Source organism: Nitrosopumilus sp. K4 (assembly GCF_018128925.1).
Taxonomy (GTDB): domain Archaea; phylum Thermoproteota; class Nitrososphaeria; order Nitrososphaerales; family Nitrosopumilaceae; genus HKST03.
The window spans coordinates 57,672-115,342 of the sequence record NZ_CP067007.1 but is presented as its reverse complement, the minus strand read 5'-3'; the positions used below and the strand labels follow the sequence as shown (position 1 = coordinate 115,342).

At 35.8% G+C, this 57,671-nt stretch carries 48 protein-coding genes and 1 tRNA gene (2 of these 49 cut by a window edge); 23 read left to right on the top strand and 26 right to left on the bottom strand.

Annotated elements, in window-relative coordinates:
• Positions 1-992, top strand: partial view of a tRNA guanosine(15) transglycosylase TgtA gene (tgtA, locus tag NsoK4_RS00600; RefSeq protein ID WP_211687481.1) — the 3' portion only. The gene continues 520 nt to the left of window position 1, outside the view; the window shows 992 of its 1,512 coding nt (coding positions 521-1,512); its start codon lies off the left edge, out of view; its stop codon occupies positions 990-992.
• 37 nt (positions 993-1,029) lie between these two features.
• On the opposite strand, the gene NsoK4_RS00595 is transcribed toward tgtA, so the two are convergent.
• Both NsoK4_RS00595 and NsoK4_RS00590 read right to left on the bottom strand, forming a co-directional pair.
• Positions 1,030-1,332 carry an ATP-binding protein gene (locus NsoK4_RS00595; RefSeq protein ID WP_182134831.1) on the bottom strand — a complete coding sequence of 101 codons (303 nt, stop codon included), beginning with the start codon at positions 1,330-1,332 and terminating at the stop codon, positions 1,030-1,032.
• Positions 1,333-1,475: 143 nt separating this feature from the next.
• Positions 1,476-1,688, bottom strand: coding sequence for a hypothetical protein (locus NsoK4_RS00590; RefSeq protein WP_211687480.1), 213 nt, complete (start codon positions 1,686-1,688; stop codon positions 1,476-1,478).
• Positions 1,689-1,802: 114 nt separating this feature from the next.
• Between NsoK4_RS00590 and NsoK4_RS00585 the strand changes: the two genes are divergently transcribed.
• The 4 genes from NsoK4_RS00585 (at position 1,803) to NsoK4_RS00570 (ending at position 4,411) form a co-directional block, all read left to right on the top strand.
• A complete protein-coding gene (locus NsoK4_RS00585) occupies positions 1,803-3,068 on the top strand; it encodes an MBL fold metallo-hydrolase (RefSeq protein WP_211687479.1) in 1,266 nt (421 codons plus the stop codon).
• A 1-nt stretch (position 3,069) separates the two neighbouring features.
• Entirely contained in the window at positions 3,070-3,912 is an 843-nt protein-coding gene (locus tag NsoK4_RS00580) for a DNA glycosylase (RefSeq protein WP_211687478.1), read from the top strand.
• Between the two features lie 33 nt (positions 3,913-3,945).
• Positions 3,946-4,020: transfer RNA gene (locus tag NsoK4_RS00575), tRNA-Arg, on the top strand.
• 40 nt (positions 4,021-4,060) lie between these two features.
• The gene (locus NsoK4_RS00570; protein ID WP_211687477.1) at positions 4,061-4,411 is read left to right on the top strand and encodes a hypothetical protein; all 351 of its coding nucleotides are present in this window, start codon (positions 4,061-4,063) and stop codon (positions 4,409-4,411) included.
• Here NsoK4_RS00570 and NsoK4_RS00565 read toward each other — a convergent pair.
• From NsoK4_RS00565 to NsoK4_RS00540, 6 genes are all read right to left on the bottom strand, one after another.
• Positions 4,408-4,872, bottom strand: a complete 465-nt coding sequence (locus NsoK4_RS00565) for a plastocyanin/azurin family copper-binding protein (protein ID WP_211687476.1) — start codon at positions 4,870-4,872, stop codon at positions 4,408-4,410. The two genes, NsoK4_RS00570 and NsoK4_RS00565, sit on opposite strands and share 4 nt — an antisense overlap.
• 44 nt (positions 4,873-4,916) lie before the next feature.
• Positions 4,917-6,494 (bottom strand): cytochrome b N-terminal domain-containing protein, encoded by a 1,578-nt coding sequence (locus tag NsoK4_RS00560; protein WP_211687475.1) that lies wholly within the window; start codon positions 6,492-6,494, stop codon positions 4,917-4,919.
• Entirely contained in the window at positions 6,478-7,083 is a 606-nt protein-coding gene (locus tag NsoK4_RS00555; RefSeq protein WP_211687474.1) for a ubiquinol-cytochrome c reductase iron-sulfur subunit, read from the bottom strand. Before NsoK4_RS00555 ends, NsoK4_RS00560 begins: the two co-directional genes overlap by 17 nt.
• A gap of 42 nt (positions 7,084-7,125) precedes the next feature.
• Entirely contained in the window at positions 7,126-10,947 is a 3,822-nt protein-coding gene (locus NsoK4_RS00550) for a S8 family serine peptidase (protein WP_211687473.1), read from the bottom strand.
• 33 nt (positions 10,948-10,980) lie between these two features.
• On the bottom strand, positions 10,981-11,949 hold the full coding sequence (locus tag NsoK4_RS00545; protein WP_211687472.1) for a methyl-accepting chemotaxis protein: 969 nt from the start codon (positions 11,947-11,949) through the stop codon (positions 10,981-10,983).
• Positions 11,950-12,061: 112 nt separating this feature from the next.
• Positions 12,062-17,137, bottom strand: a complete 5,076-nt coding sequence (locus NsoK4_RS00540) for a hypothetical protein (protein ID WP_211687471.1) — start codon at positions 17,135-17,137, stop codon at positions 12,062-12,064.
• A 279-nt stretch (positions 17,138-17,416) separates the two neighbouring features.
• On the opposite strand from NsoK4_RS00540, the gene NsoK4_RS00535 reads away from it, so the two are divergent.
• Positions 17,417-18,316, top strand: a complete 900-nt coding sequence (locus tag NsoK4_RS00535; protein ID WP_211687470.1) for an NAD-dependent epimerase/dehydratase family protein — start codon at positions 17,417-17,419, stop codon at positions 18,314-18,316.
• On the opposite strand, the gene NsoK4_RS00530 is transcribed toward NsoK4_RS00535, so the two are convergent.
• Positions 18,297-19,172: a glycosyltransferase family 2 protein gene (locus NsoK4_RS00530; RefSeq protein ID WP_211687469.1), complete on the bottom strand. Its 876-nt coding sequence runs from the start codon at positions 19,170-19,172 to the stop codon at positions 18,297-18,299. The genes NsoK4_RS00535 and NsoK4_RS00530 overlap by 20 nt on opposite strands.
• 161 nt (positions 19,173-19,333) lie before the next feature.
• Between NsoK4_RS00530 and NsoK4_RS00525 the strand changes: the two genes are divergently transcribed.
• Positions 19,334-19,861, top strand: coding sequence for a stage II sporulation protein M (locus NsoK4_RS00525; protein ID WP_249111078.1), 528 nt, complete (start codon positions 19,334-19,336; stop codon positions 19,859-19,861).
• Between the two features lie 20 nt (positions 19,862-19,881).
• Here NsoK4_RS00525 and NsoK4_RS00520 read toward each other — a convergent pair whose 3' ends face one another.
• Genes NsoK4_RS00520 through NsoK4_RS00510 form a run of 3 tightly spaced genes read right to left on the bottom strand, consistent with a single transcriptional unit; the run spans position 19,882 to position 21,735 of the window.
• The gene (locus NsoK4_RS00520) at positions 19,882-20,217 is read right to left on the bottom strand and encodes a P-II family nitrogen regulator (RefSeq protein ID WP_211687468.1); all 336 of its coding nucleotides are present in this window, start codon (positions 20,215-20,217) and stop codon (positions 19,882-19,884) included.
• Positions 20,218-20,268: 51 nt separating this feature from the next.
• Entirely contained in the window at positions 20,269-21,072 is an 804-nt protein-coding gene (locus NsoK4_RS00515) for a winged helix-turn-helix domain-containing protein (RefSeq protein ID WP_211687467.1), read from the bottom strand.
• A gap of 39 nt (positions 21,073-21,111) precedes the next feature.
• Positions 21,112-21,735 carry an adenylate/guanylate cyclase domain-containing protein gene (locus tag NsoK4_RS00510; protein WP_249111077.1) on the bottom strand — a complete coding sequence of 208 codons (624 nt, stop codon included), beginning with the start codon at positions 21,733-21,735 and terminating at the stop codon, positions 21,112-21,114.
• A 363-nt stretch (positions 21,736-22,098) separates the two neighbouring features.
• On the opposite strand from NsoK4_RS00510, the gene NsoK4_RS00505 reads away from it, so the two are divergent.
• Complete coding sequence (locus NsoK4_RS00505) at positions 22,099-22,659, top strand: hypothetical protein (RefSeq protein ID WP_211687466.1); 561 nt, start codon at positions 22,099-22,101, stop codon at positions 22,657-22,659.
• Positions 22,660-22,661: 2 nt separating this feature from the next.
• Here the strand turns inward: NsoK4_RS00505 and NsoK4_RS00500 are convergent, their stop codons facing one another.
• The 5 genes from NsoK4_RS00500 to NsoK4_RS00480 all read right to left on the bottom strand — a co-directional run bounded on the left by NsoK4_RS00500 (position 22,662) and on the right by NsoK4_RS00480 (position 33,926).
• Entirely contained in the window at positions 22,662-24,101 is a 1,440-nt protein-coding gene (locus NsoK4_RS00500) for a hypothetical protein (protein WP_211687465.1), read from the bottom strand.
• An 88-nt stretch (positions 24,102-24,189) separates the two neighbouring features.
• Positions 24,190-25,293 (bottom strand): hypothetical protein, encoded by a 1,104-nt coding sequence (locus NsoK4_RS00495; RefSeq protein WP_211687464.1) that lies wholly within the window; start codon positions 25,291-25,293, stop codon positions 24,190-24,192.
• 4 nt (positions 25,294-25,297) lie between these two features.
• A complete protein-coding gene (locus NsoK4_RS00490; protein ID WP_211687463.1) occupies positions 25,298-27,187 on the bottom strand; it encodes a hypothetical protein in 1,890 nt (629 codons plus the stop codon).
• Between the two features lie 173 nt (positions 27,188-27,360).
• Positions 27,361-33,345, bottom strand: coding sequence for a hypothetical protein (locus NsoK4_RS00485; RefSeq protein WP_211687462.1), 5,985 nt, complete (start codon positions 33,343-33,345; stop codon positions 27,361-27,363).
• Entirely contained in the window at positions 33,345-33,926 is a 582-nt protein-coding gene (locus NsoK4_RS00480; protein ID WP_211687461.1) for a hypothetical protein, read from the bottom strand. The genes NsoK4_RS00485 and NsoK4_RS00480 overlap by 1 nt, the downstream gene beginning before the upstream one ends.
• A gap of 241 nt (positions 33,927-34,167) precedes the next feature.
• On the opposite strand from NsoK4_RS00480, the gene NsoK4_RS00475 reads away from it, so the two are divergent.
• The 5 genes from NsoK4_RS00475 to NsoK4_RS00455 are packed head-to-tail and all read left to right on the top strand — an operon-like array spanning position 34,168 to position 38,556.
• Positions 34,168-34,944 carry an ABC transporter permease gene (locus NsoK4_RS00475; RefSeq protein WP_211687460.1) on the top strand — a complete coding sequence of 259 codons (777 nt, stop codon included), beginning with the start codon at positions 34,168-34,170 and terminating at the stop codon, positions 34,942-34,944.
• Positions 34,941-35,735: an ABC transporter ATP-binding protein gene (locus tag NsoK4_RS00470; protein ID WP_211687459.1), complete on the top strand. Its 795-nt coding sequence runs from the start codon at positions 34,941-34,943 to the stop codon at positions 35,733-35,735. Before NsoK4_RS00475 ends, NsoK4_RS00470 begins: the two co-directional genes overlap by 4 nt.
• A 27-nt stretch (positions 35,736-35,762) precedes the next feature.
• On the top strand, positions 35,763-36,662 hold the full coding sequence (locus NsoK4_RS00465) for a sulfotransferase family 2 domain-containing protein (protein WP_211687458.1): 900 nt from the start codon (positions 35,763-35,765) through the stop codon (positions 36,660-36,662).
• Entirely contained in the window at positions 36,655-37,539 is an 885-nt protein-coding gene (locus tag NsoK4_RS00460) for a hypothetical protein (RefSeq protein WP_211687457.1), read from the top strand. Before NsoK4_RS00465 ends, NsoK4_RS00460 begins: the two co-directional genes overlap by 8 nt.
• A gap of 51 nt (positions 37,540-37,590) precedes the next feature.
• A complete protein-coding gene (locus NsoK4_RS00455) occupies positions 37,591-38,556 on the top strand; it encodes a sulfotransferase family 2 domain-containing protein (RefSeq protein ID WP_211687456.1) in 966 nt (321 codons plus the stop codon).
• A 15-nt stretch (positions 38,557-38,571) separates the two neighbouring features.
• Here the strand turns inward: NsoK4_RS00455 and NsoK4_RS00450 are convergent, their stop codons facing one another.
• Positions 38,572-39,615 (bottom strand): GDP-mannose 4,6-dehydratase, encoded by a 1,044-nt coding sequence (locus NsoK4_RS00450; RefSeq protein WP_211687455.1) that lies wholly within the window; start codon positions 39,613-39,615, stop codon positions 38,572-38,574.
• Between the two features lie 126 nt (positions 39,616-39,741).
• On the opposite strand from NsoK4_RS00450, the gene NsoK4_RS00445 reads away from it, so the two are divergent.
• The gene (locus NsoK4_RS00445) at positions 39,742-40,581 is read left to right on the top strand and encodes an NAD(P)-dependent oxidoreductase (RefSeq protein WP_211687454.1); all 840 of its coding nucleotides are present in this window, start codon (positions 39,742-39,744) and stop codon (positions 40,579-40,581) included.
• Positions 40,582-40,618: 37 nt separating this feature from the next.
• A complete protein-coding gene (locus NsoK4_RS00440; protein ID WP_211687453.1) occupies positions 40,619-41,800 on the top strand; it encodes a glycosyltransferase family 4 protein in 1,182 nt (393 codons plus the stop codon).
• Here NsoK4_RS00440 and NsoK4_RS00435 read toward each other — a convergent pair.
• On the bottom strand, positions 41,772-42,434 hold the full coding sequence (locus NsoK4_RS00435; protein WP_211687452.1) for a hypothetical protein: 663 nt from the start codon (positions 42,432-42,434) through the stop codon (positions 41,772-41,774). The genes NsoK4_RS00440 and NsoK4_RS00435 overlap by 29 nt on opposite strands.
• A gap of 82 nt (positions 42,435-42,516) precedes the next feature.
• On the opposite strand from NsoK4_RS00435, the gene NsoK4_RS00430 reads away from it, so the two are divergent.
• Positions 42,517-44,481, top strand: a complete 1,965-nt coding sequence (locus NsoK4_RS00430; RefSeq protein ID WP_211687451.1) for a glycosyltransferase family 4 protein — start codon at positions 42,517-42,519, stop codon at positions 44,479-44,481.
• Positions 44,482-44,486: 5 nt separating this feature from the next.
• On the opposite strand, the gene NsoK4_RS00425 is transcribed toward NsoK4_RS00430, so the two are convergent.
• Positions 44,487-45,947 carry a hypothetical protein gene (locus NsoK4_RS00425; protein WP_211687450.1) on the bottom strand — a complete coding sequence of 487 codons (1,461 nt, stop codon included), beginning with the start codon at positions 45,945-45,947 and terminating at the stop codon, positions 44,487-44,489.
• Positions 45,948-46,047: 100 nt separating this feature from the next.
• Between NsoK4_RS00425 and NsoK4_RS00420 the strand changes: the two genes are divergently transcribed.
• From NsoK4_RS00420 to NsoK4_RS00405, 4 genes are all read left to right on the top strand, one after another.
• The gene (locus tag NsoK4_RS00420; protein WP_211687449.1) at positions 46,048-46,959 is read left to right on the top strand and encodes a lysylphosphatidylglycerol synthase transmembrane domain-containing protein; all 912 of its coding nucleotides are present in this window, start codon (positions 46,048-46,050) and stop codon (positions 46,957-46,959) included.
• Between the two features lie 32 nt (positions 46,960-46,991).
• Positions 46,992-48,008: a glycosyltransferase gene (locus NsoK4_RS00415; protein ID WP_211687448.1), complete on the top strand. Its 1,017-nt coding sequence runs from the start codon at positions 46,992-46,994 to the stop codon at positions 48,006-48,008.
• Between the two features lie 65 nt (positions 48,009-48,073).
• Positions 48,074-49,231 (top strand): radical SAM protein, encoded by a 1,158-nt coding sequence (locus tag NsoK4_RS00410; protein ID WP_211687447.1) that lies wholly within the window; start codon positions 48,074-48,076, stop codon positions 49,229-49,231.
• Between the two features lie 9 nt (positions 49,232-49,240).
• Positions 49,241-50,011: an NAD-dependent epimerase/dehydratase family protein gene (locus NsoK4_RS00405; RefSeq protein ID WP_211687446.1), complete on the top strand. Its 771-nt coding sequence runs from the start codon at positions 49,241-49,243 to the stop codon at positions 50,009-50,011.
• A gap of 5 nt (positions 50,012-50,016) precedes the next feature.
• Here the strand turns inward: NsoK4_RS00405 and NsoK4_RS00400 are convergent, their stop codons facing one another.
• A complete protein-coding gene (locus NsoK4_RS00400) occupies positions 50,017-50,829 on the bottom strand; it encodes an NAD(P)-dependent oxidoreductase (RefSeq protein WP_249111076.1) in 813 nt (270 codons plus the stop codon).
• A 42-nt stretch (positions 50,830-50,871) separates the two neighbouring features.
• The gene (rfbC, locus tag NsoK4_RS00395) at positions 50,872-51,402 is read right to left on the bottom strand and encodes a dTDP-4-dehydrorhamnose 3,5-epimerase (protein ID WP_211687445.1); all 531 of its coding nucleotides are present in this window, start codon (positions 51,400-51,402) and stop codon (positions 50,872-50,874) included.
• 171 nt (positions 51,403-51,573) lie between these two features.
• Between rfbC and NsoK4_RS00390 the strand changes: the two genes are divergently transcribed.
• Entirely contained in the window at positions 51,574-52,575 is a 1,002-nt protein-coding gene (locus NsoK4_RS00390; RefSeq protein ID WP_211687444.1) for an NAD(P)-dependent oxidoreductase, read from the top strand.
• A gap of 88 nt (positions 52,576-52,663) precedes the next feature.
• On the opposite strand, the gene rfbF is transcribed toward NsoK4_RS00390, so the two are convergent.
• Complete coding sequence (rfbF, locus tag NsoK4_RS00385; RefSeq protein WP_211687443.1) at positions 52,664-53,431, bottom strand: glucose-1-phosphate cytidylyltransferase; 768 nt, start codon at positions 53,429-53,431, stop codon at positions 52,664-52,666.
• Positions 53,432-53,512: 81 nt separating this feature from the next.
• The gene (locus NsoK4_RS00380) at positions 53,513-54,529 is read right to left on the bottom strand and encodes an SIS domain-containing protein (protein WP_249111075.1); all 1,017 of its coding nucleotides are present in this window, start codon (positions 54,527-54,529) and stop codon (positions 53,513-53,515) included.
• Between the two features lie 78 nt (positions 54,530-54,607).
• Between NsoK4_RS00380 and NsoK4_RS00375 the strand changes: the two genes are divergently transcribed.
• Together NsoK4_RS00375 and NsoK4_RS00370 are read left to right on the top strand one after the other, a co-directional pair.
• Positions 54,608-55,777, top strand: coding sequence for a glycosyltransferase family 4 protein (locus NsoK4_RS00375; protein ID WP_211687442.1), 1,170 nt, complete (start codon positions 54,608-54,610; stop codon positions 55,775-55,777).
• 220 nt (positions 55,778-55,997) lie between these two features.
• A complete protein-coding gene (locus NsoK4_RS00370; protein WP_211687441.1) occupies positions 55,998-57,209 on the top strand; it encodes a hypothetical protein in 1,212 nt (403 codons plus the stop codon).
• On the opposite strand, the gene NsoK4_RS09990 is transcribed toward NsoK4_RS00370, so the two are convergent.
• Both NsoK4_RS09990 and NsoK4_RS00360 read right to left on the bottom strand, forming a co-directional pair.
• On the bottom strand, positions 57,193-57,615 hold the full coding sequence (locus tag NsoK4_RS09990; protein WP_249111074.1) for a hypothetical protein: 423 nt from the start codon (positions 57,613-57,615) through the stop codon (positions 57,193-57,195). The two genes, NsoK4_RS00370 and NsoK4_RS09990, sit on opposite strands and share 17 nt — an antisense overlap.
• Before the next feature lie 44 nt (positions 57,616-57,659).
• Positions 57,660-57,671: the final stretch of a ThiF family adenylyltransferase gene (locus NsoK4_RS00360; RefSeq protein ID WP_211687440.1), read on the bottom strand. Its footprint extends 1,329 nt past the window's final position; only the last 12 of its 1,341 coding nucleotides appear in the window; its start codon lies beyond the right edge, outside the window; its stop codon occupies positions 57,660-57,662.

The window sequence follows — 57,671 nt, the reverse complement described above, 5'->3', positions numbered from 1 at the left end:
CTAAAAGTCTAGTCGATATTGGATTCAAAATGCTTGCATTAGGTAGCCCTGTTGAATTTATGGAGTCTTATGAGTACAAGTTATTAGCACAGATGATTGTTGCTGCAAAAAAACAAATGCCACATTCAATTCCATTACACCTTTTTGGCGCAGGCCATCCCCTGACAATTCCTTTTGCTGTAGCACTTGGATGTGATACATTTGATTCAGCATCATACATGCTTTATGCTAAACAAGAGCGTTACATTACAGAAGACGGTACGAGATACCTAAAGGACATTTCAGTATTTCCATGTAATTGCGAGGTATGTTCAAAGTACACACCCAGTGAATTAAAGCAATTAGAATACAAAGTAAAAGTAAATGAAATTGCATTGCATAATCTTCATGCAATAAAGATTGAAGTGGACAAAGTAAAGCAGGCAATTTTTGAGGGCAGGCTATGGGAATATGTTCTAAAAAAAGCACGTGCCCACCCAAAACTGTTTGAAATGATTGAGGTGTTAACAGAAAATACAGATTTTTTATCAAAATCAACTCCAAAATTTAAAGAAAGAGCAATTTTTCTTTTTGACAAAGTTGATCAGTTTCGACCTGAAGTTCAAGCATATCACAACATTGTTAGAAAATTCAAAACAAAGAAAAAGACACTGTTAATCATAAAAGAAACAAAGACAAAACCGGCTTACCTATCTCAACAATATTTGTCAATGAAGAAAAAAATAAAGGATGTGGAATCATCTCAGATTTGTCAATACAATCCGCATTTAGGATTAATCCCATTAGAGATTTCAGATATTTTTCCAGCTGCACATCATGAAACTGCAAGGCTTGAGTTTAACCCAAAAAAGTTTACAGAGTTTGAAATTACATGGAAGAAGTTTTTTGACAACAACAAATTCACAGAAGTGCATTATGACAAGAGTGATCAATTTCTAAAACATTTCATCAAATCAATTCCAAAAGGCATCAAGAAAAAATCACTTGTTTAATTAAAAATAAGAAAAAAGTGTGTGCTTAAGATACAGCTTATAGAGCTGCGTCTTCTGCCCAACCTTTGATGAAGACACCATTTTTGTGAAGAGGAACTGGTTGTCCAGCAGTGTAATTCATTGGTCTCATCCAAAAGATTGATTTTGTTGGGCATACACCGATGCATGCACCATCAGAAATACATCTTTCTGGGTAGAAAACAAATGCTTTACCTCTCTTCCAGCCTTCAACAGGTTTAACTCTAAGGACATCAGGACCAAGAGAAGTACAGATTTCTACACATAGTGCACATCCGATACATCTTTGTTCATCGATGTCTGGAAGTATTGCTATTGGCATTACAACTTAATCATCGCTTGGTGACTATTTAAACCATGATTGAAATTCATAACAGGGTTATGAAATTGATCGTCAAAAAAAATGTGCGCAGAATCTAGATGACAAATATTTTAAAAAACAAAAAGATAACGTGATTTACACGTTTATTTTCTCATTGCGTCTATTTGACCGGAGGTTACCCAGTCAAGTAATTCAGCTGAAGTTGGATTAAGGTCTGCTTTCTGATTCATCAGATTGTTTACCCAAATCCAGTTAATTTGGTTAAGAAGTGGTTTGTTTGCTTCGTCACCTGCACGTGTTTTAGCGACGACGCTTTGATCTTGTTGATTTAACCATTCTTGGAAGCTTCTTCCCATGTGGATCGGATCTTAGCTTACACTAATTAAAGCTTTTGTAGATTCTTTAGGAGACATAATGATCGGATCGACAGTTAAGAAGGTTTTAACGTTGATAAAAATGCAATCTATTCCTTGGATGTAAAAGTTTTAGGAGCGGCAAATGAGGTAGGTCGTTCTGGATTTCTAGTAAACTGCGGAGGGACTAACCTTCTCTTAGATTATGGAGTATTATTTGGAAAAAGAGGCACCCCACCAGGATATCCAGTTCATGTAAAACCTAAAGATTTGGATGCCATAATCATCACTCATGCTCATCTAGATCACTCAGGAAATGTGCCATCTCTTTTTGTCAGTGGAAGCACAGATGTTTATGCTACACCTCCAACCTTTGATTTGTCAAAATTATTGATTGAAGATATGTTAAAAATTGAAAAAAATGCCCATCCATTTGACATACCAGAATTAAACAACATGATGAGAAACGCCAAAGAGATTGGATATAGACAAAAAATAACAAAAGGAAATGCCTCATTTGAGTTCAGAGAATCAGGACATGTGATAGGAGGAAGTACAGTACTTGTTGAGTCAGAAAAAAAACGTCTTTTCTATACAGGAGACATTAAAATTCACGGTTCAAGAATGTTACGTGAAGCAGATTTAGATGTAGGAGATATTGATTTGTTAATAACGGAGAGTACGTATTCTCAGACAGAGCAAATACCAAGAAAAGAATCTGAAAAACAGCTTTTAGAGTTTGCAAATGAAGTAATGGATAGAAAAGGAACATTGTTTATCCCATCATTTTCAGTTGAGCGTTCTCAAGAAATTGCTTGTATTTTAAGAAATGCAAATTTCAAACATAGAATCATTATGGACGGAATGGCACTAAAAGTAAATGAAATTATGTTTAGACATCCAAATTATCTAAGAGATCCTAAAGTTTTTGCAGATGCAATAAACAGCGCATTATCAATTAGAGAGCATGGAGAAAGAAAACGTGCAATGGAAGAGCCTTGCGTTGTAATATCACCAGCTGGAATGCTGGTTGGCGGAAATGCAGTGTATTATTTGCAACAACTAGCTTTTGACGATAAAAATGGAATTGCACTTGTATCATATCAAGGTGAGGGAACGCCTGGAAGAAAATTACTAGAAACTGGCAAAGTATCTTCAAGGGGCAAAGATCTTAATGTATTAGCAGAGGTAAAACAGTTTGAATTTTCAGGACATTCTGACAGAAATGAACTCTTTGAGTTGATTAAAAAGATCAAAGGAAATCCCAAAGTTTTGACTGTTCATGGAGATGCAGAATCGTGTGACAAATTTGCCCAAGAAATTCATGAGAAATTTGGCCTTGAAGCATATGCTCCAGCGGTAAATGAGACAATTTCTGTCTAAGATGATCGATTACAATAAGATCAATTTAGAAAATACAATTAACAGCGGTCAAGTTTTTCTTTGGAAGAAATACGATGGTTTGTGGTACGGAGTAAATGGACAAGATATTCTAGAGATTAACAAATATGGAAAAATAAAGTCATATCAGAATTACAGATTAGATTTTTTAAGAAAAAGGGACAACATGAAGAAAATCATTCAAAGCATTTCCAAAGATAAAATCATTAAAAATGCAATAAAAAAATACCTAGGACTACGAGTTTTAAGACAAGATCCATTTCAATGTTTTATCTCATTTATTGCATCATCAAACTCAAACATTCAGAAGATTAGAAACAGCCTTGAAAACTTGTCAATAAAACTAGGGGAAAAAATTGAGTTTGATAAAAAAGAGTTTTTCTTGTTCCCAGATTCAAAAACCATAGCAAATTCAACTTTGGAAGAAATAAAAAATTGTGGTTTGGGATATAGATCCAAATTTGTTATTAATGCAGCAAAAATGATTGAGAGTGGCATAATTGACTTTGATTATTTAAAAAAATGCGACTATTATGAGGCAAAAAAAAATATTTTGCAAGTACCGGGAATTGGAAATAAAGTTGCAGATTGTATTTTGCTTTTTTCTTTAGAAAAATTTGATGCGTTTCCATTAGATAGATGGATGTTTAGAATTTTACAGAAATATTATAGTGAAAAATTCAATACAAAAACAAAATCAATAACAGATAAACAGTATACATTATTGCATGAAAAGATAATTGATTATTTTGGTCCATATGCAGGATATGCTCAGCAGTTTCTCTTCAAAATGGAAAGAGAGAATTATCAGAAAAACTGGTTGTAAACCCTTAAAATGGTAATTAATTTCCAGATTCTTGGGCCTATAGCTCAGCATGGATAGAGTGTTGGACTTCTAATCCAATGGTCAAGGGATCGAAGCCCTTTGGGCCCACTTAACAAATTATTTATTCTCAACAAGACAGGTGGTACACGTGAAAGACATTGAATTTTCCTTAGAGCCAAAAGAGATTCATCCAAAATCAGAGATCAAAGGGATAATTACTGTTTCATACCCAGGAAGATATGACGGAGTCGTAATCAATACACAGATTTTAGATTCAAATGAACATATTATTTACAAGTCTTCTAATGGAAAGAAAATATCACAAAATGTTTCGAGGTTATTTATCAACAAGGACACAATGCCCGAAAACAAGGCAGAGTTTACTGCTACAATTGATTTTGAACCAAAGCAGGAACACGAAGTAAAGTTTAGAGCATCAATTATTGAACAACATAAAGAAATCGAAAGTCAGATAATTTTTGCAAAATATTCCAGTTAGAATCGGGCCTTAGTTACAGTAACTGTTCCAGTCATCCAGGGATGAGGACTGCAATGATATGCAACTTCTTGTTCTTCAGTAAAGAGAAATTCGTATGTCTCTCCAGGTTTTACAACTCCGGGGGAACCAAAGTCTCCGCTGTACGAGTCTTCATGTCTGTGATCTGGGGTTACAGTGTGAGGAGTTTCATCGCTGTTTGTCCATATTACATGATTATCAATGGATAGTTGAACATTTACCAGTTTAGGAACAAAGTTGTCTTGTTGCTCAGGATTGGCTGAACCAGGAATCATATCAATAATCATTTCCTCAACAGGGTGCAAAACATGTTCATCAACTGATGGTTTTGCAAGAGACTCTGGAAGATAGTACGAAGTGTAAAAAACCACGCTTGCAGATAGTGCTACAATAATTGCAATAACTCCAATGCCATATGCATGACTAGAAGTCGGTGCACTCATCGATTCTACTAGGTCTTTGGAGAACTTATAAAGCTTGTTTGGTTTTATGGTTTGTTTAGATCTGATGCACCAATGTCAGGACTGTTTGTTCCTGAACCCAATTCTGCTTGAGTTTTTGGAGTCTGGACTTCTGGAGCAATCGCTTTTGGTTTTTCACCAGATGCTTCTCCTTCTGGGATTTTTCCTGGTTCTGGAACAGTCTCTTCTTGTGCAATTTCTTTTGGCTTTTCATCTGGTATTGGAATTGGAGGTGGTGGTGGAGCATTTTTTGCTTCATTCATACCATACCTGTAGATATGGAAAAATGCTGCAAACACAATTAGAATCAATCCAATAAAGAATAGAGAAATATTCTTCATTCCAGTCAAGGCTGCATTATATGCAGCGATGTTTAGGAATACTTGGAACGCTAACAATGCAACAAGCAGCCAATTAATCCATTTTTGAGATAGGTTAATTGTTGCGACTTTGTTTGGTCCCTTTTCCTTGGCTAATTTTGCTTTTCTTTCGGATTCTTTTGCAAGTTTAATCATCATGTATGTGAATCCAAATCCTAGAGGAACCATCAATATCATTACTGAATACAAGAATACAGGATCAATTACCAAACGCTCTACTAGTGACAGTGTAGTATCTGCAGGAATATAGAATCCCCAGTAGGTTGTAACCATTACTTGGGCCAATCCAGTAATTCCAAATGCAGTGATTATAGGACGATCTTTCCAAGAGAATTTCTTGTATCTATCAATAAACGGCGTTAGCATAATTGCAGCTATGAATATTCCAGGCCACAAGACGCCTGTTACAAACTTGTCATACTGGGTTCTCAAAAATGCATAGATTCCAGTCAAGTACCATTCAGGCACTGTAATTCCAGGTGGCACAGTAGGCTCAAACTTGAAGCCCATATCAATTGGGAAAACACCACCAGTAATCAAAATAGCACCGCCGATTGCCATAACCATTGGCACATCAAACACAAGGAATCTTGGAAAGTGCACTGCCATTAATCCAAGCATCACCAATGGTAAAAGGAAAACATGCTGAGCATAAAATCTCAAAACAAAGTCTGAGAATCCCGCACCAAACATCGCATCACGCATTGTAGGCCCAATAACAGGAATAGATGTGGTCAACGACGCTGCAATACTAATTGCAAGTTCTGCACGTTCACTAAAAATAATATCATAACCAGTAAATGCTTCAAGAATTGTTACGGTCCCTAAAATAACACCAGTTGCCCAAAGAATCTCATTTCTAATTTTGTATCTTCCACTAAAGTATTGATAATACATGTGAAGTACAGCTAAAAGAACCATAGCATTAGAACCATGGTAGTGAATGTTTCTAATATGAAAACCAAATGGAACTTCGTCGTTGATAAACTGAACACTGTCCCAAGCTCTATCCAACATAGGTTGATAGTAAAACATCAAGAGAGCTCCTGAAATTCCCAAGATGACAAATACAACAAATGTTAGCATTCCTAAAAATCCAAACGGACTTACAAAACGTGCAGGAAATGAAAACTTGATTGCAGTAAAAATTGTTCTGTCTAATCCATCCCATAACCAGTAAAAGAACGCTACTGCGCCAGTTCTTCTCTCAAGCGAAGCGGCCATATCCAATCACTCCATTATCATTTACACCCCAAACAGGTGGCAATACCCACAAGAAACCATCAGAGTCAGCTTCAAAATCTAATTTTGGCAAAGTGTTAGAAGGTGCGGCTTGCAAGGATGCAGGTCCAATGTATGCAGTCCCAGTTCTTGGGTCATAAACACTTCCATGACAAGGACATTCACCTCTCTTCTTTGTTTCTTCAGGCCAATATTTCCATAAACACCAAAGATGAAGACACACCATACTAAATGCTCTAAAAGCTGTTACATCTTGTGCTGATCCACCATATTCTTCAGGTAGTCGAATAAATTGCCATTTTCGAAAAGCTTCTGTATCAAGTGCAGGATCACCGGTACTTGGATAAGTAATTACTTCAGAATGGTTAAGTGGAAATGTTTTGACGTTTGCCTGAGTCCCATCAGGTAAAATTACAGGTACTTTTTCAAGTGATGCTTGAGATGGGTTTGGCATAAAATTTCCAAATGGAACAAATGGAGCAAATGCTAAGCCTGTACCTGCAGCTCCCATCAATTTAAGAAAATCCCTTCTGGATAATCCGCCAGACTTTTGGGTCCCCTGCTCTGACATTCAGCTGTCGTACTCGCCAAATTGCTTATAAACCTTGTTCAATCAATTTGATGGTTTTTGTCTGAGGACATAAAAGATGACAATTCCGATCGCAATTCCAATAACCAATCCAAGTGCAATACCAACTACAAAGTTATCTGGCATCTCTTGAGATGTAAACTCAGATGCATCTGGAGTTTTTTCTGAAATTGTTTTAGAATCAGATACATTATTCGAGGTTTTTGTATCTATTTTTTCGTCATTGTTTGTAAAGTTAGGAATTAGAACAGATGGAGGTTTGGCATCAATGTGATAATCTTCAAATGAGATATTTGAAAACCTTGCTGCAATGTTTATTGGCTCTGTCGTACTGTTTCCTCCAAATAGAGTAGAGTGGGTTAAAAGAGAATAAGTTCCAGTTTGATTAATTGGTACAAAGAGAACTGTAGAGGTATCATCCTTATTTTTTACTGGGAAAAATCCACCACCCTGACTAAACAGTGAATTGCCCAACCAATCAAGTGATGGCCATCCAAGAAAATGGCCAAAAACACCAGAGGGCATGTTAGTTTGAACAATTTTTCCTTTGGGATCCATTACAAATACTGCAAGATTAGTATCAGGATGTTCCCAAGATAATTCAATTGAGGCTGAGCTTATTGAATCATCAACAACATCAAAATAATATTGTCTCCAATCACCTGCCATGTACCTATTAACCATATCAAAAGCACCTTTTGTGTATCCAGTTCCAAAAAGTATATTGTCACTTTGTTTTCCAGAAATCAATACAGGAGAATCTTTTTGAATTTCTTTTTTAATCACATAAGAAACAGGTGCATGCACACTATGATTTTCTGATTCAAATGTAATAAATCCCTGATAGACGCCAGTTTCTAAATTATTTGAGGGGACTAAGTTAACACTAATTTCTACAGAATCATTTGCAGGCACTGTAACTTCTTTTCTATCTAACCATATTTCAGACCAAGTATTTTTTTCATAATAACTTGCAGACAAAGTAAAATCCATAGAAGTTGAATTTTGTTTTGTCTCCCCTTGCCAATAGGAATATCTTTGAGGTACGGGATAAACTCCAACAACTGGAATGCCATCAAATTTTTCAACAGGATCAGAAACTCTTAATTCCTGAACAGTTCCCCAAGAACCTCCCCTGTTAACCATTGAAATTTCATCATTGTCAATTTTGGTATTGTTGTTGTTATCTATCCAATCATAAAGATACAACGATGAGATTTTTAGATCATTTGCATAGACATCATCTGTTTTATTCATAAAATTATCAAATGGGAAATTTACATTTAAGATCAGCAAAGAGGATTCTTTAGGAATTAATTTTTCATCAAACAGATCTGCCATAACCTCTGATGTTTTAACATCAGAAAGTTTGACGTAGTTTGGCAAATATACATCAGGTTTTCCTTCAGAAGGATAGTCTTTTGTGATTGCAGTAGTACTGTCAACAGAATATTTTTTGATTAATGACACTAGCTCAGGTTTAATTGTTATCTGTATTGGAGAATCAGAAGGATTTTCAATAGTAAAAGTTGTAGATGACGAGTCTCCAGGCAATAACTGTCCTGCAAACCAGCTTGTCATAGGCATTGATTTTGTTGGAAGTGAAAATTTTTCAAAGCCTAGTTTTGTAGAGTTAAAATTTTGAATTGCAGGCTCCATTACTTTTTTGATATTTTCATATGATTGATCGTTATGTACAATAAAATACCCTTTTTCGCCATTTACAAATTTGATAGCATTTTCAATATTTGCAAGTCCAGCCCCTTGGGTGAAAGGATCATTTTCTAAATCATTTGCGCTAGACATTAAGATGTTTTTTATCATAAAGGGATCATATTCTTTTGAATGCTTTTGTAATTCCTCCATTATAATGGCAGTACTTCCTGAAACAAGTGGTGCTGCCATACTTGTTCCACCAAACAATGAAAAAGACTCGGACTTTGAATCTTTTTCAGTTTTTATCACATTAGAAGGAACAAAGCCGTGTGCACCAATGCTCATCAAATCAGGTTTAGGATCTCCGATAATTCCAGGACCCCTACTTGAAAAATCTACAACATGATTATAATGAATTGTAGAATTTCCAAATCTGGGCTGGTCTTTGAATGGACCATACCCTACATAGACATTATTTGTTGTAGCTCCAACAGAAATTCCAAATGGGGATGCATTTGGCAATCCAATAGTTCCATAACCATGTCCAGAATTTCCGGCACTAGAAATTATTGTAATTCCAGGATAATCATCATCAAGAGAATGCGGAGTTGACAGCATTGAGAGAATAATTGACAGAACATCTAATCCAGGGGGAGATTCAAATGAAGGAAAATTCGACACTCCCCAACTATTAGATATGATATCGGCTTTGGGAACTCCAGAAAATTCCCAGTTTGTAGAATTGTTTTCAAATCCAGCAACCCACAACCATGAATAAACAGTATCGCCAAACCATAATGCCTTTACAGGGATAATTTTTGCATCAGGTGCTACTCCTTTGATAGTAAATTTTTCTGTGTTATTGTAAATATCATATGTCTCAATACCTCTAGATGTAATTGATGCTGCACTGGATGTTCCATGTCCCATAAAATCAGTCATCAATCCAAAATATTGTCCCTTAGGATCAATTGGTTGTAACAAGGTTCCATTTGTTGCCTTTAGTTTATCATCTACGTTGATTGTGTGATTACCAATCACACCGTAAACATCCAAAACTTTGGCACCAATTGTTCCTGCACTATAATCGTCTTTTCCGTCACCATTTGAGTCATAAACAAGAAACTCTTTTCCACTTCCCAGTACAATTGGTTTTTCATCAGTAAAATCAAAATCATAATCTGGTTTTTCACCAGATTTTAGATCAAATCGAGTATAATCCTCCCAGGAAGTGCTAAGATCAGGGATTATTGTATCGTACTTTCCTGCAATTGTTGAATCAACTAAGAGAACAGGAACCACCTGAAGCCTTGCAAGAGATCCTTGAAGTGCACCTTGATAAATTACACCCAAATGATAGTTTCCACTTTTTGATTTGATATAGTCTCGATTGTTTTGGCCAATTTTCATATCATTTGCCAATGTCCCATTAAAAACTACAGAATTTCCAACTTGTGGGAAAAATGAATTGTAGATTGGAATGTTTGTCCCTTTTCCATCATTTGTCAAATCAAGAAAAACGCCTTTTTTAGAAACATATACTGAAGAAGTATAGTTTTCAGGAATTGGTTTTGAGTAATTGCGAATTATTTCATCATCATCAATGAACGCAAAAAATGTTGCATTGGTTAGAATTATTCCCTGGCCATCAGGATCAAGCATTATGGGGTGATTTTTTTCATCACGTGCCAAAGAGTGTTGAATGTCAGGGTTTGAAAAGTCGACTCCCGTATCCACTATAGCAATTTTTACTCCTTTTCCCGTAGCATTGTATTTTGATTCTGCAACATCTGAACCAGTAATCAAGCCAATTCTTGAGGCATCAGAGATTTCATTTGAAGTATGAAAGTCTAATTGAAAGTCCTCAATTACATTTACACCTTGTAAGATAAGATCAGATGCAATGTTTTTTTCTAACACCATAACATAAAAGAATCCATTTTCAGAATTTATTCCATAAAGTGAGTTTTGTTTGAGATAGTCTACATCATCATAATTTGCTCCAAAAACAATGTATCTTTTGAAATTATTTTCTTGATAGAAATCTGAATCAACATGTAAAATTCCAGAGTTAAAAATATCAGATTTTTTTTCTACAGTATCAAAATGTAGATCACCATAGTACCCATATGAATTTGCAGATACTGAAGACAGAAGAATAATACAAAAAAAGATAGCCACCTTGGGCATTATGACAATTTTTGTCATTTGTGTTTATTATAACTATCTTCTTCTAGCAAGAATTGCTATTTGTAGTGCAACAATTATTCCAATAGATGCGACAATGGGAAAGAATAGAGAGTTTAGCTGTGATGATGCCTCTTCAATGTTTGTTACAGATGAGGAAATTGATGTTGTACTTTTTTCAATATTTGTGCTAGCACTTTCCAGAGTCGTTCCAAATCCTTCAATTTCAGATTTTAGCACTTCAAGTTCTTGTGATGTTTCATCTAAGATTGAGTTTAATTCAAGTATTTGGTTTGAGATTCCACGAATGTCTTGAGTCATTACAGTGGTAGCTACAGAGCCATGAGAGATTGTTCCCTGACTGAATGCAACAACATGAAAGACATATGTTCCTTCTTCAGTAGGAGTGTAATCAGTAAAGTACAATCCTTGGTGTAGTGTTGAGAATGCATTTGTTAATGTCTGAACTTTTCCTGATGGCAAGTGAACATGTGTGGTTTCTAAAAGTTTACGTGGATCATCGCCAATCAAGAGACCGTCACTGGTTGTTTGGACAAAAACTCTGATTGGTTGATTAATTGCAGCCGTTTCTGGTGCAAAGACAAGTGTGTTTACGTGACGCTCAACTGGCACATCAACTAGTTCTGTGGTTGATGTAAATTTTACATCTAGTTTTTGTGACAGTCCTTGTTCAGTACTGATAATTTCAACAGTGTATGTTCCAAATGGGAATGTGGTTGATGATTTTGGCCATGTAAGTACCACATGCTCAAAGGTACCATCCTCATCTGCAGTAATTTGATCAAATTTTGCAATTGTTTCATCTGGTGCAAATAATCTGATAATGATGTTTTCATTTGGAAGGCCTTTGCCATAAACAAACAAGGGTTGGTTCTCAGAATAGACTTTGCTGTTTGAAAACAATTCCAAAGTTTCAGAAAAAGAGTTTGGAATTTGCAATACTAAAACAAATAACAAAAACGAAAGTAATAATTTTTTTTTCAATTTATTTTACAACAGAACTTCTCCTAGATATTGCTTCTGGAAAAATTGTCTACAACTTACGTTAAGTCAGGATTCAAAAAAAGAAAAAAGGATAGTGTGAATTTGTCTAGTCTTAATTGACAGTTACAGTTGTTGAAACTGGTGGTGATAGAGCCGTTGGATTATCTACTGATTCCCATACAAATGCTGTTGCAGTGTATGTGCCTGGGGCAGTTGGAATCCATGATAATGCTGGGCTGAATGATTGACCAGGAGATAGTGAACCTGTAATCCATGCTAGTGAAACTGTTACACCGTTTCCATCCTGAATCTGTACCAAGTATGCAAATGCTTGCTCTCTATCCTGACCATTTGCTAAGTCGGCGCTGATTTGTACCTGTTGGTCTACGCTAACAGAGTCTAAGCTGTTACCGAAGGCATCAACAGTTCTCAAGTTTGCAGCTGGTGCTCTCTCGAGAGGAGGTACAACAGTACCGATTAGTGAAGTGGCAGTAATATCAAGTTCATCTGCAGTTGTGTATGGATCAGGTAGTGTATTGTCCTCATATTCTGCAGTGACAGTGTCACCTTCTGCGACTCTGAGTCTGTGACCGGAAGATTCGTCAGTAGTTGTGAAGAACACAGTACCTTCGAAGATTCCAGTTGCCTCATTAGTCTCAGTTACAGTAAGGTCAATACCTCCGGAATCGGAGTCAGACCACACATCGACATTGAAGTTGTCGACTGATTCTGGATTTAAGTTCATGTCTGGGTCAATTACTCTTACAACACCTGTTCCGCTAGCTGGATAGCTTGCTTCAAGCCACTGAACTTCACCGATGTTCCATCTGATGAGTGCTGAGCCGACTACTGTTTCATCCTCTGAGAATTCAAAGGATACAGTAATACCGTCATCATCATCTGCTGGTAAGAGTCCATCAGTTGGACCGCTACCAGATGGGTCACGGGATACTACATCATTACCATTTGTACCAGTTGTGGTATCGCCATCAGCATCATGTGTGAATCCAGTAAGGATAACCTCACCAGTAAAGATGCCTGTGTCAGTACCAGTTTCAACTAATTTGTAGTTGTTTAGTTTCTGTCCTCTGGTTGAGACCTTGATTGGATCAAGATCAGTGTTACCGATTTCATCAACTAAGTCACTATCAAAGTTGTGGTCTGGTGCAACGATAGTAATGTATACTTTATCAGTCCATGTGTAAACTTTTTGGTCAAGCTCAACAGTTGCTCCGAAGTTAGAAGTGTAGATTGTCAAGTTGACATCTTCATCTTCGTCACCTACATAGTCAGATCCAGATGGACCCCAGTCAGTATACTCGAGGATAATTTCTTCTCCTCTTTCTAACTTGTCACCGCCTAATTCTTCAGGGATTTCGATGACAATCTGGAAGATACCAGTACTCTCACCTGTTTCTCTGAAGTTAAGTGGTTCTGGGTCAAATGCTGCTCCTTCGCCATCAGCGTCACCCATGGTAACGGTTGCGGCATCAGAGTCCCATTCAATCAAGTCCAAGTCATAAGTCTCAGCCTGGTCATTGTCCAGATCAAGGTCTGGCTCAATGAGGGTCAAGATCATATCAGATCCGATAATGTATACGGATTTGTCAGATTGTAATACACCGTTTCTAAGATCAAATGTAGCAGAGTCTGTAACAGTATTGACATCACCTGATGCATCGGCTGGATCAGTGTATTCTACTTGGAGAATATCTCCTTGTAGGATACAGAAGTCACCAGTTGATGCGGTTTCGTCAAATCTGTTCAAAACACCAGTACCTGTGGTACCATCAAGTGCAACATAGTTGTCCGTATCTGGACATGTTGAAGATGCTGGACCGTCAGTGTATCTGATGAGTACGTCAGCTTCGAATATTCCTGCATCTGGTGCAATTTCGACCATTGGGCCAAATTGTCTGATACTGGTACCTGGAGTTGCATTGTCGCCATCGACGTCAATGACACCATTTACCTTTGCTGGACCACCAGCATAACCGAGTACGACTGTTGAAGAACCTCTGATAACAGAGATTTTAACAGGTCCGACTCCATCAGCTGTGTTTTCAGCAATTTCATCTTCACCACTTGCGGATACATCAAAGTCTGGGTCGTTAACTCTAACGTGTATAGTAAGTCCGCCCTTGTTCAAGAATTCACCTGCATCCAAACCAGCAGTGTTACCGGAAATACCAGTTCCACCCATACCGGATTGATGGATTGGGAATAATGAACGCTCAGTTGTACCTGAGGTTGGAACAGTTGTAGCATTGGCATCATATCTAGCTGGTACACCAAATGGTACTGGATAGACAGTTCTGTCAAGGCTTACTGAACCTGTGTTAGCGCGGATTCCTGCTGAATCTCCTACTTCGATGGTTTCACCAGATGCGTCTCTAAAGTCAACATAGTTAACTTCAATGTCGAGACCGGTTGCAGATTCTGGTGCTGTTGCACCTGATCTACACCACTGGGAAGGAATTTGGAAGTCACCTATGAATACACCAGATTCTGGTGCTGTTTCAATAAGTGAGAATCCAGTACTTGCAAGACCGTCATCAATACCAGATGGTACTGTACAGCCGGCGTGAGTACCGGTCCAAAGTTGATCATCGAATGTGACATCTAGTAATCTACCAAGGTTTTCACCGTTGGAGAGTAAATAGCTGGCAGAAGCTTCGCCGACTACGTCAACTAAAACTCCAGTGTCAACTGTTGTATAGATATCAATGAGATCAGAGTCTACGTTAAGATCTGCGTCTTCTAGTGTAATTGTAACTGTGTCAGCAGTCTTGTAAGTATCGAGATCGAAGGAGACAATACCAGAGTGAGCTGGTGCTTCTTGTTGGTCAGCTACTTGTGTAGATACACCATCTGCGCCCAAGTCAAGATAGTTGACTCTTGGTGATTCTTCATCATCCAAGTCTTCAATTACGATGAAAGTTGGATCATCGGCAATTGTTCTAAGGCCAGCGTATAGATCTGCATCAAGTATGTTTAGCTGATTAATCATGGTGTATTCCAAGCTACCTTCGAAGGTACTTGTGTTATCACCAGTTTCCTCGACTTCAATTCTGATTAATTGGTTAGCGATTCTTTCATCTTTTTCCAATCCATCATTTAGGAAGCCAAAGGAGAAGAAGTCTGCTGCGATTGCATCCTCAGCGTTTGGAGCAGCACCAGTTGTTGCAATAATTGCAAGTCCAATTTGATCGGTTTGATTCAAAGTTTGGATATAATCAATGGTGTTGTTCGTTAACTGAGTGAGTGACTGTTGTGAAACACCATCAGCAATTTGGTATGCAAATGTTGTTGGTGTCAATGTACCGTTAGCACCGATGATTGCAGTTCCTACTGTATTGTTAAGTAAGAATACATCATATGGTCCAGTGGAGCTTAGGCTTCTAACATCTAAGTTAAGGAAGCTAAATCCATTGAGTGCGGTTCTATTAAGTACGGTGTCTTGCAAATCGTCTGCATCTGTTCCTAAGTCGAATGCGATTCCATCAACTGAGGTTGTACTACTTGAGTTTAACATTGCTCTCTGGCTGAATTTTTGTACAGTCAATGTTGCATTGGCTGCAGCTGCTACACCTGGAGATGTAACAGTTGTTGCATTAGTAATTGCAGCAGTAGCATTGTCAAAGTAGACAGCAGTAGCTACAGTGCTAGACTCTGTACCTGCTTCACCAAGTGAGAATGGATCACCAGTTTGAAGTGCTGGGATCAATTTTACATTTGGATCATTCAAGTCAAGGTCTTCATCTGCTCTACTGTTTCTGTTTGCATCACCATCAACGACAACTACTGGAATCTCTTCACCAGAGTTCCATTCATTATCTGTTGGTTGGATGTCAACAGAACCAAAGCTGTGGCCTACAAGAATAGTATAAGAGTCCTCATTGTATGTGATAGATGCTGAGGTTCCCCTCTTTGCATCATCAGTGATTACAAGTGCAGATGTATCTGATTCATCATATGTACCAAATACACCGCTGTTTGGACCCTGTTCTGTAATTGTAATTGGTACAGTACCATTCAATACCAAGTTAGAGCCTGCACCCCAGCTAAGTGGGTTTTGTGCATTATTAACATTGTTCAATTCAAGTACGGTATCGCCGTTATCCTGTAAGGTAGCGACGTATCCTTTACCTTGAACATCTGGATTGAATGACATTATACAATTATCCTCACACATCAAGTCACCTAATGTTGCTGTTAATGCAGTAGAAGCTGTACTTGTATTTGTGGTAGTGTTACCTACTGCGAGTCCGTTCTCATCGAATACTTGGTAGTTTGTAGTTAGTGTACCTACTGTACCAAATGTCCAAGAGTCTTCGTCAGTTGGGTCAACGTTCAACCACAAATCAGTGACAGTTGCATGTACTTCTGCGCCTTGTGGATAGACAGCTCTGTCTAAACTTACTGATGCAAAGTTATCAACAGTATCAAAAGTAAGTGTTGTTGTTTGAACACCACCACCTTTGTTGTACTGTACGACAACGTTACCAGTTGGGTTTAGGTTATAGAGTTGTACAAATGGCCAAACACCATTACCTGGTGCAAGTCCGATTTGACCTCTATCCACATTTGCTGCTGTACCTGCATTTGGATCTTTTGCTTCTCTTACAACATTGTTTGTTCCGTTAAGTGAGTAAGTAACACTACTACAGTCTGCTGCTGCATCTGTAAGTACTGTTGCTGGGTTTGTACCGTTGATACCTGCTGATCCGATATGTGATGGTATTGCAACGCCAGAGGTCTCACTTAGTGAGAAACCAATAACGCTATCTGCCGTACCTGCGGAACAAAATGTACCAAAGTCTAAACCTTCACCTGCTGCGGAAACTGTTGAATCTGCAATTTCAGCCATGTTTCTGTCGGCAAAGTAGCCATACCAGTTACCGTCTACTGCTTGAACCATTCTCAGGATCTTACCGTTTACTGTAACGTCTGGCTCACCTTTTGCCTCATCGGTGTCATTAATGTCTGAGTCAATTACAACGACCTCAATTACTTGAGGTCCTGACATGTAGTTATCAAACTGTGAGTTTTCTGCGGAAACAAATAGGTTAGCGTTGGCTGCATGTGCTGCTGGCATAAAGCCTGGTGCAGCAATTGTCATACCGCCTGCTAACATAATTGTCATTAATGTAAGACTAGTTATTTTACGTCCTAATTCGTTGTTCATGTTATTGACCTTTTTCTTGAAAATTTGTATTTAAGGCTAATGGACGATTTGTCCACAAATGGGGCGATTCTTGCGATTATTTTACGCCTAGGGTGATTTTGGTGTAATTTTTTGATCGCTTGTTGTAATTTTTACATTTTTAATGTGATTTTGCTTCCTTGTGATGTAAATTTATGCCATTTTTAATAAGATTTGCTAATAATTTCATCGTTTTTTCCTGTTTTGGAATAATTGATCTGTGTAGAAACCGTGATAATTGCCCGGTTTTGGTAAGAATCATTGAAGATTCTCATTACTGGCGGTGCAGGGTTTATTGGAAAACATCTGACAGAATACTTTGTCAAAGATCACGAGGTCTTGATATATGACAATCTATCTAATAGCACAGAAAAAGATGCTGAATTTCTTGCTGCAAAGGGCGCAAAGTTTTGCAAGGGCGATGTTTTGGACTGTGAGAAATTATTTGAGTTTTGTAAAGCCGATGTTGTGATTCATCTGGCAGCGCTGTCTGATGTTGCAGAATCTGTCAAAAATCCAGAGGAGACAAGAAAGGTAAATGTTGATGGCACGCAAAATGTTTTGGATTGCTGTGTAAAAAACAAGGTAAAAAAAATAATCTTTGCATCATCAGCTGCGGTGTATGGAGATTGCAAAAACCTTCCAATAAGAGAAGACAGTTTGATGCAGCCACTGTCACCATATGGTCAAAGCAAGCTTGATGCTGAGAAAATTATTGAAAATACGTGTAGAGAAAATAAAATCAGTTATGTGATTTTACGATTGTTTAACATTTATGGCAAGGGCCAAAATGAAAGTTATGCAGGAGTAATCACAAAGTTTATGCAAAATATTTTGGAGGAAAAACCAGTTGTAATTTATGGAGATGGTACACAGACGCGTGACTTTGTTTCAATACATGATGTTGTTGATGCATTTGATTGTGCAATAATATCAGACAAGAATGGAGTATACAACATTGCAAGCGGAATACAAATTTCAATAAATGATTTAGCTCAAATAATGTTTGAAAAGTTTGACAACCAGAAAATAATCTACAAGCCAAAACAAAAAGGGGACATACAAAACAGTGTTGCAGACATTTCATTGGCCAAAGAGAAGTTAGGATTTGTTGCAAAAAGAAAACTAGAAGATGAGATATCTAGTATCTATCACGAATAAGATTTGCCATTGAAAACAAAATCACAGCAGTAACGCAAAGTATTGCGCCAAGCAAAAACAACACGACTGAAGCTAAAAGGGAGCCGTAAAACACAGTTTGCTCGTTAAGATATGCATCCAAAAATATCCCGCCCATTGCAATTCCTGCAATGACAAGAAAAATTCCAGGAACTCCATAAAATTGCAGAGGGTGTTTTATTGAGACATATTTGATTGTGTTTGCAAGAACCGAGATACCATGTGGTACTGCATGCTGTTCTGAGGTATCGCCATCATAAGATACTGTGATTGGCACCTCAGCTAGTGACAGCCCTTTGTTTGAGATTTTCAACAGTATCTCAGTGGATACTGACATCCCTTCTTCTGTTGGATGAATAGCATCGATTGCATCTTTAGAATATGCCCTAAATCCTGACTGAGAGTCGGAGACCTTAAGATCTGCACCATAGTTTGCAGCCGAAGTAATTATCTTGATTCCACGCTTTCTATATCCTGGTGCCTCAGTGGAGTCATTTAGGAACCTAGAGCCAATAACGACATCTACGTTATGCTGCGATAAGGTGTTTAACAGCAATGGAATCTGGTCAGGATTGTGTTGTCCATCGCCATCTAGTGTTATCATTGTTTGAGCACCATTTTCTCGTGCATAATCAAATAGCGATGTGATTGCAGCGCCATATCCGCGGTTTGTCTTGTGAGATATCACAACTGCTCCTGCATCTTTTGCCAGTTTGGCAGTATCATCAGTAGAGCCATCATCGCACACTATTACCTTGTCTACATGATCCTTTGCAGACTTTACCAAGTTCTCAATGTAAGTCTCTTCATTGTATGCAGGAATGCAGGCAACCTTCAATTTGATCTAGTCAGGAAACACCATTATGTAAACAGTTAGTTTTTTGATGTTTTGAAAAATCAATATTGTGAATTTTAAATGTAGATTCATTTCTATTTGAGAAAAATTTTTGGAAGAACCCGTGACGACATGCTCAAATACCAACACCATATCTAAAAAGCATGAAATATGCCAATATGAAATTAAGAATTGCTACTTTTTTTATATTCCTGCTTTTATTCTCAATTGCATTTCAGATTGGCGCCACGTCTCAAATCAGTGACGAAGATGCAAACGCGTTCATACAAGAGTTCCTATCAAACACACAAGAGATTACAGGCATTGAGATATTTCTAAACAATTTGCAAGCTGCCTTGCCAATGTTTGTTCCAGGGTTTGGCATCATTTGGGGGTCATATACGGCATGGTCAACTGGGATGGGTTTTGCGTCAATGGTATCAATGGCACCAGCACTAGCTGAGATTGCACCGCTTTCAATTCTGTACATGTCACCTTTTGGATTTATGGAGCTTGTCGCATATGCAATTGCAATGTCGCGTAGTCTTCACATAGTTTTGGCCTTGATAAAAAGAAAATATTTGAAGGACATGATCAAGCCCACAACAATTGAGTTTGGAATAGTGATTGGGATTTTGCTAGCTGCAGGATATCTAGAAGAATACATGATAAGTGCTGCTCAAGGTATGTAATTTGAAAAAGCAGTGTAACGTTAAGGGGATTTTCCAGCAGTGCTTATTTTTATCACATCAACTACATCATAGATGAAAATTTTTCCATCGCCAGGATTTCCAGTAAATGCATTTGCGACAAGCGAGTTTGTTATTTTATCTACCTCCTCTTCAATACAAACAATTTCAATCTTCATTTTTGGCACAAGATCATCAGACAGATAATCCTCTGAATCTCCCCCTGATCGCATCATGCCGGCCTGATCACCTCTGCCCCTTACCTCGTATGCAGTCAATCCCTTGACACCAAGTTTTGTTAATTTTGTTTTGACGTCCTGAAACTTTGTTTCACGGATAATTGCCTCTATTTTCTTCACACAAAATAAAAAACAAACTATGATAAAAAGTTCATTTATGCAGTAATCAGATTATTTTTTTTCCAGTTTCCTTTCCATGAATGGTTGTGCATTGTACCATGAATAGTTAAAGTAGTCAAAACACCATTGGTGAAACAAAGCATCATCGCTTACAAGCGCATATCCTGCATCAAGTTTTCCATCTGTATTTGGAAAGATCAGACATGACTGTTTCTCATTTAGTATCACCGCTGCACTGACAGTTTTTGTCATCATTCTTTGAATGTCACCTGCATCGATGTATTTTTTCAATTTCTTTACGGCATCATTACGAGAGTCAGAGACTATGGCCTTTTCATAAAATATGGACTTTATTTTGACACCCTGAGACAATTTCTTGTTAATTGGCTTTACAAAGTCATCAAAGTATGGAACGTCATACAATATGTTGTAGATGTACTCTTCTGCTTCCTCGTAGATGCTCTTCCAGTACTCAAACACATCAACATAACTCTTCAAGAGTTTTGATTCGAACAGCTCTCCAAATCGAGATATGAATTTTTCAGGAAGTGAATTTATGGGATGCTCCATAAAATATTTTTTGTTATCAATAACAAAGGCTAGGTTAGGCACCAACCCCAGAATCATCTGACCCAATGTAGTCAAGACAAAATTACCACTAGAGTTTTTTCTGATAAATCCGGACTTTTCCAGTCTATCCAAGTTTCTGTGTATTTCAGGCTTTGTTGCATCAATTTCTTTTGCAAGCTCAGAAAGCGTGAAAGTGTTCTGGCTAAGCAACTGAATGATCTTCAGTCTCTGCTCACTTGATACCTCAAGAAAGTACTTTGCATATGCATCAAGATTATGGTTCATTTCTAATATTGTATTAATGTAATACAAAATGTTTGTCATTCATGTCATGGAATTTACGGAATAAACCGGATAATGCTGCTTTATGGCAGAGTGAAATTGTGTGATTTGCTTGAAAACAAAGTGTTTTGATTTTTTTATGATTTCAAACATGTCGCTGCCAACTACAATCTGGTTTGGGCTGGCAATGCGGTTTATCTTAGAGCAGAGATTCACAGTGGGCCCAAAGATATCCTTGCAAGATGATGTTTTGTATTTTGCAATCATTAACGGTCCATAATCAAGACTAATCCTGTACTGTATCTGGGGAATTTTTTGTTTTTTGAAAATGTCATTTATCATCTTTGATGCGTTAAGCAGCTCCACACTACAAGACAATGCAGCAGTTGAATCCAGTTTTGGAAAATAAAACAAGATACCATCGCCAATGTTTTTGACAACTGATGCGCCATGATTTTTTATGACATAGCTTAGCACGTTGTGAAACACAGAATAGTACTGGCATGCCTGCTCTTGTGTCATCTTTGAGATAACGTTTGTAGAGTTTACCACATCTACAATTCCCACGATGCTGTTTTGATGCACATTCTCAAATGAAATCATGTTGGCATTGCTGTTCACATCCAGCATGGAATCCAACAGTTCTTCTTTTGCCTTGACCATCATGATAGTATATGGCAGGGGGAAAAGATAAGGAGGTATTAGCTTGATTGCTAATTTTTTATAGATTATGCTAATGGATGGTTATACCATAGTTTGTGCAAGTATAGTCATGCAAACAAGAATCTCTTGCGATGTATGCCAAAAAAAGTCTGCAATACTACTTTGGGATGATCGCTACAGTGGATACAGGGGAATCTGCGATAGGTGTGATGGAAACTGGCCAGAGTCATAGATGACAGAGGACTATTAATCCAGAAGCATTTTGATGAGATGCAGATCAGACTGTTATACGGATATAATAAAATAAACTTGTCATAAATTCATACAAGGCAAAAAGTATATCCAGTACACGGAGAATAGCAACATGTGGAAGACTTTGAGATCCTCTCAGTAATTGGAAGCTTGGCAACTGCAATTGCCACAATTGTCTTGGTGGTATTGTTGTGGAGGACCATCAAGCAGATGGAGGCAACAGTAGTTCTTAGCAGGATTCAGACAGAATTTAGATTCCGCCCATGGGTCGGTCCTGTAAACGGGATTAAAAGCATGGGGAAAAATTCTGACAACCAATTTCAGTTTGATGTTACAATAAGAAACTATGGCGAGCTTCCTGCAACTAATGTGAGGGCATCGTTTTGCTCTAGTGACAAAATTATGAAAAAAGAGGAACTTGAATTTGCAGAGGAAAAAAAGTTCAACCTCGGCCCGCTGCTTCCGACCATGGAAAAGCATTATTGGTTTTTTGTAGACGAGCAGGACTTTGCAAAAGCAAAGAGCTCGCAAAAAGACTTGTTCATTGCAGTATCATTTGAGTACCCAATAACAAACGGCACAAGCAGTTATGGCATGATCAGCCAGTACAATCCAGACACTGACATGTTTGTCCACAAAGACATGTGGGTTACAGGCGCAGATACCACCAAGTAACACTACCAGTCAAACTTGTATGCATCAAATGATTTGAGATTCTTTCCTTGCCAGATAATTTGCGTTGCATCCTTTAGGTACTTTATTGTCGCAGGTGGATCTGCATTCCACTTGTAGCCCAACTCTGCATCTACTTTCAGTACCCTGTTTCTAATGTCAACTCCCTTAGGAATGGAGAATTTGTATGTGAATTCCTTGCAGTCAGTTGGAACCTTGTAAAAGAACGTGCGTTCTGGCTCTTCCCAGTCATACTCTATTGTGACAAACCTCTTTCGCTGTCTTGGCTTTATCGGCTTTTTGAGCTTTACACTAAACTCCTTGTGAGTCGGCTTGTTTTCTGATAGACTCAAAATATCTGCCTCAGTTCCCTCCTCGTCATAAACTCGGACATTCATGTCTGCAAAGTCCTTTGCGACATCGCCGTCAAGATAGTAAAATATTTCGTCTTTGGGTGCGTCTGAAATATTTACCAAGTTCCATCTCCAAACATGATGTGTAAGCATAGTTTTAGGATCCAACACGTCCAGATTGATATCAATGGTGTTAAACAAAAACGCGGTCTTTGATTTTAGCGATTCCTCAAATGTCTCTGTTTTTTGAGTGATTTTTTTCTTTTTCGGGGTTTTCTTTTCTCCAAAGCCCTCACCGTAAATATTGTAGATGTTTAGCTGCTCGCCATGCTTTATCGAATAGTCCCCTATGGGGTGCATTATTTCCTTGTACTCTGGGGATAAAACTCGAACGTCTTCGGCAAACCTGGAGGAGCAGAAAATGTTTTGGTCTCCTGCCAAGTCCATCACACGTCTGGTAAGAATTATTCCAGGGCCCCAGACGTTGTCCTGGCCAGTAAGATCCTTTATTATGTAGACGGGTCCAATGTCGATTCCTATTCGAAGCAGGACCTTGTCGTCTTTTCTCTTTTTTGTCTTGTTGTATTCATTTAGAATTTTATGCAGTTGTATTGAAAGACGCAAAGGGTATTCTGGGCTGTTAGAGAATCCTATTGCCATTCCGTCTCCGGTTGGCAGGATCACAGTAGAGTTTGGATCCCTGTTTTGAAATATCTCTGTTCGCTCAATTAGCTCATTTAGCACGACAACCTTTCTTGCCTGCTCCTTTGTAGGAATTGTGGGGTTTGATCCTGCAACAATGTCTGTGAAAAACCAAAAGAACGTTCTTGTAAATTCATTGATGTCCCCAATATCATCAATGTCATGGCCCTTTAGCGAACCCAAGAGATGGTCAAGAAAATCATCAGGGCATGCATTTAAGATTTGAAAGCTTCCCATTGACAGCTTTATTGGTATTTTTAGCGACTTTTTTTTCATTTGTCTTTTTATCCACTCTTTTGTCTTGTGAGTCTGCTCCATTAATGAAAGAATTTCTGCCTGTTTTGTGACACGCTCCAGTTTTTTAGAAAGGGATGTGTCTTGTTTTTGCATTGTACATTGATTGGTACCAAAGGCTTTTCAAGATTTCTATTTGCTAAATTAGGAAAATATTATCATAAAATGAAATTATTTGATGAAATTAGTCATCTAGGCTGTGTTCTCGTATGATGCCTGCATCCTTTAGATACTTTACGCTCCTGATAAACTCCTCATCAGATATTTTATCATCTGCCCAGTATTGGGCTGTGTTTTTGAACCAGAAAGGCAGTCCCGAAAAATCAATCTTTTGGAAATTCTGTCTGTCTAGCTTCATCTTTTGCTTTACCTTTGACATCACATCTACTTTGTTTTCGTCAGAGCCATCGGCCAAGAGAAGGTCTTGCCATGTAACGTCGTCTTTGATGGGTCCATCCTTGTACAGAACGCTGTACTTTTCTTGCTGCATCTCCTGGTGCTGCACTGCTAATAATCCCAGGGCATTTGAATAGTCACCTTCTGAAATCTTGCCTGATGCCCACCACTTTGTCATTATCTTGCCCAGCTCTGCCAGTGGCTTTGAGACCTCAACGTTGTTGTTTTTGAGCTTGCTTATCCCTATTGCATCCTCATATGGAGGCATTACAGAAAAAGAGTATGCCATGGGCTCTACGTATATTTTTGTCATGATAGAACTGCACGACTCGTCATGGTATTCTCTGCACTGGTCATACTTTTCGTCATATTTGTGAACCAGGTCTTCTATGACATGAATGTCAAACTCTAAAAAGTACAAGATAAAGTGGGACAGCTCGTGTGTTAGAATCCACACAGGATCTGAATAGTAAAAGTTTGGACAGTCACAGAGAATTATTGCGTTGTTGAATTTCTTGTCAAAGCCTGAGTGCATGAACAATCCTCCCATCTTTTGAGAGTGTAGTTCCACCTCGCCGAGATTCTTTGAATACACCAGCACTAGCAAGTCAAGATCTTCAGGCATGTCGTATACTGCGTCATACTTGTAATGGTTCATGCATAACGGCTCGTACTTTGTGTTTTCAAACTGGTACAAGTCAAAGTACTTGTCTGTTATCTCGTCGTACTTTACTGCCATCTGGTAGTCATAGTTGCTGCATGACGGTGTGTCAGTGATGTAGACTAGCTGCCATTTTGTGTCCTCTGAAAAGTGGGTTGCAAACGAATCACCTATTGCAAATGTTCCTGCAACAAGAACTGCAAGTGTTGTTAGAATAATAATACTGTTCATAATATCACTCCAGTACAATTACTCCGTTTGTTACAAGCCATTCTATTGCATTTACAAAGTCCTCATCGTTAATCTGATCTTCGGCCCACCAGCCGGCGTTGTTTTTTATCCAGTCAGGAATTTCAGTTGCTGAATTCACAGCATCTGTGGTTGGCACAAACATTATCTCATTTTGTATGAGATACTGGATTCCTGCAACAAAGTTCTCATCGTCAATTTGCTCTTCGGCCCACCAGCCGGCGTTGTTTTTGACCCATAACGGGATGCTTTGGGACTTTAGCTCCTCTACCTGCACTTCCTCTGTTGCTTGCGGCAATGGATTGAACTCTGGTTCGGCCGAATCTACCTTTATGGCATCTAAGAGATAGAAATCACGTGAGAACAGGTGAGGATCCCAGCTTCGGATGATTATGTCACTTGTATCCATCGGCTTTGCAAAGACCAATTCTACCAGTACGTGTTTTTTGAATGACTCATCTTCATCCTCATCATCAGATACGGTAATTTTTGCATCTGAGAAAAAGCCATTAGGATCTACAACCTGCAGGTCCTTGCCGTCATTGTACAGAATTTGCGTATCGCTTTTGGAAATCGTATCATCAGGTCCTCTCAGATTGGTGTAAAGCGAAAAGTGCTGCACCTTTTCATCCTCATACACGACAAACTCCATAGTTACAGGAGTTTCAGTGAGCAGTGTTTGGGTCTCAAGCGTGTTTGTGAATCCGCCTGCAACAAATCCCTTGCCATTAATCATTAACGGAAAGTCAAAGTCTCCAAAAACTCCTGGCTCCATTGGAGGTATGGGTACGGCAGAGTCATGGTTTAGGACCATCTGCTCAATTTCTGTGGGAACATCAATTGCGTCTCTTGCCACAAGATCATTTAGTGAGATGGATGGTGCAGAAGTTGAGCTACCTCCACCGCCGCTTATACCACTAATTCCTGCAAGTGCGTTTACAACAAGACCTGGACTAACAAGACCGCCCCCACCACCTCCAGAGCATCCAGTATTGAATCCAATAACGTACTGACCTTCAATCGCAGAAGGTTGTGCAGTATTTGTTAGAGTTTTTGCAGAAAAGTCAATAGTAGATGCTATTTCAGTAAATGTCCCAGCAGAGCTTGTCCTGTATGCCATCTTTAGCAAGTTGGGCGGAAACAGCGCAGGATCTCCCAGTATACCATTTGCATAAGATATTGTAATTGTAATGTCAGAGGCAGTTGTTCCTGAAGAGAGTGTTAAATCAACAGGGTTAACAACTATAGTAAAGGGACAAACACCATCTGACTTTGCAGTAGAATCAATTGGAAAATCAGCCAAAGTATAGCTTAGCGGTCCTGCACCAGCAACTCCATTAAGAACTGCTGAAACTCTAGGAAATCCCAGAGATTCACCTTCAGATGATTTTGGATCAGTTAAAGAATCAGATGGATCAGGTCTATAAAACAGACTGATATCATCGCCATTAATCCATTCGAGGTTACTACTAGTAGTCGTTGCGCTGCTTAGAGTAACTGTTCCTGAAAAGAATCCAGTGCTAGGCCCTGTTTCTGTCAGGATTACATTTGCAACATTTGCACCGCTAGAGGTTGAAGTTGCACTTGATGTTATGACATCAGCTGAAAGAACATCCAAGTCAGCGTCAAGATCACTAACGTCAATTGTCAGAGTGTTTCCAGTTGCAGTACCAGAAATAGTCTGAGTCACATTTCCGTCTGAAATATCCCTAAAAGTTATAGTATTTGTTCCAGCAGACAATGATTTTGAAATGGATGCAGCGTCAACTCCGCTTGTTGTAAGTTCTATTGCCGTTAAGGTTGTAATGATAATCGATGCAAGAATAAGCGCTTTGACAGGTTTTGACAGATTTTTCATATCCAAAAAAAAAGTCATGTTAAAAAGCTCCCGAGCCACATATCATAATAAAGTATGTTCTTACTAAAAAACAATTTTATGTTGTTCATCAACATATGAAGGATGTTGGATGTTATAAGAAAAAGTAATAAAAATAGCTAAAAAGTTTCCCAGTTTACTAAAAATAAACATAAATTAAAAAACATTAGAGTTTATGGCACCAATGTAAGGAGTACAGTTGCTGGGGTTAATGATTCATCATCGATTTCTCCATTAGTGTCAAATTGAGGCACAATTACATCGATTTCTCTATCAAGTAATAAAGTTTCAATTCCATCTTCAAGTACAATTATTCTAATTGCATACCCACCAGCAGTTTCTTCAACATTAGATTTCTTGTCTTTGCCTTTTACAGAAGGATCAAGTAATGTTTTTGTGTCCCAATTAAATATGAATTGTTTTGCAACTGGATCAAATCTAAAGAATCCAGTATCTCCAGATTCTTCACTGTTTAACAATTCTCCTGAAGTAGAAACAACATCTCCACTAAATTTGAAAACCCTAGCAAAGATCTTCTTTCCTAATAATGGATCGTCCATATCGTCATTGTACTGAACTAAAATTTCAGATTCAATTCCTGGATCTGGTTCTGCCTCACCTGCAAGACCATCTCTGTCCCAACATTGAAGATCTTCAGGGTTGCAACTAAAGAGTTTGAATTTTAGTGGAATAGTGCTTCCAACTTTAAAAGAGCTACTTCCGTCACGTGAGACTGGACTAAACAGACCAGAATAGAAATCCAAATTAACTTCCATTTCTTCAATTAGTTTTTCAGTGACTTCAGCTGTTTTTCGTGGATCTGATTTAAATCCATCAAATTGGGAGCCGCCAGAACCTCTAAAGTTAAAGTTAAGATTGTTCCAATCATCATGATCAGAATACTTTTGGTTTGGTGAAGCATCACATCCGGATATGTTCAAGTTGTTTGGATCTGCATCTAGTACGATGCCTGAAGTAGTGCCATCACCATTCCAGTCCACTTTAACGACAGGGTCAGATTCGGTATAAGTACTAGCTTTTCTTACAGCAAGGTCACTACCTCCCCATACAATTGTTGAAGTAGTACCAGCGGTAAGCAATCCAATATCTTCATCCAATCCCAATTTTTCATCCATATCAGGCAGTAAACCAGAAGAATATGTTACTGGGAATGGAGTTCCAAGATAAAGAGGAGTTTGCCTTGCATAAGACATTACGCTATGATAATTGGGTTTACAGTTGATACTAGAGTCTACAATTGGCTCATTAGTTCCAGATTTAATGTCAATGGTTGGTCCACCATGTGCAAGACCAAAGTTGTGACCAATTTCATGCAAGAACGTTCCTGCAAATTCCCATCTAGAACCTACAGTGTTTTTATTTCCATTTTCATCAGTTGTTGGCAATCCTTCTTCAGCTACACTAAAGTTACATCCTAGTGAGATGATAAAGTCGTTACCATTTAATTCAGCTACTCCCGAAGGACCACAATCGCCAATACTGTGAGCAATTATACCATAGTGGAATGCTTGAGCCTTTGCATTTAATAATTCAGTTGAGATTGTTGGTGAGCTTTTATAACTATCAAATCCTGTAATTGTTGCGCCATTTGTAGTAAAGGGTAATTTTAAGAAGCCAACATCAAAACCAGCATCTGCTCCAAGTAGATTTACTGCAGTATATGGAGCTTTTACTGTAAAGACGAATGTTTTTCCAGTAGGATCCGAAAAGTCAGGCGTTACATCTTTTTGGAAGAATCTACCAGCACCAATGTTTAATTTTGATCCGTCAGGTGAACCTTCTCTAGTTGGAGTTTGGAGGACAATTCCAGGAGTATCAGTATCAAATGTGATTTTAGCTTGGGCAGTGATAAGACCTCTAGTATTTACAAGAGTTGTATCGGTGGGAGATGTTAATGTCATTCCATCCCATGTTACCTCATATGTGTTGGTACCTGTAGATGGTACAGTAATAGTATGACCAGTTAATACAGGATGTTCCCCAGCAGTACCAAAGTATCTAGACTTTATAGAGTTAAAATCATTTGTAGCATCATCGTCATTATCTGTCCAAACATTTAGATCGGAAACATGTTCAATTTCTTCATCAAGTTGGATATGGAAGTTAATACCAGTAGCAGTTTCACCAGGCATTGTTACTGCAGGAGATCTTGAGAATGCAAGAATAATATCTCTCATCGACAAGTCAGAGGGTTTGTGTCCTTTCATATAATCAAGCTCAATGTAAACATCTTTCTTTAGAATTTGTGGTCCGGCAATTGGACTAGTTTCTGCAATTGGGAGAAGATATGTTGTTGGAAAGTCCCATTGATCATTTACTCCTCCACCTAGTTTGTAACTGATTCCACCATTAAACTCCCAAACATCACAAAGACTGTCAGTATCAGTATCAGCACCACATGAAGCTGCGGTAAAACCAGTTCCAGCATCTGGAGCAATGGAAGTATTAATGCCGCCTACACCCCAACTTTGGAATATTGTATCAAAGAGTCGGTCTGGAGATTCAGATGGTAAATATTCAGGAGTTTCTTCAAAGACTGCTTTGACGGTTAAGTCTTCAGATTCTTCATTTGCAGTAATTGTAATGTTGCTGAATGATCCTGAGACAAATGTAACTTTACCATTTTTGAATACAAGTTGTTCATCTGGAACATTAGTTAATTCAAAATCAAAGAAAATTGGCGGATCACCAGCTGAATCAGACAATCTTATTGCAGAAATTTCAATAAATGTATCACCGTCTTCAATTGTAAACTCTTTTAGTACAATATTAGATATTCCTGATGATTGAGAAATAAGTTGTGTAGCATAATCAGGAGTAAGTGGCATTAGCTCAGGTGGAATTTCTTGATCAACACCGTCCACTATTACATCAAATGGTTCACCCACATTTGGAGTTACTGTAAATATGGCTTGATCATTTAGTTTAAGATTTCTTATATCCAGTGTTACACCAATTGCACCATCAGGAATGGTCAAATTACCATTTTGGGTTAGTTTTAGGATTTTAATTCCATATGGTGTTACATCAAATGAGCCATTAGGATCAGTTACCGTTACACCTCCAAGAGTTACTGAAAGTTCTAATCCACCTGTTTCTTCATCAAGTCCAGTTCCTTGAAGTTTAACTGTTTTACCTGCAAAAGATCCAGTATCAAAGTTTACAAAATTATCAGGATTTCCAAGCGCTACCAAGATTGTAGGATCATCTTTTAAAACTCTGTCATTATCAGATACAAATCCTGATGGAGTGTAAGAGGTTCCCCCCACTAGATCAATTAAAGGATCTAAGGATGTAGTTGTAGAGTGTTTATCAAGAATTATAGAATCAGTTTGGTCTTGTGAACCAAGATAAGCTGCAGTAGGTGCAAATGTTGCTATAACATTTTGGGCTGTGATACCATCAGCATCTGCTGCTTCTCCTGCTTGAAGTGCAACTTCCCCAGTTGTTGCAGTGCCAGTGATTATTGCGGTAGTTGTACTATGAGATTGTACATCTTCACCTGCAACACCCAATCCCGAATAGGTAAATGTCTTCAGTCCTAATTCAGAACCAGTATCAGAGTTTACAGTGCCTGCAAGGACAGCATCAGTATCTGTTATCACGGTTGTAGCGTGGAAAACATGATCCCATAAAACAGAATCTTCTGTAACAGTAGTTACAGTCGTAGTTGTATGTGGATCTAGTGTAATTTGTGTAGTGTTAGAAGAGCCAAGATAGAATTGATCCTCATCAAATTCAGAAACAATATCTTGTAGACCAGCATCAACTGCCTTTCCTGCTTGCAATGTTATAACACCAGTATTACCTCCCAGTGTGGTAGTCTTGTCTTGAAGTGCATCTCTTTCACCTGCAACACCTAAACCAGAATAGTGGATGGTCTTTCCATCTACACCAACAGCAGCGTCAATATCATTCAGTTGAGAGCTAGCACCAAAGTCATGATCCCATTTTGTATTGGCATCGTTAGTCGTAGCAAGCTCTGTTGTATGTTTTTGAACAGAAACTTGAGCATTGGTATTACTTGTAAAAGTAGAGCCAGTCATGGTTACTGTAATTGGTTCAGGTAAAAGATATTCTCCTGTGGCAACGCCAGGTCCTGCATAGTTATGAGTAAATTCGAACCTTGCACCATCGTCCTCATTTCCTGCCAATGCCAGAATTGTTGCAGTATCAAGAGTGTCACTACCAGGATCATTTGTACCCCAATCAGCAGTCAAAGCTGTTACATCAGTTGGTGTTTGATAACCAAATATCGTACCTCTGATTGTTACGAGATCAGGGCTTCCCCACAAGGCATCAACGTTTGTTGTGCCTACACCATCAGGAGAAACTGCACTGCATGTCTCTGTATTTTCAGTTGAGACGCCAGTGACACAAATCTCAGTTATAGTAACTTCTGCAATAGAAATTGTAAAGTCAGTATCAGAATTTGTGTTACCTGCAAGGTCAGTTGCATTACAAGTTACATTGGTGATTCCTTTACTAAATGAACCATCAGTAGTAGATACTGTAGAATTTGCATCATCATCAGTACATGAAGAAGATGCAACTCCTGAAAGTGCATCAGAAACTGCATAATCAGTATAATCAACAGGAGTCAGTGCTGCATCCTGTGTAATTGCCTCTGTCCTTTGTGTAGAAGGAGCAGTTAGTACTACAGGTGCAGTCAAGTCTATGTTGATATCATTAATGGTTGCAGATGCAGAGTTTCCTGCCAAGTCAGTAACAGAGCCGGTTGCAGATTGAGATGCGCCTTCGCCAGACAAGATATCATCACCATCGTCTGATGCTGCTGCATCAATTCCGGATAATGCGTCACTTGTTGTATAAGTTACAGTAACTGTACTGTTGTTCCAGCCGTTTGCGTTTGCCTCACTGCCAAGTGCTCTTGCAGCTGTGATTATTGGTGCTGTCAAGTCTATGTTGATATCATTAATGGTTGCAGATGCAGAGTTTCCTGCCAAGTCAGTAACAGAGCCGGTTGCAGATTGAGATGCGCCTTCGCCAGACAAGATATCATCACCATCGTCTGATGCTGCTGCATCAATTCCGGATAATGCGTCACTTGTTGTATAAGTTACAGTAACTGTACTGTTGTTCCAGCCGTTTGCGTTTGCCTCACTGCCAAGTGCTCTTGCAGCTGTGATTATTGGTGCTGTCAAGTCTATGTTGATATCATTAATGGTTGCAGATGCAGAGTTTCCTGCCAAGTCAGTAACAGAGCCGGTTGCAGATTGAGATGCGCCTTCGCCAGACAAGATATCATCACCATCGTCTGATGCTGCTGCATCAATTCCGGATAATGCGTCACTTGTTGTATAAGTTACAGTAACTGTACTGTTGTTCCAGCCGTTTGCGTTTGCCTCACTGCCAAGTGCTCTTGCAGCTGTGATTATTGGTGCTGTCAAGTCTATGTTGATATCATTAATGGTTGCAGATGCAGAGTTTCCTGCATTATCAACACAGATGCCGGTTGCAGATTGAGATGCGCCTTCAGTTGAGATAACGTCATCAGAAAGATCAGAGGCTGTTACGTCAACTCCTGAATCAGCATCAGTACAAGTGTAAGTTACAGTAACTGTACTGTTGTTCCAGCCGTTTGCGTTTGCCTCACTGCCAAGTGCTCTTGCAGCTGTGATTATTGGGGGAGTTGTATCAGGAGAAGCTGCAGCTACAATGTTAAAGAAAAATCCTTCGGATTGATTATGGGAAGGATCGCCACCTGGAACATCAGCATCTTGCCATACACAACCTACCAAATATCTCTGAATTGAGAATTTGGAGGTGTCAGATATATCAAAAGTATGAGAGATAGTACTTGGACCAGTAGTAATATCAAAAGTCTGAGTGGCAAAAACGCTTCTAGGAGAGTCTCTTAAAATTTGCAGTCTAGCATCTAATCCAGCTACTGTATTTGGAATATCACATGAAACAAAAATTCCAGCAGGGTCTCCAATTTCAATTTCAGTAGATATGCTACCAGTAGAACCAAAATCAGTAATTACAGGAATAACATGTGCAGCATATACTTGATTGGAAGAAAATCCGCTAATAACTAAAACAAACAATATTGAAATCCCCAATAGAGAAAATTTAGAAAGCATTTGTTGTTTACCCATTTTTTGTTGATTCATCAAGGTACAGATACCTCCTCTTGTAAAATTCCTATTCCAACACCTAATGGACACGTAGGATCTGGAACAATATCAAATGAAATTGCTTTTAGCGGATCCATAAAAGTAGACAGTTCACTTTCGCGAACATTTACTCTGAGTGAATCTTTTTGAATAATGACTCCTGCATGGATGTCATCAGTAATTGTGGTTATACAGTGCGTCACACTAGCAGGAATTGCTACTGGCTCATAGGAGATGTTGTGAGTGTGCCAACCATTAGGATTTTGCTTAGAGTCCTTAACACCATTATGAGTTGTTACAACATATGCGCTTGAATCATCTTCATATACCCAACCAAAGCCTGCATATACATTACGTTCAACATTAGGAATATTTGAAATTGTTTTTAGAGATAATGCATTATTGTTGCCATTTTTTGTAACCTCTACACTTGCTGGTTGAATTGTTTGCCAATCACCATCTGCTATTGCAGGAGAAACTATCTCAAAATTAGAAGCAGAAACAAATGCAAATGAAAACAACATAATTACAAATACAGGTAATGCAAAAATAGTAAATTTGTATTTGCCCCCTATCATGCCTGCATATTTTCATAAATGATTACGTTATAAACATGATCATTGTAAGAAAAAATCATGTTAAAAAAAAATGTGACAAACGATGATCGGATCAATTTTTAAAAATTTCAGATGTAATTTTAAAAATGTTTTATGTTGGAAAATTCAAAAAGGCAATTAGAGGGTAGAAAAATTATGAAAGACTTAGGTGTGAATTGCCGCCAATGCTAATATTACTTGAGATTAAAGAAAACCCTAGAAAATGTTCTTCCCGTTAGTCGAATTGTGGAAAAAAAGAAGTCTCATAGCTCATTTTTCTGTATTAAACCTCAAACTCCGATTTAAGGGGACATATCTGGGATTGTTTTGGGCAGCTTTAGAGCCATTATTCATTTTTAGTATTTTGTTTACTGTAATTACAACAATCAGAGAGGTCAAGCAAGAAGATTTTGCAATATATCTGATTGTAGGGGTTTTGTTTTATCATTTGTTTACAAGAGGGACCATAGGAGGACTGCAAAGTCTGGTAAACAATACAAATATCTTAAAGTCAATAAAAATCGAAAAAGAGATCTTTCCAGTAATTGCCACTGGGACAATTTTTATTTTTATGCTAGTTGAATTGTTGGATTTATTTTTGCTAATGCCGATATTTTCTTTTGTGCCTACATGGACAACAATATTACTTATTCCGCTTCTTGCATTGTTTTTGGTTTTGATTTTGGGTGTATCATATTACCTCTCAATTTTTAATGTTTTCATAAGAGATGTCCAGCAAATTTGGAGTGTTTTGGTTTATGCGTTGTTATTTATTTCGCCAATTTTTTGGTATGTCTCTGATGTGGATGGAATATTATTAAGCATACACCAGGTTAATCCACTTGGTCAATTAATTGAACTTGCACACAAGGTAATTGTTTTTGGCGAGGTTGGAAGCATTTCAGAATGGGCATATGCCTTAGCTCTTGTTTTGGGAATATTTTTTTCTGGGTTTGTTTTGTTTAAGAAATTTGAAAATAAAGTGGTAGAAAAACTATGAATGAAGAAGCAATAAGGTTTGAAAATGTTTCAAAGACTTTTCCATTAGTTAGAAAATTTAGAAAGAGCGGTTCGTGGCACAAAAGCGGTAAAGAGGAAAAAGAAAACAAGTTCATTGTGTTTGAAAATGCAACATTTACCATTAACAAGGGTGAAACAATAGGTCTGATTGGTCTTAACGGTGTTGGTAAAACTACAATGCTCAGACTTATTGCCGGAATATATCAACCAGATTCAGGAACAATTTCAACTAAAGGCGAAATAGCGCCATTATTAGAGATTGGAACAGGTTTTAATGGAGAATTAAATGCAGATGAAAATATTATTGCATATGGTATGCTATTGGGAATAAAAAAATCAGAGATAAAGAACAAAGTAGATAATATTTTAAAATTTACAGGATTGGAGGATTTTAAGTATATGAAATTAAAAAATTTCTCAACTGGAATGAAGGCCAAACTAGGTTATGCTACGGCCATTGAGGTAAATCCAGATGTGCTGTTAATTGACGAGGTTCTTTCAGTTGGAGATGCTACATTTAGAAAAAAAGGCCTAGAAACATTTTTGGAATTTAAAAAGAAGCAAAAAACAATTGTGTTTACATCACATAATTTAAACATGATAAAGGAAATGTCAGACAGAGTAATTTTGATCAACAATAAAAGGATATCTGCATTTGGGAAACCACAGGAAGTAATTCCAAAATATAAGAGAATTATCGAAAGTCATGAAGAAAAAGTTATGAAAAATATCAATAACAATACAAATTCAATGAATAACGAAGAAGATTAATCTAAAAGAAGAGAGAATTAGTTGAAAATGAAAATTCAATTGAATGGAAACAGCATATTATACTTCCTTCACATACCAAAGGCTGCAGGAACAACTTTGATTTCAATATTGGATGGGTATTTTGATAGGAAAAAAGTGTTGGGAATTCATGCATGGAAATACCTGCTTCCAAAAATGCCTCTGGATTTTTCAAGGTTTAGATTTGTCAGAGGCCATTACGGGTATGGCTTTTACAGGCTGTTGCCAAAAAAACCAATCTACATTACAATGTTAAGAGATCCTAGTGAGTTAATCATTTCATCATACAAGATGATACAGAGACAAAAACAAGAATCTGAAAGATATCTAGTAAACAAAGATGTATCAATTTCAGATCTAATTATACATAGTAAAAACATAGAATACATGAATAATCCACAAACACATTGGTTAGGGGTTGATCAGGATGTACTGGAATTATCAAAAGACATGGATCTTGAGGAGTTGTCAGATTTTCAGCCCGAAGAACACCCGTCATTCCATTCTCCAAGCATATCAGACCAGGAATTGCTAGATACTGCAAAGAAACACCTATCAGAATTTGCTTTTGTAGGAGTTGTAGAAAAGTTTGAAGAGTCATTGTTTTTGCTTCATTACATGTTTGGTTGGCCACCAATCAGAAACACAGTAAAGAAAAATGTTGCACCAGAGCACAAGACATCAGATGATTTGACAGAAGGTGCAAAGAAGAAGCTGGAGGAATGGACCAAGCTTGATCAGGAGCTATACAAATATGGCAATAAAATATTTGAAGAACACTACTCCAAAATGGTTTCAAATCTCAAAGAAAAATACTGGAAGTCAGAATACGGCAACATGGAAACTAACGAAGCAATATTTGAGATGTTAAAGGAACATCATAAGGAAATAAGCACAAGAAATGGATAATAATCATAAAAACGAACGGATACAAAAGGAAGTTTTCAAGATATATTTTGATTGTTTAAAAATTAAACCAGAAGAACACGCACTAAAAGTATATTGTAATAAAATTAAGAGAAAAGAAATTACTCTAGAAAATTTAAGGACAGTGTTACAACCAGAAGCATTAAATGAATATAACGAAAGAAAAGAAAATTTTGATATAAATTTTTTTGAGAAAACAATTTACTCACAGAATGGCGAAGATGGAATAATTGAATTTATTTTTTCTCAAATAGGGACAACTAACAAATTCTTTGTAGAGTTTGGAGTAAATGATGGAACGATATGTAATACAAGATATTTGTTTGAAAAAAATAAGTGGGATGGACTTATGATGGACGATCTTCCAGAAAATCAACCTCACATTAAAAAAGAATTCATAACTGCAGAAAACATTAATCAATTATTTGAAAAGTATAAGGTTCCAAAACATTTTGATTTGTTATCCATAGATGTAGATTATAATGATTATTGGGTATGGAAAGCAATTACTGGTTATTATCCTAGAGTAGTAATAATAGAATACAATTCAAGTATTCCTCCTAATGAGAGTAAAACCGTACCATATAGCGCAACCACAAAATGGGATAAAAATAACAAAACAAATTATTTCGGAGCAAGTTTATTAGCTTTAAAAAAATTAGGATTTCAAAAAGGATATACATTAGTTGGATGTGATTCAAGAGGAATAAATGCATTTTTTATAAAAAATGAATTAACAAAAGGGAGAAAAATAGAAAAGGACATAAAAAAAATTTACAGACCACCCAAATATGGAGTAAGAATAAACGGAATACTGGCAGGGCACCCTCCAAGTTCTAATAAGATGATCAATGTTTGAAAATATTTAGAAACCAAAATACAAATAAGTTCAAACAAAACTTGTACAAATATGGAAATCAAATCATCGTGTAATCTTAAACATGGTTTAGAAGAGAATGAAATTTTACATTTTCTTCACATACCAAAGGCTGCAGGAACAACTTTGATTTCAATATTGGATGGGTATTTTGATAAAGAGGAGGTTCTAAGATTACATGCATGGAAATACCTGCTTCCAAAAATGCCTCTGGATTTTTCAAAGTTTAGATTTGTGAGAGGACATTATGGGTACGGCTTTTACAGATTATTGCCAAAAAAACCAATCAATATCACATTACTAAGGGATCCAACAGATATTATTTTATCATCATACAAAATGATTCAGAGACAACCTGAGGAAGCAAAGAGGTACTCCATTCCTCAAGACAAAACCATTTCAGAATTAATTACTGATCCAAAAATTGAGGGATTGGTAGATACACAGACACATTGGTTAGCAATAGATCTTGATGTATTGGAATTGTCAAAAGACATGGATCTTGAAGAATTGTCAGAATACCAACCTGAGGAACACAATTACTTCAAACACCCAAACATGTCAGACCAGGAATTGCTAGATACTGCAAAGAAACACCTATCAGAATTTGCTTTTGTAGGAGTTGTAGAAAAGTTTGAAGAGTCATTGTTTTTGCTTCATTACATGTTTGGTTGGCCACCAATCAGAAACACAGTAAAGAAAAATGTTGCACCAGAGCACAAGACATCAGATGATTTGACAGAAGGTGCAAAGAAGAAGCTGGAGGAATGGACCAAGCTTGATCAGGAGCTATACAAATATGGCAATAAAATATTTGAAGAACACTACTCCAAAATGGTTTCAAATCTCAAAGAAAAATACTGGAAGTCAGAATACGGCAACATGGAAACTAACGAAGCAATATTTGAGATGTTAAAGGAACACCATGAAGATCATTTTGGGAAAGATGCATCAAAGCCATCACTGAAATCAAGAATAAGAGGATTAATTTCCAGTTAGATTCAAGATATAAAATTAATTTTTTCGCTTTTTAGCTATGATGTAAGAATCATCACCAGAAGTAATTGCATCCCAGAAAAAGTATTCACCTTTAAGCCATCTTTCCCATCTAGAAATATCTTCATTAACCATGATTTTTACTAATTCTGAAAATTTAGTTTTAGGTTTCCAGTTAAGTTTCTTCTTTGCTTTTGAATAGTCTCCTTGAAGATATTGTACATCAAGAGGCCTGAAATTTGATTTAGTGGATTTGATTTTCTTAGAAGAAACACCTGCTGCTTTGCATGCCTCTAAGACAAATTCCTTTACAGAATGAGAATCATTTGTGGCCAAAACATAATCTTCGGGTTTTTTTTGTTGTACCATTTTCCATATCCCTTCAACATATTCAGGTGCATATCCCCAATCACGTTTTGCATCAAGATTTCCTAATTTTAGATCATTTGCAAGACCAAGATGTATTTTAGCAACACCGTTAGAAATTTTTCGCGTGACAAACTCCAATCCCCTAATAGGAGATTCATGGTTAAACAAAATTCCGTTTGTTGCATGAATTCCATATGCTTTTCTATACATATCTACAGTCCAATAACCGTAAACTTTTGCTAGTGCATAGGGACTTGCAGGATGGAATGGTGAATTTTCATTTTTTGGTTTGTTGATTGAATCTCCAAACATCTCACTAGAGGCTGCATGATAAAATTTTATTTTATCATTGAATTTTTTTATTTCTTCAAGCATTCTAAGAACACCAAATCCAGTAATATCACTAGTTTGTAATGGTTGATCAAATGAAGCACCTACAAAGCTTTGTGCAGATAAGTGATAAACTTCATCTGGATCAGTTTTAACCAAAGTTTCATACAATGATTTTGAATCTCGAACATCAGCAGGAATTAGAACTACTTTGTCATAAATATCCAAATAATGCAGTCTCCAAAAATTAGGAGTGGATAATCTACGATAAGTGCCAGACACTTTGTAGTTTTTTTTCAAGAGTAATTGTGCCAGATATGCTCCATCTTGGCCTGTAATTCCGGTTATTAATGCACGTTTCATGTCTTTTAAGAACAGTAAAAAATTCAATTAAAAATATCTTTTTAAAAAGTACAAAAACATGCAATTGTGAGAGTTTTGAGTAATTATCTGATATCCGGACATAGTGGTTTTATAGGTACCAATCTAGTGTCGGAGTTAGAAAAGAAAAACGAGATAACAGGAGTATCATCTGCAAGAAATAAAAATCAAAAAATAGTTCAGATAAAAAACGACATTCTAAAAATAAATCCATCAGTCATGAATAAAAAATTTTCTGACATTATTCATTTAGCTGCATTAACAGATGTGGAAATGTGTCAAAAGGATCCTGTAAAATGTTTTGCAATAAACATAGAAGGGACTAAGAACATGCTAGATATTGCACGCAAATGTGATTCAAAGTTTGTCTTTATGAGCACTAGTCACGTTTATGGTGTTCCAAATACCACCCCAATAAAAGAAGAAAATCCAACAAGAGGATTATCAGTTTATGCTCAAAGTAAGATAGGAGGAGAAGTTTTGTGTAAACATTATGCTAATAATTACGGTATGGATGTATCTGTTATACGTTTATTTTCTGTATATGGTCCTAGCAGTCCAAAACACATAGTTACAACAAAAATAATTTCTCAAATTCTTGACAAAAAAAACATAATTTTAGGGAACATAAGACCAAAGAGAGATTTTGTTTTCATTGAGGATGTAATAAATGCGATAAAGATAGTTTTGGAAAAAAATCATGGGTTTAACATATACAATGTAGGAAGCGGTAAAAGCTACTCAATTAAAGAAGTAGTACAAATCCTGCAAAAAATTTCTGGAGTTGAAACCAAAATTATTTCAAGCAGTTCTAAAAAAAGAAAAAACGAGATAAACAATATGGTTGCAGACATACATAAAATCAAAAAGATCGGATGGAAACCAAATACAAGTTTGTATGAGGGTTTGGCATTGACATACAATTGGTTCAAAAACAAAAAAAATTAATCTTAAAGTTTATTTGAATTTTTATAGTTGATGAAGTGTGAAGATCTTAGCAGTAATCCAAAGATATCATCCTGCAATAGGAGGTTCTGAAAATCTTGCAAAAGAATTTCTTGATCATCTTTCCATAAACAATAACGTTAAAGTTATCACAACCAATGCAAAAGAAATCCAATCGTTTTGGTATAAAGATACACCAAAAATTGAAAAAAGAGCCAATGACGAATATGAAATAAAAAGATGCAATTTTGAGATGCCATCAGAAATAAAATATGAACCGGATGAGAAATTATCCATTATGCATAGCTATCCAGGTCCATTCTCATCAGAATTATGGCAAGAATTAGTAGTAAAAAAACCAAATGCAGATTTGATTTATGCAACATCATTTCCACATAACCATATCATTCCTGCATATATTGCATCAAAAAAATACCAAATACCATTAATTATAATGCCCTTAATACATCAAGAATTTCCTGAGATGTATTTATCTGCCATACCACTGACAATTTTAAAAAATTCTGATGCGATATTTGTTTTGACAAAATCTGAAAAAGAATTAATTGAAAAATTTGGAATAAAAAAAGAGAAAATATCCATAATAAAACCAATATTGCAAATAGAACAAGACATTAAACCAGTAGAAAATAAACAAGATGGAAAAAAGAAAATAGTGTTTATCGGATCTAAATCGGAAGTGAAAGGAATATTTTTTCTAATGGATGCTGTGAAAAATATTTTGGAACAAACAGATGATGTTGAATTAGTGATAATAGGGCCTGAGACAAAAGAATTTGATCAGTATTTCAAAAAAATACCAAAAAAAATCAAAAACAAAATCATAAACAAAGGAGTAGTCAGTACAAAGGAGAAATACAAAATAATTTCATCGTGTGAATTTTTAGTTGTTCCATCAAAGAGTGAATCATTTGGATTGGTTTATTTGGAATCATGGATTTGCTCAAAACCGGTCATAGGGTGTGACATACATCCAGTTTCAGACATAATAGAACATGAAAAAGATGGGTTATTGGTAAATTTTGGCAATTATGAGGAATTAAGATCTTCAATAACTGAATTACTGAATAATACAGAAAAATGCAAGTTGTTAGGAAAAAATGGATTCCTCAAAGCTAAAAGATACAATGCAGGTAACAGTTTAGAATTATTTGAAAAGAAGTGTAACGAAGTCATTCAGGAGTTTCAGAAAAAACACTAAGTTGTCGAATACAAATACCAAGAGGTATTGATTGCGGCGTATTTAGTACAACATTTGGAAACCACAATTTATCAGTAACAACAGATATTTCAATAGGCGATTCAACACAATCATTTGAGTTCAAACTGAAATCTACTGTTCTAGTAGATAGTTTTTGAAAATCAATTTGTTTGTTTGAAACGCCATCGAAACTTACTGTTACAGATAATGGAGCTATGCTAAAGAAAGTCATTTGTATTTTGTTTATGCGGTTAGGAATTATGGGCATAAAAAAGGTAGATTTTCCTGTTGTCCATAGACCACGTATTGGCTTTTCAACAAAAATTGTATTTTGCCCTATTTGTATAGAAGAGTCACGTTTATCAAAATTCAGTGAATTTTCTAATTTTTGGGTTTGCAGAAAAGTTTTGACATTTTTTTGTAAAAGTAAATCAATTAATTCATAGTCCTGTTCAGAAAGAGATTTTGTTAATTGCTCAATACGATTATTTTGGCTAGCGATAAGATGGTAAATTTTCATGGTTTTGATTCCATGCAAGAGATTTCTATAGTATGATAGTAAAAGAAACAGATCCTTAATTTTCTCCTGAAGATTTTTTTTACTCTTCAAAAATTCCATTACAACTTTATACATGTATAAAAACCGATTTACCATTACAAATTTCTTGTCATAACGGCAGAATAAAATTTAAGGATCCATATTTACGAATAGTCAGATGAAACTTGCGTATTTTACCCCAACATCGCCATTAAAAACAGGTATTTCAGAGTATTCAGAAAAGGAGTTGTTACCATATTTGTCTAAACATTGTAAAATCGAAATCATTATTGATAAAGAATATACTCCTACCAATGAATTTATCAAAAATAACTTCAACATTATCAATATTGAAGAATTTAAAAACAATTATGACAAAATTTTGTATCATGTAGGAAATAACCCATTTCATAAATATGTTTACGAGACTGCAATAGAAAATCCAGGAATTGTGGTGATGCATGATCCACTGATACATCATCTTGTTAGATTTCTCACAGTAGGGCAAAAAAAACCTGAGCGGTATATTCAACTGATGGAATTTGCATACGGTCCAAAGGGTAGAGTCATAGCAGAGAACGCAATAACATCACGTGAATTCCCTTTATTTGAATATCCATTAGTAAAGGAATTAGTAGAATCATCACTGGCAGTGATAGTACACAGTAAATTTGCAGAAAATATAATCAGAGAAGAATGTCCAGATGCAAACATCATTAAAATCAATATGCCAATAACGGTGGAAAATAAAACTGAACAGGGTTTAAGAGAATCGTTAGGAATACCCAAAAACCATACAGTGATTAGCACATTTGGCAATATAGGATTCTATAAAAGACTTAATGTCGCTCTTAAGGCGTTTTCTCATTTTTTAAAAAAAAATCCAGAGTCAACTTTCATAATAGCAGGATCTTATCTAAGTGAAGCATATGCAGACGAGATACACAAACTTGTTGAAGAATTAGGAATTACAGATAGAGTTATTGAAACAGGTTTTGTAGAAGATTTACAACCATATATCAGCATTACAGATATTGCAATACAATTAAGATATCCCACTGCAGGTGAAACATCAATCATTACACTTCAAATTATGGGAAATGGTAAACCAGTAATTGTATCTAACATAGGATCATTTGAAGAGATACCCAATAACACAGTAATCAAGATTATTCCTGATGTAAAAGAAGAGGTTTCAGTATACAATGCATTACTTAAATTGGCTAACGAAGATGAATATCGCAAAGAAATATCAGATAATGCAGAAAAATACATCATAGAAAACCATAATCCAGAAAACATAGCATCAGAGTTTTTTGAAGTCATAAAAAATTCGCCAAATCAAATTCTTAAAAAAGTAATACTTCCAGAAATCAGAACTAGAGACACAATCAAGGCTAATACGCCTGTCAAAGAATCACATCTTAAGGAGACACACCTAAAGGAGTCAACATTAAAAAAAATAAATTCAAAAGCAGATCATGAGATAAATGATGATGATGCAAACATGATAAATCTAAATTTAAAAAATGTTGATTCTGGCAACAGTTTGATTAAAACAATAAGAAAAAAACTGCATAACGAAATGAAAGATTGGCTTTTGTTGCCATTTCAAAAAAAGCAAACAAGATTCAATAGAAAATTAATTCAAAATGTCAATACAATAAAAAAACAATCACAAGATGTTTCTCAGAATATAAAAACAATCAAGAAAGACACTGAGGTAAACTTTGACAGAATCAAGAAAGACACTGAGGTAAACTTTGACAGAATCAAGAAAGACACTGAGGTAAACTTTGACAGAATCAAGAAAGACACTGAGGTAAACTTTGACAGAATCAAGAAAGATATTACTGAAATAAAAAACGATACTAAAAAAATAATTGAAACATCAATAAAACAAGATACAGATTTGGAGAAATTAATCAATTTTAATTTAGATAGGCGTATAGATATGATTATCGAGAGAAAAATGGAAGATTTTAAAAATGAGATCAAAATAGAGCAAGAAATAGATTCTAGATTTAGAGGGAAATTAAATCGCAGTCCTACCAAAGAAGAAATTATAGTATATAGAAATAAAATAAAAAAAAATCAGATAACATTTACTGAATTAGAAAACGAAATTGGAAAATTGGAGTGATGTGATTAATTTTGAATACGTTTAAAAATTTTATCACGAAATGCAACTAAAAGCAAAAGCGAAAAAGGTAAGAGCACAACAATTGCCCACACATTATAATCTACAACATAACCATGATCTCTTAGAATCACTCTGTACCACCACATATGCTTGTAGGAAATATTTGCAATAAACGAGAAAATAGAATCCACGTGTGGAAAAACATCAGTGTTAAACACAATAGGATTTCCAGTTGGAACTAGCAATAAATCAGGATCAGAGCCTCTGACATATTTTCTAATTAACTTTTCAGAATTCCAAACTGAAATGAGAATAAAATTCCAAACAATAGTTGAAGTAATGACAGAATATTTCAAAAATTTGCGCATATTTGAGGTACATAGTTTTTCAAAAATAGCAGCTAAGCCAATTGCAAAGAAAGGGGCTAAATCTATAGCACGTCGTTGACCAAAAGATCCTCCACCAGACCAGTCATGAGGAGCAGAATGCATGTAAAATACAATAGCTGTCATAATGATCATAACAGTTGCAATAGAACGATTTTTCTTGTACAATAAGCAGTAACCTGCCAAAGAGACCAAAAGTATAGGACTCCAAACAAACAATCCACGATGTTCTGAAAATAAAAATTCAGCAAAATAAGGATGAAACCAATTCATAAAAGTCCCTCGAGGATCATCATTTACTGCATACCACTGATCCAAAGGCATAGGTCGAGGAATTAGCTCTCCATAAAGATAATCCCAATACACCATATGCGGACTAAAAGCCACAATAAAACAACAAACATAGAGTGCTACGAGAAAAAGGTTTTTTGGATTTTTTGTTATCCAAAAACGTTTGAATAAAACCAAATCAATCAAAGGCAGAAAGAAGAATACAGCGTCAACAGTTCTAACCATAAAAATTAACCCTACACACAGACCCATGTAAATCCAATATTTCAGATTCAGAGAATCACGCAGTTTTAGCCATACAAATACAAAAAGTGATACTGCAAAAAATGAATGTGCAGATGAAAAACTAGGGGCAAGGAGAGAATAATAAACAACAGGGGTAGCCAACACAATAGTCAATGTTGCAAAAAATGAATTGTGCTCACTTATTTTCAGAAATTTCTTGATGGCAGCAAATAAGATAAGAGCACCAGATAATGAATAAAAAACAGAACCAAGATTAAATGAATATGTATATGCTGGACCATATCCATCAATTGGGAATCCCAATATCGAAGATGCAAGATGAGCTGCAATAAAGAAAGGAGCATTAAGCAATGAGCTTCCCATATTCTGAACATTGTAGATCAGTCCAGTAGTAGTTTTGATGTCAGGATTAACCCATCTGATTGGAAGATTATCATATTGATTTTGAAAATCTAGGTCATGATCAATTATCATAGAATGAGTGGTCCAAAAAAATAAGGTTCCATCACTCCTAATAACAGGATCAAAAAAAATTGGAAACAAGAGAACATAAACCGCGATAATGATGTAAAAATATCTAGATACCATTTACAACGGAGGTTACCACAGTTATATTAATACCAAGACACATCTCAACGAACGCATGAACATTCTATCATTCAAAAGAATACTAGGATTTGTTTTGATTTCAATTATATTCTATTTTGGGGTGATTTTGTATGGAGACATTAATCAAATTAACCAAAATTTTTCAGTGTTAGATTTCAGATATATTCCAGCAATATTGTCAATGGTGGTAGTTTCAATTTTTTTAAAGAGTCTAAGACAAAAGTATCTGTTACAAAGAGAAAATCTAGATATATCTGTCAAAGATAGCGTATCAATTTTTTGTTCAGGATTAGCATTTCTTATGACCCCAGGTGCAATAGGGACATTCGCAAAATCATTTTTCATGAAAGAAAAATATGGATTTCAACTTTCAAAAACAATTTCGGTAATCATAGCAGAAAGAATATTTGATCTGGTAGGAATTTCAGGACTGGTCATAATTTTCATGAGTTTCAGATTTGTAGATGTGTTATTTCTTCCAATTACGTTGTTTGTTATTTTGCTCATAGGATTTATTTTTCTAGCATCAAGATCATTTTTTACAAATAGAATTACAAATGTCCTAAAAAAACTAATCAAACAAGATGGCTTTGAAATTTCATTTAAGAATATTCTGACTAGGAAAAATATTTTCACATTAACGGTATTTAGTATAGGTTGCTGGTTTTTAGATGCTGTTGCTTTTTATCTTAGTTTTTCTGCTTTTATTACAGAGATCAATTTTTTTGACGCTTCAATTATAGGATTATCATCGTTGGTGGCAGGTTTTCTTACGTTAATTCCAGGAGGTATAGGGATTACAGAAGTTAGTTTAATCAATCTGCTAATTCAATATAATTTAGATTATGATCTAGCAACTACAGCAACCATTTTTTCTAGAATTTGTACTGTATGGTTTGCTACTGTTTTGGGCATATTTTTTGTCATCCCATTAATCAAAAAATAAAATATTTTATGGAAGAAGTTTTGGTTTGAATTATGGGTATTTTATTTGCAGGTATAGGAATAAGTTTTTTTGCATTAATAATTATCAACGTAGTCTTTTTTTTATCGACATTTATTTTATTAGTCACGTATGGACTACAAGATTTTTTTCAAGGAATGAACTTTTTTGAAAGAGTGTATTCATCGACATATTTCAAATGGATTATAATTTTTGATGGAGTTTGGTTAGCAATAGCCTTACTGTTTGCACAAAAAAGAAAATATTACAGAACAGACCCAAACAAGGACTATCTATCATATTATCCATTAGAAAGCAAACAAATTTGTGTCATAATTGTTGCTTATAATGAAGAACTTGCAATAGGTAAGGTAATAGATGATTTTGTACTACAGAAAAATGTCAAAGAGGTTATTGTAATAGATAACCACAGTGAAGACAATACAGTGAAAATTGCACAAGAGCATGGTGCAAAAGTTATCACTAAGGAAAAAAACATGGGTTTCGGTCATTCATGTGTAGTGGGATTTCAAGAAGCACTGAAAACAGACTATGACATCATTGTATTGGTAGAAGGGGATGGAAGTTCAAACGGGTATGATTTGGAGAAAATGATTCCGTATTTAGATAATTCAGACTTGGTGTTAGGTACAAGGCTGATTCAAACATTATCTGAAAAAGGGAATCAAGTAAAGATGATGTATGTGTGGGGAAATTATTTTTTGGCAAAGCTAATACAAATAAAATTTTTCAGTTTATTACACATGGGATCAGTAAGTCTCACTGATGTTGGATGTATTTTGCGAGTAATCCGCAAAGAGTCCCTAAAAGAAATCATACAATCATTTACAGATCATAGAACAGGAAAAGTAATTCCGGGAAATGAATTTTCATTATATATGATAATAGAATCAATTAAGGCAAATTTACGTGTAGTCGAAGTCCCGGTCACATCAAACAAACGTATAGGAGAATCCAAAATTGGCTCAGATAAAAAATTCAAGGCCATTAAGATGGGATTGAGTCACATATGGTTTATTTTGAAAAGTTGAACCAGTATATTATTTAAAAAAGCAGGATATGTATAATAAATTGGAGGACAAATTAACAGAGTAACATGGGAGCAGATATAATTACAATCAAGGATTCAAAGCCTAGATCAGCAAATGAACTCAAAAAACAGACAGGGGAGGCATATAGAACATCGGATTCCAAAAATCTGAGTCTTCAAAATTTTGATTTTAATAAGAAGATCTTATTCCATCCAGAAAAAATTGCAGCATATAAGGAAGGAGAAAGACCATTCCCAACAACTATTGAAGTGGATCTTACCAATAGATGTAATCATAGATGTTCATTTTGTTTTTATGCAGAACATATAGGAGTAGAGGCGGATAAACCGTCACTTGAAACAGAATTATTGAAAAAAAGATTACAAGAAGCAAAAGAACTTGGCACCAAGGCAATTAGCTTTACCGGTGGTGGAGAGCCAACCATCCATAAAGATTATCTAGAAATGATCGAATTTGCAAATGGAATTGGATTGGATATAGGTACCATTACTAATGGTTCTGCAATAACAGAACGAAATGTAGAAAGATATGTAAACAATTTACAATGGATTAGAATTTCCATGGCAGGAGGAGACAGAGAGAGTTACAAGAAAGTACAAGGTGTTGATCAATTTGAATTGATTGTAAAAAACATTGGAATTTTATCAGATAAAAAATCAGAGATTAACAGTGATCTAAACATAGGTATTAGAACTCTAGTAACACCAGATAATGTTTCAACATTAGAAGGATTTGCAGAAAGAATCAAATCACTTAACATAAATTATTATCAATTAGCACCGGACCAATATTCTGATGATAAAGGCAAATTTTGGAATGATGAAAAAACTCAAAATGTTTTTAGAAATGTAAAAACAATTCTTGCAAATCATGGTATCAATCTACTTACTACAACATACATGACTGCACAAGAAAATCTTGATTATCCTCAAACATGTTATGCACACTTTTTCATGCTTGCTATATTAGCTGAAGGTTACGTGACTTTTTGTAAAAATGCCAGAGGAGAAGAACAATTCTATATTGGCAACATTAATGAAAAGTCATTAAAAGAGATATGGGAAGATAATAAAACTAAAGACATTGAAAAATGGGTAAAGCCAAACAATTGCGGTTTATTTTGCAAACATATGGCCATAAATAACACAATGGAGGACCTGATGAATCCATCCGCAGATATGTCTCCAAATTTTGTTGGATGAAAATTTAAGATGATTTTCATAATCGGGGGAAACGGTCTTACTGGATCAGCAATTGTACAATATATGCAAAAGACATCACAAAAATTTGAAATTATTCAAAGAGAAAACAAAGAAGAGTATTTTGGGAAAGAATGTAATATTCTGATTTTTGCAAACGGTAATGCGGTAAAATACAAGGCAAATCAAGATCCATTTTTTGATTTTAATGCATCCGTAACAAGTATTGCAGAATACATACATAAGATCAAATTTAAAAAATTTATTTTAATTTCCACAGTAGATGTGTACAATAACAAATCAGACACAAATCAAACACAAGAAGACGTTGAAATTAATTTTAAAAAATTAGATACATATGGATTTCATAAATATTTGACAGAAAGATACGTCATGCATTTTTGTGATGATTATTTGATTTTTAGATTGCCCGGATTAGTAGGCACAGGATTAAAGAAAAACCCAGTTTTTGACTATATAAATCCAGAAAAAAGAGTAATGATTTCACCAGAATCAGAACTTAATTTCATAAATACAAGACATATAGCAAAAACAATTTTCAAGATGTTAAAAATGGATTTAAAAAATGAGATTTTTAATTTAGCATCAAAAAATAGCATAAAAATTAAAAACATAAAGAACATAATTGGAAATGAATCTGAATTTACAGAAGACGCCAAAAACAACATTCAGAAATATCAAATCAATACAAATAAAATTCAGAATTTGGTAGAATTATCTACGTCTGAAGAAGCAATAGAGGAGTATTTTAGAAAATTATAACAAAGTTAGGAGTTTTTAAATTTTTTATAGTTTTCAATCATAGTCTTAATTTTTGGAATGAATGGTGTAGGTTCAAATCCAAATTCATTCTTAATCTTCTCAATAGAGATTGTTGGAAATGAAAACTTGGAGGAATTTGGTTGTATATCTAATTCACATCCAGTATTAGCAATAATTTCATCGATTATTTTTTTAGAAGTAGTATTTTTCCCAAAAGCAATATTGTAAATCGAATGTTTTCCAGAAATCGAAATTTTGGTTGCAATATTTACTACATCACCAATGTAAACATAGTCTTTTTCACTATCAAGAGTTGATCGTAAGGATATTTTTCCTTTATCTACTGCGTCTCTAAGAATTGAAGGTATGAACAAGTTTGAAGAAAAATCACTTCCAGTTACATTTGAAGGTCTTACAATTCTCACATTTTCTTTTCCAGATGCAATACATATTGATTCCCCCATTGCTTTGGAAATATTATACAAGTCATTTATCTTCATTGGGTTTACTGACAATGAATCATCTTCATTGGTTGAGGTCCCATTATAATAAACTCGGCCAGAGGAAAAGTAGAGAAACGAATCGAACCTAGTCTTTTGTAAAATTTTTGAAAGCGCACAAACATGTGCGTTAACAGCCTCAAAGGGTTTTTCAACAAAGTTTGAAACTCCTATTGCAAAAATTACATTTCCAAGATTTTTATTGTTAATGTTATCAGTTCGTATTTCTGGTGTATAACATTCATGCCCTTCATTTTTTAGGTGAGTGACCAAATTAGAGCCAATAAAACCTTTTGAACCAATTACAGTAAATTTCAATTAGATAATTGCGTTTTAATACCACATTTAAAATTTTGAAAGTTAATCTAAAAAGTCCGGAATGGATCTGTCCTTTTCAGAGATTTCACTTACTTCAAGAGGCCAGGATATATTGAAAGTAGGATCATTCCATCTCACACCAATTTCAGATCCAGGTGAATAAAATTGAGAAACTTGATAAAATATTTCAGTATGATTCTCAAGAGATTGAAATCCATGAGCGAATCCTTCTGGTACATATAACATTTTAAAATTAGTGGAACTAAGTTCAAAAGATTCCCATTGTTTGTATGTGGGAGAATCCTTCCGCAGATCTATAATTACATCAAAAATTTTGCCTTGTGTGCATCTAATCAGTTTAGCTTCTTCAAATGGTTTTTTTTGAAGATGCATTCCTCTAATAGTTCCTTTTTGTTTTGTGTGAGAGATATTACACTGAGAGATTTTTGGGTTTAATCCATGTTCTTCAAAAATCTTTGCATCCCAAGCTCGGGCAAAAAAGCCTCTAGTATCTTCTTTCTTATCAAGTTCAATTACAAATGCATCAGGTAAAGAGGTTTTTGTAAAAATCACGACATTTCAAATTTTAAAAATATGCAATTAAATCTTATCATTTTACAACAAACATAGTTCAATAGAGCAACAGACAACAAATATTCTATTGAATTTAACCTATAATCAATGGTTTAATAATTTTCAATTTGATTTTAATGAGTTTTATAGGGAAGCATATGCCCAAATTTTATGAAGGTCTTTTTAACTGGCCACAAGGGTTATGTTGGAAATGTAATGACAGATTCACTTCTAAAAGAAAATTTTGATGTGTTGGGTTGTGATTTGGAGTATTATCCTCAAGGATTCATCAAAAGAAATTTCAAAGAGGTTCCATCCTTAAAAAAAGATATCCGAGATGTTTCTGGCGAAGACTTGAAAGGTTGTGACGCAGTAATACATCTTGCAGGTTTATCAAATGATCCTTTAGGAGAAATCAATCCAAGAATTACTGAGGAAGTCAATTTTCGAGCAACTGTCAATTTGGCTGAAAATGCAAAGAAAGCTGGCGTAGGACGATTTATTTTTTCATCATCGTGTTCAACATATGGGGTTAATAGTGATTTTGTAGACGAATATTCAAATTTGGAACCATTAACTGCATATGCAAAATCAAAAGTAAATTCTGAAAAAGAGTTGTTAAAATTAAAAGATGATACATTTTGTCCGGTTATGCTGAGAAATGCAACAGTATATGGTCTTTCACAAAGTCAAAGACTTGATCTAGTAGTGAATAATCTAACATGTTCTGCATATACAACTGGTAAGGTGGAGTTATTAAGCGACGGAACATCATGGAGACCACTTTTACATATTGAAGACATGGCATCAGCTTTTATCAAATGTCTAAAAGCTGATGAAGACAAAGTTTCCGGAGAGATATTCAATGTAGGATCCACTGATGAAAATTATAAAGTAAAAGATATTGCAGAGTTAGTAGAAGAAACAGTACCAGAATCAAAAGTTACTTTTTCTTCAAAAGCAAGCAAAGATGCAAGATCATACAGGGTAAATTTTGATAAGATAAAAAACAATCTACATTATAAAACAAAATGGAAGTTAAAGGACGGAATTAAGCAATTCTATGATGCAATCAAAGATAAAGAATTTACAGAAAAAGAATTCAGAGATAAAAATTTCTATAGAGTGGCATACCTCAAGTGGTTAGTACAAGAAAATAAAATTCAGTTATAATTTTTGACAGCATAGAAAAACAGTCATCATAGAAAATAATAATTCAACAGAATGTTAACAAAAATTTAGAAGTTTTGAGTTTGTGATGTCACCAAACTTTCCATTTAGCATTTCCAGAACTCCAAAAAGATTCTAAAGTGTTTTTATCACGTAATGTGTCTAGAGGTTGCCAGAATCCATCGTGTTTAAATGCAGAAAGATTGCCTTCATTTGCTAATTTTTCCAAAGGTTCTCGTTCCCATATAGTCGAATCATTTTCAATATAGTCAAACACATCCTTCTCAAGTACAAAGAATCCACCGTTTATCCATGCACCATCACCTTCAGGTTTTTCACAAAATCGCTTAACTTTGTATTCATCAATGGCCAATGCACCATATCTCCCGGGAGGTTGTACTGCAGTTAGAGTTGCTTTAGTATTCTGTGATTTATGAAAGTTCACAAGTTTAGAAATATCAACATCACTCAGACCATCACCATATGTAAAACAAAAGGTTTCATCACCAACATATTTTTGTACTCGTTTTAGTCTACCGCCAGTCATAGTATTATTGCCAGTATCTACCAGAGTGATTTTCCAAGGTTCGCTAAATTTTTGATGTACATTCATTTTATTATTAACAAGATCAATTGTGACATCGGACATATGAAGAAAATAATTTGAAAAATATTCTTTTATCATATATCCCTTATATCCCAAACAGATAACAAAATCAGTAATGTTATGTGCAGAATATATTTTCATAAGATGCCAAAGAATTGGCATACCTCCGATTTCAACTAATGGTTTAGGTTTAACGGTCGTTTCTTCACTAATTCTAGTCCCCATACCACCTGCAAGTATTACAGCTTTCAAAATATCTCATAAAATTTTGTTACTGGCTATAACTTTAATGTTTTCAGTAGCAAATCCACACATGCAAATGAAATTTACAATTCACAAATTAAGTTGACTTTTTACAAAATCTATCGAAGACACTATAGTGGGATCAGTTTGACGAAGTATTGCGCAGTATATAGACACATAATCTAATAGATAAACAAGATTAACAATTTTTGAGAGTATATCCCCCTTAACAGAATATAATTCATAATATGAAATATTATTTTGCAAAAAATATTTTTTTAGAATCTCATATCGTTCTTTAGTTTTTTTATAATCATCTATCCCTCTAATTAAAATTGGTTTTACATCTGATGTATTCTCCCATGCTACAATATTATTATGACATGCTTCAATTACATCTTCAACCATCACATGAATTTTTGCATTTTCTTGAAGTGAATTTTTAAATCTTATTGCAGCTGTATGTAGTCCCCACGGATAATAAATTAAAGGGATTGATGTAATCCAATGTGCTAGTTTTAATGAGGGGTTTTGTGATGAAATTTGATCAGAATTAATTTGTAAAGATAACTCATTTAATTTAGATATGGAATTATAGACGTCAGATCTTTTTATAGGAATAATAGATTCAAGAATTTTAAGCATTGAATAAACATACTTTACAAAAGATGCTCTGGGAGAATGAATCATATCTATATTATGGAAGTCGATATGGTTTTTTTGGCAAATTTTTTCCATTTTTCCGCCAGATGAGAATGCAATAATTTTACAACCCACAGGTATAGCCTCTTTTAAAACAGATATAGTTTCGACAGTGTTTCCAGAAACACTGATTGGTATGACAATAGAATTTTTTGTAGTTGAAGAGGGGAGATGATATCCTTTTACTACATCTACATGGATTTTTGATTGAGAGAAAATAGAATTAAACAGATCACAGATTGAGCCTGAACCACCCATGCCAGCAAATACAACATGTTTGATATCTTTACGAATTAATTTTTTTGTGTTTGATTCATACGCGTTTTTAGCAATTTGTGGCCATTGATTGTAAATTATATGCATTCCACTAGGATCATATTTCTCAAAGTCTAAAGAAGGTAACATGTAGAAATATCAAGAGTTTTCAATATAATGATTTGTCACACCGACATGCTATTATGATTCCCAGAGGAACTGAAGACATTGAACGTACTTCTTCTTTCACAGTTTTTCTCAACAACAAAAGGTGGAGGAGAATATGTATTTAGAACAATTGCAGATTCGTTAGAAAAGAACAATCACAAGGTATGGGTAATCACAAACAATGTTTCAGGAGAAAAATATCAAGAGTCAGAGAATCTCAAGATCCTAAGAGTAGAGCCCACACTGCAGTATAAGGGAGGGCTTCCACCTAGTTTTCTTGACAACATAAGATACGTTCTAAATGCCTACAAAAAGGCAAAAGAGATCATAAAAAATGAAGAAATCAGCATTATCCATTCCAATAATTTTTCTCCTGCACTGGCAGGTTCTCTGCTGTCATATTTTACAAAGATACACCACATAACCACGGTTCATGACATATTCTCTATATACGACAAAGAGTTCTGGAAGAAATGGGCAAGGCAGTCAAATGTTTCACACACAAATGCAAGACTGGTGCCACTTTTTGAAAAAATTATGATGAATCTCAAGATAGACCGTATCCATACAGTAAGTGATGCAACAAAAGACGACATTCAAAAACTTGGTACAAAAAAACCAATAATAGTAATTCCAAACTGTATACAAGACGAAGTACAAATAGCTACAAAAACAAAACCAAGACAGTTTGCATGTATTGGAAGATTAGTATTTTATAAAAATCTCGAAGTAGTACTAAACGCATTTAAAATAATATCAAAAGAATTTCCTGATGCCAAACTAGTAATTGCAGGAGATGGACCACACAAAGAATCACTCCAGAAATTATCAAGAGGTTTGAAAATAGATAAAAACATAGTCTTTAGGGGGCACGTAAATTCAGATGAAAAAAAAGTGATACTAGCAGAGTCAAATGCATTACTATTCCCAAGTCTAATGGAGGGTTTTGGATTAGTGATGTTAGAGTCCTGGCAGCAAAAACGTCCCGTATTAGCATCAGACATTCCTCCAATGTCAGACATCATAGAACACAACAAGACAGGGTTGATAATTGATCCTAACGATGAGAAAAAATGGGCAGAGCAAATCATCGGACTAGTCAAGAACCCACAAATTTCCGATGAGATGGGAAGAGAAGGAAACAAGATTCTAAAGGAAAAATACAACCAGCAACTATTCTATGAGAATTTAATCAAGATGTATAATGATGTCCTTAAATCCAGAGATTAGAAAACAGTTTAGAATACCGACTGAAAAGGCCAGATGGGTTTTTCTTTTCTATCTTCTTTCTAATTCCTGCGATCTTTTTTCTTGACAGTTCCACTGGCAACGCATGTAATAGAGGATTTTGTTAAAATTAATAATTACGAATTACAAAATATGAGCCAAAATAAGCTGTAAATTCATTACCGTTCAAATTTTATGCAGGTATGAGATTCAAAAAATAGGCTTGACAGGGCAAAAATTAGGCACAAATGGAGTGATCCCATGGATTGTGTTTTTGTTTTCCATATCAATGGTGCTTATCAGCTTTGTCTCAGTTGTATTTCCGGCACTAATCCTGGCATCAGATACTGTAACCATCCCGGGAATACAGCCAGTAACGCCTGATCCATACGAATCTGGTGTATGGTCTGGAGGAGTAATAGCTTCAAGCATCATAGTATTTGGTTTAACATATCTCCATTACAAAAAAAAGATACCAAAACTGTCCAAATTGTTTGAAAAAATATTTTCATTTGAGATATCAAAAAAGACATCACTCATTGTACTTGCAATACTTTTGATAATCTACATCGCAGGATCAGCCGGTGAAATATCAGTACAGGAAAAATACGAAGACTACAAGGGAGTAGAAAAAAGGCTAGAGACCTGGTCTCCTGATACCATATCATCATTTGAGCCTCATGTAAGATACGCACTATTGTCTGCATCAATGAATGTATTTGGAAGCTACAAGGCAGGTGCATTTCTTGCAAGCATTGCGCTAATAGTCACGACATATCTGATTACATCAACAATTGCCAAGAAAAGGTTTGCAGGAATTGTCGCAACAGTAATTGTATTGCAAAGCTCCGTGTTTCTGACATATGACACTTCAGTATCTTACACAAACTTTTGGATCCTGTTTTATCTTCTGTCATTGTATTTTGTGTACCGCTTTTGGCCACTATCGCCAGTATCATATCTATTATCCATACCATCAAAGGCATTGACTGCTGCATTTCTACCAATGTCAATTTACTTTATCTTGCGCAGCAGTATTCCAAGAAAGCAAAAAATCATCGTATCAGCAATCACTGCAGGAATTATTCTAATAGGTGGACTGGCAGCTGCTGGAAGTCTTTCCCCAACTCAAGGAACACAAGAAGCATTTGATGCAAAAGAATTTCAGATGGGATTCACGTCATTTGCATACCAGCTAAAGTCAGACGGTCTGGTAATGCTGTTTATGATACCACTGATGGTAGGACTGTTCATTGCATCAAGAAAGGGAATCAGGCATGCAGAATCTATAATGGTTCTAATCTCAGGGATGCTGTTAATTGCGCCAATACTTACTGGATTTACAACTCAGACAAACCAGCCATACAGGTTTGTGCCGTTGATAGTATTCTTTGCAATGGGAGTCGGAGTGTTGTTATCTAAGCGACAGGCCTGACAAAGGTCCACATCGATTCTAGTGTGTCACCTGATTCCACAGTATATCCGTCGTGTGCAAATCTGGCAAGGACAGTAGGTTTGCCATCTACAACATCAGACAGTATGGTGCTTGCAACCAAACCATCAGAGTCAAACTCTTGTGATTGTACTCTTCTAATCACCTGGAATTTCTCCCCATCAATTGTAATTACAGGATCGTTTCCGCGTGATGCCTCAAAATTCAAAAAGGATTCTAATGCAGACATATTAAGATCCGTGAATTTCGTTGATTCAAGATAAACTAGCAGCGTTCCATCAGAATTTCTGACAGTTGTCTGAACAAAGACAAAGATATCATCGCCAAGTTCGGTTTGTGTTGCGCCAAAGGAGGTTCCAATCGGAATCAAAAGTATTGCAAATGACAACAACACCAGCTTGTTCATAAAAGAATTTGAAAAGAGCTAGATAATTAATTTGCCGT

What these genes read in the sequence shown, in the direction of transcription:
- NsoK4_RS00595 (WP_182134831.1), bottom strand. Translation starts at nt 1,332, where the DNA reads ATGCCAATAGCAATACTTCCAGACATCGATGAACAAAGATGTATCGGA.
- NsoK4_RS00590 (WP_211687480.1), bottom strand. Translation starts at nt 1,688, where the DNA reads ATGGGAAGAAGCTTCCAAGAATGGTTAAATCAACAAGATCAAAGCGTC.
- NsoK4_RS00580 (WP_211687478.1), top strand. Translation starts at nt 3,070, where the DNA reads ATGATCGATTACAATAAGATCAATTTAGAAAATACAATTAACAGCGGT.
- NsoK4_RS00565 (WP_211687476.1), bottom strand. Translation starts at nt 4,872, where the DNA reads ATGAGTGCACCGACTTCTAGTCATGCATATGGCATTGGAGTTATTGCA.
- NsoK4_RS00560 (WP_211687475.1), bottom strand. Translation starts at nt 6,494, where the DNA reads ATGGCCGCTTCGCTTGAGAGAAGAACTGGCGCAGTAGCGTTCTTTTAC.
- NsoK4_RS00555 (WP_211687474.1), bottom strand. Translation starts at nt 7,083, where the DNA reads ATGTCAGAGCAGGGGACCCAAAAGTCTGGCGGATTATCCAGAAGGGAT.
- NsoK4_RS00550 (WP_211687473.1), bottom strand. Translation starts at nt 10,947, where the DNA reads ATGCCCAAGGTGGCTATCTTTTTTTGTATTATTCTTCTGTCTTCAGTA.
- NsoK4_RS00540 (WP_211687471.1), bottom strand. Translation starts at nt 17,137, where the DNA reads ATGAACAACGAATTAGGACGTAAAATAACTAGTCTTACATTAATGACA.
- NsoK4_RS00525 (WP_249111078.1), top strand. Translation starts at nt 19,334, where the DNA reads ATGAAATATGCCAATATGAAATTAAGAATTGCTACTTTTTTTATATTC.
- NsoK4_RS00515 (WP_211687467.1), bottom strand. Translation starts at nt 21,072, where the DNA reads ATGAACCATAATCTTGATGCATATGCAAAGTACTTTCTTGAGGTATCA.
- NsoK4_RS00510 (WP_249111077.1), bottom strand. Translation starts at nt 21,735, where the DNA reads ATGATGGTCAAGGCAAAAGAAGAACTGTTGGATTCCATGCTGGATGTG.
- NsoK4_RS00500 (WP_211687465.1), bottom strand. Translation starts at nt 24,101, where the DNA reads ATGCAAAAACAAGACACATCCCTTTCTAAAAAACTGGAGCGTGTCACA.
- NsoK4_RS00495 (WP_211687464.1), bottom strand. Translation starts at nt 25,293, where the DNA reads ATGAACAGTATTATTATTCTAACAACACTTGCAGTTCTTGTTGCAGGA.
- NsoK4_RS00490 (WP_211687463.1), bottom strand. Translation starts at nt 27,187, where the DNA reads ATGACTTTTTTTTTGGATATGAAAAATCTGTCAAAACCTGTCAAAGCG.
- NsoK4_RS00485 (WP_211687462.1), bottom strand. Translation starts at nt 33,345, where the DNA reads ATGAATCAACAAAAAATGGGTAAACAACAAATGCTTTCTAAATTTTCT.
- NsoK4_RS00480 (WP_211687461.1), bottom strand. Translation starts at nt 33,926, where the DNA reads ATGATAGGGGGCAAATACAAATTTACTATTTTTGCATTACCTGTATTT.
- NsoK4_RS00475 (WP_211687460.1), top strand. Translation starts at nt 34,168, where the DNA reads ATGTTCTTCCCGTTAGTCGAATTGTGGAAAAAAAGAAGTCTCATAGCT.
- NsoK4_RS00470 (WP_211687459.1), top strand. Translation starts at nt 34,941, where the DNA reads ATGAATGAAGAAGCAATAAGGTTTGAAAATGTTTCAAAGACTTTTCCA.
- NsoK4_RS00465 (WP_211687458.1), top strand. Translation starts at nt 35,763, where the DNA reads ATGAAAATTCAATTGAATGGAAACAGCATATTATACTTCCTTCACATA.
- NsoK4_RS00460 (WP_211687457.1), top strand. Translation starts at nt 36,655, where the DNA reads ATGGATAATAATCATAAAAACGAACGGATACAAAAGGAAGTTTTCAAG.
- NsoK4_RS00455 (WP_211687456.1), top strand. Translation starts at nt 37,591, where the DNA reads ATGGAAATCAAATCATCGTGTAATCTTAAACATGGTTTAGAAGAGAAT.
- NsoK4_RS00450 (WP_211687455.1), bottom strand. Translation starts at nt 39,615, where the DNA reads ATGAAACGTGCATTAATAACCGGAATTACAGGCCAAGATGGAGCATAT.
- NsoK4_RS00435 (WP_211687452.1), bottom strand. Translation starts at nt 42,434, where the DNA reads ATGTATAAAGTTGTAATGGAATTTTTGAAGAGTAAAAAAAATCTTCAG.
- NsoK4_RS00430 (WP_211687451.1), top strand. Translation starts at nt 42,517, where the DNA reads ATGAAACTTGCGTATTTTACCCCAACATCGCCATTAAAAACAGGTATT.
- NsoK4_RS00420 (WP_211687449.1), top strand. Translation starts at nt 46,048, where the DNA reads ATGAACATTCTATCATTCAAAAGAATACTAGGATTTGTTTTGATTTCA.
- NsoK4_RS00415 (WP_211687448.1), top strand. Translation starts at nt 46,992, where the DNA reads ATGGGTATTTTATTTGCAGGTATAGGAATAAGTTTTTTTGCATTAATA.
- NsoK4_RS00410 (WP_211687447.1), top strand. Translation starts at nt 48,074, where the DNA reads ATGGGAGCAGATATAATTACAATCAAGGATTCAAAGCCTAGATCAGCA.
- NsoK4_RS00405 (WP_211687446.1), top strand. Translation starts at nt 49,241, where the DNA reads ATGATTTTCATAATCGGGGGAAACGGTCTTACTGGATCAGCAATTGTA.
- NsoK4_RS00390 (WP_211687444.1), top strand. Translation starts at nt 51,574, where the DNA reads ATGAAGGTCTTTTTAACTGGCCACAAGGGTTATGTTGGAAATGTAATG.
- NsoK4_RS00380 (WP_249111075.1), bottom strand. Translation starts at nt 54,529, where the DNA reads ATGTTACCTTCTTTAGACTTTGAGAAATATGATCCTAGTGGAATGCAT.